Genomic DNA, 57,671 nt, shown 5'->3' with positions numbered 1-57,671 from the left:
TAGCCCGCGAGATCCACGCGGTTCGCGATGGTTCTTTGCCACTCTTCACGCGACGGGAGATCGTTGAGGTCGGCGAGAGTGAGGGCAACGGCGGTCAGCACCGCCGAGGAGCTGCTCATGCCCGAGGCCGGTGGCAGGTCTGATTCGATCGTCAACTCAGCCGAAGCGAGAGGACCGAAGTTCGTGGTGAGTCGGTCGAGGACGGTTTGGACGTAATGCCCCCAGTGCCCGTTCGGCAAGCGCGGATCGCGAAGCGGCACGAGCTCGGCTCGTTCACCGTTCAAAGACGTGCGAATCGAGAAGGGCGAGGAGGCGTCGGACTTTTGTTGCCCACGCACCGTCACGGCCCTCCCCACCGCCGACACGAGCACCTGGCCGCCCGCATAGTCAGTGTGTTTACCGAGCACTTCGATGCGGCCCGGAACGCGCCAGCCCCTCACAGGCGCACGCTCACGTGCGCGACGCGACTTTCGACATCGGCGATATCATCCCGGCGCGAAAGATCGAGCACCCCCCCTGAAACGGGCACAACCTGCACGTTCTCGAGCGCGAGAACGGCATCAACAATCTCGTACTCCCCACGCGCCGAAGGCTTGATCGTGCGGCATGCCTCGAACACGGTCGGCTCGAAGGCAAAAAGGTTCATGGACACGGGTGCGCTCTCGCCGTACTCGGCCAGTTCGGCTTCCGACGGTTTCTCAATCATGCCGATCAGGCGGTTGTCGGCGTGCCGGATGAGTGCGAATGCCGCGATGCGCTCTGCGGGAATGTTGCTCTGTGCGACGAGTGAGGAACGCTCAAAGCCCGCAATCGCGTTGCCCGACACGTGCGTCATCGCTTCGAGGGCTTCGAGCGGATAGAGGTTATCGCCGTTCACCATGAGGAACGGCTCCTCCCCCACGGCCTTCTCGGCGCTCGCGAGGGCGTTCGCCGTGCCGAGTGCCTCGTCCTGGACCGCAAACTCGATGCGCAGGCGGCTGGGGGCGAGTTCGCGCACGTGCGCTTCGAACGCTTCATGCTCGGGCGCGACGACAACCACGGCCCTCGTGACTCCCGCATCGGCGAGAGCGCTCAGCGAATAGTCGATGAGGCGATGCGCACCGATCGGCATGAGCGCCTTGTAGCCGAGGCTCGCGGCCGCGGCTTGGCCCGCGGTCAGGGATGAGCTTTGGCCTTCGGCGCGCATGCGTGTACCGAGGCCGCGGGCGAGGATCACGGCGGTGTTGATCACGAGGTTCCTCCGAACCGACGATTGTGCAGAAACGATTTTCAAGTTTAGACGTAACGCCTGGCGATCCCGAGCGCCTCGCGGGCGTAGCCGCCGCCGAAAAGTGTGGCGTGCAAGAGCACGAGGTGCAGTGAGTGAAGCGGGATCAGCTCGCGCCAATCTTGCGTGAGGGAGTGCGCCGATTCGTACCCCTCGAACATGTGCGCGAGGTGGGGCGCGCCGAAGAGGGTGAGCGCGGCGAGATCATCGAGCCGGTGCCCCGAATAGGCGGTGGGGTCGATCAGCACGGCGCCGTGAGCATCGAAAAGCACGTTGCCGGCCCACAGGTCTCCGTGGACGCGCGCAGGAGGGTCATCATCATCGAATACGCCGTCGCGAAGCCGCGCTATAAGGCGGCCGAAGAGGGCACGGTCATCCGCGTCGAAGAGATCTCCCGAAGCCCGCACGAGTGGGGCGAGCCGGAGATCCCCGAACATCGCGCCCCATGACGTGAACTCACCTTCGCGCGCGAGCGGAAGCGGCAATTGCTCACCCGCCGGCCCCTGGAAACCATCGCCTTCAAAAGCGGTACCGGAGGCATCGATTGGGCCGAGCCCGAAGCTCCTGCGCCCCGCCTCGCTCTCGCGCCCGGTGCCGGCACTGTGGGTCACGGCAAGGGCCGCACCGAATTCCCGCGCCGATTGCGCACTCGGTGCGACCGGCGAAATCTGCTCGAGGCACAGCTGGGAGGCGTCGGAGGCCAGGATCCCCACCACCCGAGCACCGCCGTGAGCGGACGCTGAGGCGAGCCACTCAAGCCCCGCACGCTCCCACTGCACAGCGCGCGCCGAACCTCTCTTGCGAAAAACTTCCGGGTGCCGCTCCATCCTTTAGAGACCCGAGTACGAGTGGAGGCTATTGATGACCGTGTTCACGATCGTGTAATTGAAGATCACGCACACGAAGCCGGCGATGCAGAAGTAGGCCGCGACCTTTCCGCGAAAGCCCACCGTGGCGCGCGCGTGGAGGTAGGCGGCGTAGACGATCCAGATGATGAACGTCCACGTTTCCTTCGGATCCCAGTTCCAGTAGCGGCCCCACGCGTAATTCGCCCAGATCGCACCGAAAATGAGCGTGAAGGTCCACATCACAAAGCCCACGGCCGTCGTCTGGAACGCGATCTGCTCGAGGCGTTTCGCCGAAGGCAGGTGGTCGAGAATTCGATCAAGGAGCGCGAAGCGAGGCTTCTCCCCCGCTTCAAGCCGGCTTTCCCGCGAGTGCTGGAAGAGCTGGAGAATTGCCACAACCACGGAAATAGCGAAAAGCGACATCGAAAGCACCGCGACGATCACGTGGATGACAAGCCACGGCGAGTTCTGAAGGCTCGGAGTGAGCTGCGCAGCTGGCAGGTACCACGACGTGTACGCGATGACCATGATGAACAGTACGGGGGTGAGCACAAAGAGCCCGAGCCGGCGCATGTCTCGCACGCGCAAAGTGAGCAGCAGGAACACCGCCATGATGACCGCGGCGCCCGTCATCGAGAACTCGTACATGTTGCCCCACGGCACGCGTTGGGTCGCCACACCGCGCGCTACGACGCCTAGCAGTTGGAAGGCGGTCGCAATGCCGGCGGCTCCGAGCGCGAAGGAGAGCGCGTTCATGCCGCCCCCGTTCTCTGGCACAGCGGCATCGTCGCTCGCGTTTTCGGAGCGGTCGGGCTCGACGGAAGGAGCCGCGATCGCGGGGTCGGGATCCGCGGGAGCGCCGACGGTTGCCAGTTCACGCTTGCGCACCTTTTTTTCGAGGCGCAGATCCGAACGCACTCGCACTGCTTTCGCGATGTCGACCGCGAAGGCGACGAAGGCCATCATGTACACGACCATCGCGAGCAAAATGAAAAAATCCGATGCCGCGGCGAGCTCTTGGAGATTCACTTTCCGGTCCTCATTCTCGTAAGTCGGCGGAGGCTGGTGTAGGCGCGAGGCGATCAGCGAGGCGCGTCACGTCGTCGGCGAGGGCGAAATCTTCGCTTCGCGCGAGTCCCGCGACCTCAATCTCGGAGCCTTCGCCATCCGGGGTGGCACGCACCCACATGCGGCGGCGCGGGATGAAAAGCGAAAGCATAAGACCGGCTGCCGAAACAAGTGCCATCACGAGCGTGAACCCCTGCCAGGGGTCGTGCTTCACGTCAAAAGCAGCATAGCGCTTGATATCGCGAAACTCGATACTTGAGCCGTCGGGAAGATCGAATTTCTCGCCCGGCGCGAGTGTCATGAGCAGGGGCTTTCCCCGCGAGTCCGTCACCTGGTCGAGCGTGGAGACGTCGATCTGATACGCGTTCGTGGGCACCCCTTCATCCAGACCCAGGTCCCCCGTGTGCGCCGTGACGAAAAGCTTCGGGTTCACGAGACCCGCATATCTCGAATGCGGGCCGCGCTCATCGATCACCGCGGTGGGCGCGAAAATCCCGACGAGCGCCATCTGTTTCGGGGAGGCATCGGGCATCTTGAGCACGAGTTGGCCGGTGTAGTTCTTGTCGTTCGCGACCGTGCGCACAGGGCCGTCGGCAACGACGTGCCCTTCTGGGTCACGCACGGTAATGATCGGGGCGTACCCGTTGCCCAGGAGGAACGCGCTCGCGCCATCGACCTCGAGCGGCTCATTCACGCGCACGCGCTGCTTGTACGTCTCGCGCCCTGGGGCATCGACCGTGAGGTCCGCTTCGAACTTCGTGGGGAGGCCAAAGGACTTCGGGTTGGAGGAATCGGTCGAGAATTCCGCGCGGAATTCGTCGAGCGTGAAGCGGAAAGCCGGGAGGTCGTCGGGGTTAAACCACGCGCCAGGCTCGAAGGAGTCGTAGCTCGTGAGCGAGTTGGCGAACCCCTCTCCCTCGACGACCGTGATCTGGCCGCGGTACGAGGTCAAATACCCGAGCCCCACGCCAAGAAGCACGCCGAGAAGGGCAAGATGGAACACGAGGTTGCCGGCTTCACGAAGGTAGCCGCGTTCGGCGCTGACGCTCAGAGTGCCCGAGCCCTCCTCAAGGGTCCGCACCCGATAACCAGCCTTCTTGAGATGCCTCGCGGCCCGGAGCTGGATGTCCTTCGGCGCCTCATTCGCGAGCGGGCGGCGCGTGTATCCCGTGAACCGCTGCAGCCGGCGCGGCGTGCGCGGCGGCTTCGCGACGACCTGGCGCGCGTAGGTCACGCAGCGCGGAACCACGCAGCCCACGAGGGAAATGAATAACAGAAGGTAGATCGCGCTGAACCACGGCGAGGTAAACACCTCGAAGAAACCAGCCCAGTCGAGTAGCTCGCCCCACCAACCGTTGTCGGCAAGAAACTGCTCCGTTTTCGCCGGGTTCACTGAGCGCTGCGGAAGGAGCGAGCCGGGAACGGCCGCCACCGCGAGCAAAAGCAAGAGCACGAGCGCGGTATTCATGCTCGTGAGCTGGCGCCACAGGAAGCGGAGCGTGCCGCGCACACCGAGGCGGGGCATCGTAGGAGCGCTCGCGCCTTCGTAGGCGCGCTCGTGCGCGGGCTCCGGGTTTTCCAACGCTTGCTGGTCTTTCATCGCTGCTTCTCCTTTCTCGCGTGCCGGGCCTGTCATATGACGGTCGTGAACGAACCGGTCCACGTGGCCAGCTGAGCCATCCACTCGCCCCACTGGCCCGTGAGGAGCAGCGTGCCAATGATGATGAGCAGCGCCCCGCCGAGAACGGTGATCGATCGGCGGTGCCTCTTCAACCACGCCGACCACGTGAGCGCGCGGTCGAACAGAAGGGCGAACGCGAGAAACGGCAGGCCGAGCCCGAGCGAGTAGGCGAGGGCGAGAAGGGCGCCGCGCGTGGCGCTGCCACCGTCAAGGGCGAGGGTGCTCACAGCAGCGAAGGTGGGGCCGATGCACGGGGTCCACCCGAAACCGAAGATGATCCCCATGAGCGGGGCTCCCCACAGGCCTGCATCGGGGCGCTTTTTCACCCGCACCTCTCCGCTCAGGCGGGGGAAGAGCCCGATGAACAAAAAGCCCATGAGGATCACAACAACACCCGCGATGCGGTTGATCCACGCCGCGTGCGCGCTCAGCGTGTATCCGATAGCGCCCACGAAGCCGCCCATCACCATGAAGATCACGGTAAAACCGAGCACAAAAAGAAGGGCGCCGAGGGCGAGGCGCCCCGTACGGTTATTCGATTCCTCACGCTGCCCGGCGATGCCCGAAACATAGGCGAGGTAGCCGGGCACAACTGGAAATACGCACGGCGAGAGGAACGCGACAATGCCCGCGAGCGCACTCACCGCTGCGGCCAGGAGGAGCGAGCCATCGAGAACGGTGCTCGCGAACACGTGCTGAATTTCGGTCATTCGGCAAGAACCCGATCGATCATGGCGCTCAGAATCGAGGGATCCGCGAGGCCGGAGATGCGGGCGGCGACCCGACCCTGCTTGTCGAACACGAGGGTCGAGGGTACGGCGTTCGGGGAAACCTGACCTCGAAGTGCATAGAGGATGGCGCCGTCCCGATCGGGAATCGACGGGTACGGAATTGAGAACTTCTTTTCGAAGGCCTGGGCAGGGCCGGCTTCGTCGCGCACATTGATGCCGATGAATTCGACGCCTTTGGGGGCGTAGGTTCCGTGCAGCTTCACGAGGTCGGGCGCCTCCTTGCGGCACGGCGCACACGAGGCGTACCACACGTTGAGTACGACTGGCGTGCCGCGCTTCTCGCTCAGCGTGAAGGTCGTGCCGTCAAACGTCTCGCCAGTGAAGTCATAGGCATCGCCGCGCTTGTCCACCGACACTTCGGTGCTCACGCCTGAGCCTTCAACGTAGCCGGTGTCGTAGCGCTCGGAGGTGTCGGTGCTTGCGCAGCCGGCAAGACCGAGAGCCCCGAGGGGAAGCGCGAGAACCGCGCGGCGCGTGAGATGTGCTCGTTTCATGTGAGCTTCCCGCCCGTCGCGTCCACGGCACCGTCGTAAAGCTCGGCGGCCGGCTCGGAGTATTCGACGTGGTCGAGGTGCTCCCCGTGGAACACGAGGGAGGTCACGGAGGCGAGGGCGCATTCGCGCGTGCGCGGATCGTGCAGCATGGGCTTGTGCTCGGCGGCGCGCCTCGTGAGCCAGATCGGGAGTTGGTGCAGCACGAGCGCGGCCTCGTGCCCCTCGGCCGCATAGCGGGCATCGCGCACCGACGCCATCACGCGGTCGACCTGATCGCGGTAGCGCTCGCCCCAGCTCGGGCGGAAGGGGTTGAGGAAATACTTCCAGTTCTTCGGATTCGTGAAGCTCGCCTCGCCGTGGCCGATCCGGTGACCTTCGAAGTAGTTGAGAGCCTCCGTGAGGCGCCCATCCGTCTCAATCTCGAGACCGTGGGACTCAGCGATGGGCTTTGCCGTTTGCTGAGCGCGAAGAAGTGGGGACGCGACGACCTTCACGATGTCGCGCTCGGCGAGCGCCTCGCCCGTAAGTCGCGCCATTTGTTCACCGCGCTCGGAAAGCCGGTAGCCGGGCAAGCGCCCGTAGAGGATCTTTCCCGGGTTGTGCACCTCGCCATGCCGAACCAGGTGAACGATCGTCTCAGTCATTAATCCCTCTCGGTGGTGGGAAGAGTGGTCATGAAGCCTTGACGCTCCAGCCTATCGGCTCGCGTCACTCGCCGGCAGCAAACTCGATGCACTCGCGGTCCTCATCACTCACGAGCTTATCGAGGATGCGGGCAAGCGCCAGGAAATCCTCCCTGCCCAGCCGGTCCAGGAGAAGCTCACGGACGCTTGCCACATGGATCGGCGCCGCCTTTTCCAAGAGTTCACGGCCCGCGGTGGTGAGAACGGCAACGCGCCCTCGACCGTCGGCAACCGAACGCTCACGCGCGACCAGGCCGCGCTTTTCCATACGTGCCACCGTGTGGGTGAGTCTTGAGCGCGAGTGCACAACCTGTTGCGCAAGCTCCGACATGCGCACGCTTTCGTTTTCGCTCTCGCTGAGGCGCACGAGAATTTCGTACTCGGCGAGCGAGAGGTCGATGCTCGGATTCTGTTCAAGGGCCTGGGAGAGGCGGTCTTTGAGGCGGGTGGTCGTGAAGAGGTAGGTGCGCCAGGCCTTTTGTTCGTCGAGGTCGAGCCACGGGGCCTCCTGCCCGTTGTTCTCGTTCGCCACCTGCGACCCCTTTCGCTCGACGCTCTCGGAAAATGCATGAAAACGCCTCCTATTATGCGCGTGTGGAGGTGCTCGTGCACGCAAGGGTGTCTCCCGCCTCACCCTAGGCGGCGCTCGCGAGCACGGTCGCGGGCTTGACTTCGCCACACAGCTCCCATAGTTTAGTTTTCAACTTTAGGGTGGCGGCCGTCGGACCGCCGCTCTACCAACCAAAGGAGAGAACCACATGACCGCACTTCCCGAAGGCCTCACGCAGGGAACCTGGACCCTTGATGCCTCCCACACCGCCGCCGCATTCACCGTTCGCCACGCCGGCATTTCCAAAACCCGCGGCCAGTTTGACGAGGTTTCGGGCCAGATGATCGTGGGTGAGACGCTCGAAGACACCCGCATTAGCGCCGAGATTCAGATCGCCTCGCTCACAACCGGCAACGAGGACCGCGACCAGCACCTCAAGAGCGCCGACTTCTTCGACGCGGAACAGTTCACCGCCATGGCGTTCACCTCAACCTCGTTCGACGGTAAGACTCTCAAGGGCGACCTCACGATCAAGGACGTCACGAAGAATGTCGAGCTCGACGTCGAGTTCGAAGGCGCCGCGACCGATCCGTTCGGCACCTATCGCGCAGGTTTCTCGGGCACGACCGAGATCTCCCGCAAGGAGTTCGGCCTCACGTGGAACGCCGCGCTTGAAGCGGGTGGCGTGCTCGTGGGCGACACCGTGAAGATCACGATCGACGCCGAATTCACCGCCCCCACCGCGGCTTGAGCATCGATCTCTTAGGCTGGGGTCATGAACCACAACGCGCATGACCCCGGCCTTTCCTCATCTTCGGGGGCTCGCATCGTGCTCCTCGAACGCCCCGGTTGCCACCTCTGCGAGGAAGCGGCGCTCATCGTCGAGCGTGTCGCGACCGCCACCGGCGAGAAGGTCGAGAGGGTCAATATCGACGACAACGACGCGCTCGCGCGACGCTGGTCGATCGAGATCCCGGTTGTGGCCGTTGACGGCAAAGTCGTGGCGGTCTACCGCGTCAACGAAAAAGACCTGATGGCCGCCCTCACGCGTGACCTCAAGCGCCCGCACCCGATCTTCGGTGCGGCAACGAGGTTTCTCCGCCGCGGCTAGCGCTACGCCCTCCCTCAAGCAGCCCCCTCCCAAAGCAGCCCCCTCAAGCAGCCCCCCTCAAACACGAAAGTGGTGAAAAACGGCGTTGGGGCAGCTTTTTGGCCGCCAGATGTCGATTTTTCACCACGGTGCTGCCGCCGGGGAGGGCGCGGTAAAGCAAAGCAGGTGGCGCAACTCAAGATCAGGCGACGGAGCACAAGCAAAAACTGCCGCCCTCCGGAATGGAGAACGGCAGTTTTTGACACGCGCGGGCTCTTGCCCGCCGCGCCTTACTTCTTGTTGCGGCGCTGGTGGCGGGTCTTACGAAGAAGCTTGCGGTGCTTCTTCTTCGACATGCGCTTGCGACGCTTCTTGATCACGGAACCCATGATTGCCTCTTTTCTTACAGTGCGTGGTGGCGGCGGCGCCGCCCAGGTGTCAGTGGCCGGCGAGCGCCGAGCGCAGCCGGGGCGGCTACCCTCGCGGGGCAGCGGCCACAAACACAGACAATGAACTATTTTAGCGCTGCACCCGGGCGTGCTCAAAGGTCATTGACGAAGCGTGAGAGGCCTCACGCACGCACATTCGGCTCATGAGTTCCGTGCCCCGAGGCCCAACGGTTCGCTGAATCACGTCGATGCCACAAGCGCGGCCAGAGCCGCCTCAAGGCGCGCGGCCCTGTCAAGCTCGCTTTGGGCACGTGCCACGACAGTTCGTTCGGCCGCCTCGCGGATCGAGGAACGCAGCGCGCGGCGAGCCCGACGCTTGCGGGAGCCCGCGATGAGCGAATTGAGAAACGCCGCCAATGCCCCCAGCAGAATCCCGAGCCCGAGCCCCGCGATGATCATGGCCGTAGGCACTGGCACGGGCACCCACAAGCCTTCGAGCATTGGCATCGGTGGTTTGGGCACCTGGAGGAAATCGAATCCCGCAAGCGCAAGCAACCACACGAGCCCCGCGATCGCCGTGAGGAACGCGAGCCACTGCACGATATTGAGGGGAAGCCACGTCCAGGACTTCTCGGCACCTCGAAAATCCGTGTGGGTGAGCGCGTAATCGACTTCGTCGGGGAGGCTCTCTTTTTCCTCATCGAGGGCGGCGGTGAGACGGCCGGGCCATGGGTGTGGCGCCTCGCCTGCAAGTGCCAGTGCACACTCCTCAACCGCACGATTCATGCGCGCACGGGCACCAGGCGCATCGATCGAGAGGGAGGAACGCGACACGAACTCCTCGCCTGAATCTCCCGTGCGGTGACTGTTGCTCGCGCGCCCAATGCGCATTCGCTCAAGAGGGTCCACCTTGAACGCTCCGATCCAGCGAAGTGCCGGCCAGCCCGTATGCCGACCCGCGCGCGTGCGGTAACTCTTCGCCACAGCCTCGGAAATCTTCTCCACCTGAGCTGCGGCGGCACACGCCTCCTCGAGGCGATCAACCTCGGCATCGGGGACCTCACGCGGAAGTGAGGGAATCTCGGCAGACTTGCGCGTGATGCTCACGCCCGTCGCCTCGGCAATGGCGTGCCCTTCGGCGCGCGCATCTGCGAAAAGACGCTCGAGGATCGCGCGCTTCGACTCGACAACCGAAGCAATCTCGGAGCGTAGCTTGGGTAGCCCGCTACCCTCGAGTGCGCTCACGAGGAACACCTCTGTCTTTGCGAGACCGTCCTCATCGAGAAGCGCCTTCATTGAGGAGCGCACGGCGGCACCATCCGCTTTCGAGAGGCGGTCGGCCTGATTGACGACCACGATTGTGACGGCGTCATGGCGCGCGAATCGACGAATGAACTCGGTGTGCAAAACGGCATCAGCGTATTTTTCAGGGTCTGTGACCCACACGAGCACGTCGACCGTACCCGCAAGACGCTCCGCGATCTCGCGGTTCGCGCTCTCCACGGAATCGAAATCGGGAAGATCCACGAGGATTGCACCCTGCGGAAGCGAGCCGCGCCCCACCGTGTGCCGCTCGTGAATCTCAAGCCAGTCCAGGAGTGAGGACGCGGAATCGCCTTCCCGCTCATCGGTGGGCTCCGGGAGCACCGCGAGCGCACTCGAGGTCGTGGGGCGTCTGTGCGCGACGCGCGCAATATCTGCGCCGACGATGGCGTTCACGAGCGAGGACTTTCCCGAGCCCGTCGCGCCGAAAAGCCCGATGACGGTATGTTCGCTCGAGTGCTCGAGACGCTCCGTGAGCCGGTGACGCGCAGCCCGCGCGCTCGCAAGCTCGGCATCAGTGAGCAGCGGTTCCGCTTGCGCGATTGCGTCATTGAGGGCGTCGACGGCAACGTCGAGGCGGCCGCGAGCCTTCGAAACGGATCGAGCCCTCATCGCTGATCACCTCGTGCGCGCGGAGCGGAAAGACCACCAAGGCTCTCAATGAGGGTACGGATGGCCTCGGCATCCGCCCTCATGTCACTCGAGGGGGTCGTGATGGGCTGCGCGGCAAGAGCCTTGGCGAACGCCGTAGCTTGTGCATCCACCACATTTGCAATGCGCGAATCCAGCATTCCGCGCGCCTTCTTCGCGAGGCGCCTCACGGCCTCATCACCAAAGATTGACTCGAGAAGTTTCTGCCCCACGAGCGCCGTTGCAGTTCCCGCGCCCACCTCAAGACCCGTGGGCATGAAGGCGGTTGACGCGAAGACGACGACCATGAGAGCGATGCCCACGACATTCACGCCGAGCGACAGCACACGCGCTTGCGTGCGACGATCAGAGCCCTCGGCCTCAACGAGTTCGAGAACATCCTTTTGCCAGGCCCGCACCTGATCCTCGACCGTGCGGTGGAAATCCTCGGGCACCTGCATGAGTGTCACCGCGAGTCCAGGGCTCGACTGAAGAAGGGAGGACCCGGCGGCGTGAGAATTCCACGCGCGGACGGTGCGGGAACGGGCGTTGGCGACCTGGTCAATCACCACGGTCACAAGGCCCGTTTCAATCGCGTTCTCCGCTGCAACGATTGGACGCGTGCGCCCCGTGATCGCGGCCGTGAGGCGATCACGCGTGCGCGAGATCCATCCCTGCACCCCCTTGAAGAATTCCCCGGTGCCCACGACATCCTGCCAGCGCGCGAGCACCTCGCCGCGCAAGAGCGCACCGTCACGCGTGAGACTCGCGATCGAATCCTTCGCCGCATCAAACTCCGCGCGTGCGAGAGCCGCGAGCCGGTCCCGCTCTTCTTCTTGTGCCCCCACGGCTTCAGCAAGCTCATCGAGCGATTGCGCGGTCGCGACGAGCGCTCCGCGCAGCGTGCGCCTCGCGATCGCCGAGCGCGCCTCCTTATCCCGCGCGAGAGCCCCGAGCCACGCCGAGAGCTCTCGCACCTCTTCTGTCTCGAGGAGCTCCCCGTCGTCGAGTTCCTGTTCGTGTATGGCGAGCAGGCGCTCTGTCACGACTCCGCGCTCGGCGAGCATCGCGCTCAAATGCGAGGTGAGATCCTCTGCCACGCCGTCCTTGTGCGGGATGCGGTTCATGACCACGACCACCGTGACATCGCGCTCTGCCGCCTGCGCGAGCGCGAGCCACGGAACGGCATCGGCGTACCTGTGGGCGGTCGTCACAAAAATCCACAGGTCGGCGGCGCGCAAAAGCTGGCCGGCAAGCTCGCGGTTTTCGCGGCTCACCGAATCGATATCGGGCGCGTCCAAAAGAGCAACGCCCTGGGGAACCCGCTCACTCGCCACGAGGTGAAGCGCCGTGCCAAAACCCGTCCCGCGCTCACGTGCCTCGGGGCTTGAGGCGCTCATATGCACGCGCGGAAGCGAGGGCAGGATCCGCTCCCCCTCGAACCACTCCCTATCGGCCGGGTTGTGCACGAGTACGGGCTGGCGCGTGGTGGGCCTCAGCGCCCCCGCTCGGGAGATGCTCTCCCCCACGAGCGCGTTCACGAGAGTGGACTTTCCCGAACCCGTCGAGCCACCCACCACAGCCAGCAACGGCGCCTCGAGCGAGGCGATCCTCGGCGCGAGGTGGTCCTCAACTTGCTGGGCAATATGCCCTGCCTTCTCGCGCGCCTCGGCTGCACCCGCGATCTCAAACGGCAGGCTCGCCTCGCGCGCATGCCGCGTGATCGGCGAAAGAAGGGAGGAGTCCACACGTGCATTCATGACATAAGACTACCGAACTGGCCTCGCCCAAGGCGCGGCAGCCGTCGGACCCCAAAACCGCAGCCGGCCCCATGCAAAATACCCCGATCCGCCCAAAGGGAATAGAGTGAACGAGGCCGTACTGCCCGCGTCGAAAGGAGGCCCCGTGGGAGCACCCACCATTGCCCACCAAAAACCACGGCGCCGCCTCAACGCGGTCGCTTCCTTCATTTCGCGTCTCGTACGCGAAGCGGCCCGCACCTCCCCCGCGCGCCTCGCACTATTCGTGTTCACGGCGATGATTTTGCTGTTCACGCTCATCCTTGAGCTACCTATCTCGAGCGTTTCAGGCCAGCGCACCCGCTTCGTCGACGCACTTTTCACGGCCGTGAGCGCCATGTGCGTGACGGGCCTCGTGACCGTACCCACGCAAACCCACTGGTCGACCTTTGGTCTCGTCGTGCTCATGGCCGCGATCAAAGTGGGCGGCCTCGGCGTTCTCACGCTCGCCTCACTCCTCGGCCTCAGTGTGATGCGGCACATGGGTCTCGCCCAACGCATCGTGACGGCACGGGAAACCAAAGCTGCGAAGCTGAGCGAAGTTGGCGGTGTGCTTCGCACAATCGTGCTCACGTCAACAGGTTTCGAGGTCGCGACGTTTATCGCCCTCGTCCCCTTCCTCATGCGACACGAAGCGACCCTCAAATACGCCCTCTTCAACTCCGTGTTCTACGCAATCTCGGCGTTCAACAACGCGGGCTTCATCCCCGAGGTGGGCGGCATCGAACGCTATCTCGGTGACCCGTGGTTTTCCATCCCCATCGCCACCTCCGTGTTCGTCGGCGCGCTCGGCTTCCCGGTCATCCTCGTGCTCGTACAAAATTGGCGCACGCCCGAGCACTGGAGTCTCCATGCGAAGTTGACGATTTGGACCTCGAGCATCCTCCTCGTCGCCGGCTCATTCGCCATTCTCCTCTCCGAGTGGGGCAACCCCGCCACCCTCGGCGGGCACGGCTTCGGCACAAAGGTGCTCTCCTCCACTTTCGCAAGCGTCATGACCCGCTCCGGCGGCTTCTCCACCCTCGATATCGGCGCGATGAACACCGACACGTGGCTGATCATGGACCTTCTCATGTTCATTGGCGGCGGCTCGGGATCCACTGGTGGCGGCATCAAGGTCACCACGTTCGCTCTGCTCGTGCTCTCCATCGTTGCGGAAGCGAGGGGTGATCGCGACATCGAAATCTTTAGCCGCAGCATCCCCTACGACACCATCCGCCAAGCCATCGCCGTGCTCGTCATCAGCGTGCTCTTCGTCGCGATCGCCACCTGGGTCATGCTTCGCCTCACCAACTATCCACTCGACCGCGTGCTGTTCGAAGTCCTTAGCGCGTACGGCACTGTTGGGCTCTCCACGGGCATCACGAGTGATCTCAGCCTTGCCGCGAAGTACGTCATCATCGTGTGCATGTACGTGGGTCGCATTGGCCCCATGACCCTCGGCGCGGCTCTCGCTCTGCGTAGTCGCCGCAGGGTCATTCACCTGCCCGAAGAGCGGCCCGTGGTCGGCTAAGTCCGGTAGTCTGGAACACATGGCAAACTCCCGCTCCTTCGGCCGCAGCGTCCTCATCATCGGCCTCGGTCGTTTTGGGGCGTCCATGGCCCTCAACCTTGAATCGCTCGGCACGAATGTGCTCGCGATCGATAAACGCGCTGATCTCGTCCAGGACTTTTCGGGCAAGCTCACTCACGTCGTTGAAGCGGACGCCACGAATATCGAAGCGCTCAACCAAGTGGGGGCTTCTCACTTCGATGTCGCCGTCGTTGGCGTGGGCACGTCAATCGAGGCGAGCGTGCTGATTACCGCGAATCTCGTGGACCTCGCGGGCCCCGTCATCTGGGCGAAAGCCATCTCGGTTGCCCACGGCAAGATTCTCGAGCGCATCGGCGCACACCACGTGGTGTTCCCCGAAAAAGACGCGGGCCAGCGGGTCGCGCACCTTGTCAATGGCCGCCTTCTCGACTACATCGAGTTCGACGACGGGTGGGCGATCGTGAAGATGCACCCCCCGCGCGAAATCCAAGGCTTCTCCCTTGGCGAATCCGATATCCGCACCAAGTATGGCGTGACGGTCGTGGGCGTGAAGTCCCCCGGCCGCGACTTCACCTACGCGGAGCCGGACACCGTTGTGTCCTCGCATGACACCCTCATCGTGTCAGGTCACACGGAGCTCATCGAACGCTTCTCCAACCGCCCGTAGCGCGGTGATTTCGGGGCGAGGGTTCCGACACTTGCTGCGCCCTTAGCGCTCCTCCATTTTTCGCGACATCTGTGCGGCCACTCTCATACCGCGAGCCATGAGCGCACGGATCCCGCCCTCTTCAAGTGCGGCGATGGCCTGCGCCGTCGCGCCTCCAGGCGAGGTCACGGCGTAGCGAGCGCTCGTGGGCGCCTCTCCTGTTTCATGCAGCACACTTGCGCTGCCCACCATGGTGCCAACGACCAGGTCAGTCGCTACGGCGCGGGTGAAGCCTTGGGCGACGGCCTCATCGATCATGGCTTCGGCGATGAGGAAGAAATAGGCGGGGGCACTTCCCGCGGCGCCGATCACGCCGTGGACCTGATGCTCGGGAATCTCGACGACGGTCGCGGACTGCGCGAAGAGGGCGCGGGCGAGTTCACGCTCACTCTCGCTCGTCCGTTCGCCGGGCATGAGCCCCACCACGCCTTTGCCAACGGCGATCGGCGTATTCGGCATGGCGCGCACGAGCGCCGTATGACCATGGAACGCCTCGCTCAGCGTATCGAGGCTTGCCCCCGCGAGAAGCGACACGATCAGCGCCCCCTCCTGCACGTGCGGGGCGATCTTCGGTGCCATGGCCTGAAGGTGGTAGGGCTTGAAGCCGAGCACAATGACGTGAGATTCGGCAACGGCACGCGCGAGGGTGGCGTCGGAACCGTATTTCTCAAACGCACTCGCAGCGCCAATCCCCCGTGCAGCCTTCGCCGTGGATTCCTCACTCGAGTTGAGAAGAACGAGCCTCTCGGCGCCGACGCCGGCCTTACGGATGGCACGCGCGACGGCGCCGCCCATGTTCCCCGCACCGATCACGGTCACTGTGAGATCGTTGAGATGCACCATCGCGCTTCCGCCTCCTTTTTCAGCGGCCCCAGTGCGGCGGGACGTCCCGCATGAGGCGTTCGTCGTTCGAATCGTCACCGCGGTCGGCCTTCGCGCGCGACGGAATCACGCGCTCTTTCGGCGGCGTGACCTCGATCGGTTTCCCCGTGAGCGAGGAGACGATGGGGCGACGCGCGGGCTTCTTGTCACTCACCGCGCCTCCCCCTCGCTTTGCTTTGCGAGGTAACGCCGGATCGCTGCTGAAACTGACACGTCAAGGAGCACGCTGCGCTCGGTGAAGGCAAGAAAGTCTCGCACCTCCGAGGCGAGCTGCTCCGAAAGCCTGGCCTGACCATCCGAGCAGATATAGGCAACGACCTGGTCGAAATCATCCGGCCCGTAGAAGCTCAGCGGGTGGCCGGCGGGGATTTTCGGCTTTGGCAAGCGGTGGCGCGCAGTTCCGCGGCCAATCTTGAGATCCTGCTGCTCGAGGTAGTCGTGATAGGCACGCTCGACGCTCTTGATCACGCGCTCGGCTTCACCTTCGGGGTCAATGAACAGCGCCCACGACCATACGCGTTCCACGGTCCAGCCCGCGGCTTCGAGGCGCTCTGCGCTCAAGCGGTCACGCTCGCGTTGATCCGTGATCTCACGGTAGCGCGGCCCATCGGTCGCAACGGCCACGAGGTAGCGACCGGGAAGCTCGGGGTGGGCGATCGCGAGTTCCACACGTTCGGTTGAGAGCCCGTAATCGAGTTCGACCGTGTAACCGGCACGCCACAGGCGATCGGCAAGGTCGGCAACGAGAGCCTCGGAGCTATCGGGGATCTCGGGCGCCTCTCGCGAGTCGGAGCCTTCTTCGGGCGCGCTCTCGCTTTCAGGCCCAGCCTCCTCGGAAGGCTCCTCGGAAGAATCCTCGGCATCTTCGGCACTCTCGCTCGTCTCGGCACTCTCCGGCGCATCGCCTTCGGCCGTGGCGGCGTCGGCCCCCTCCGTCACCTCGGCGGGTTCCGACGCTTCCTCCCGTTCAGCCGCATCCGCGCTCTCAAGCACGTTCTGCGAGAAGCCCGCTTCGAGGAATTCGAGCAACAGCCGCAGGTCACGGGCGCCGTCGGTGCGGAGCCTATCGATCTCGAGGTCGCTGCTGCGAACGGCGCTCACGACACTCGTGTGGAAACGCGCGCGAGTGAGGAGCGTGAGGAGGGCACGCCGACCGGCATCGGTCGAAAGCGGGCCGAAGCGGTGCAAGAGGCGATCGTGCGGGGTGAGGCCGAAGCCGAGCGACACGATCACGTCGTCGCGAACAACCGCGGTTGCCGCTTGTGCCGGCACCACCGTGAAGAATTCCTCGCGTTCGGGATTGAAGAAATCGTGGAGGTCGGGAAGTCGGCTCACGGACCGCATGACCGAGTCGTGAACGGCCTTCGCGTGACTCGGCGTCAGGGTGACGACCGCAAGGGAACGCTCGGGGTTGTGCCGCGCGTGGTAGATCACGAGGTCGGTCACGCGGCGCAATTCGGCATCGGTTGACTCCACGAACTCGGCACCGTGGTGCACGGGGCCTCGACCGTCGGGAACATAGATGAAGGTGTCCTCATCAATGTGTTCGGGGCTCGGCGGGGCGAGAAGCGCACCCCAACCCGCGTCAAGAGCTTTCGCGCGGTTCTCGACGAAGCGCCGCACACCACCGGTTGCGGGGTGGGTGTCGCGCACGAGCCGCAGCACAGGCGCGACCTGGCTCGCCTCATCGAGCAGGCGGGCCATGCCCGAGTGGTGAGCGCGCACGTCGTCGCCATCCACGAAGTCGAAGGGATCGCCAACAATGACGGCCTGACGCGCACGTGAGAGTGCGGGAATCGCCGCGGCGGTGGGAAGGCGAGCGGCATCCGCAAGGATCACAAGATCAAAGTGGCGGCCGGCGGGAATCATTTGCGGCACCATGAACGGCGAGGCGAGCCACAGGGGCCGTGCGCGGAACATGATGTCCTGGTATTTCGCGGCGGTGTCACGCACGCTCATCGTTCCGGGAGTATTGAGCTCAATGATCGCGCTACGGGAAGTCTCGGGGAAACGCTTCATGGTCTCCACGAGCAGTTCATCCACGTGCTTACGCACGCGGAAACGACCAGTCTTGAGATGCTGCTCGTCGAGGCGTCGGTAACGTTCGGCGACCTGGGAGAGCTTCGTTCCGTCGTATTGCGAAAGGGTCGGCTCGGCACGGGCGATGAACTCGAGCACGCTCACCCACCACGCGAGGTTCAACTCGTCAACGGCGAGCTGAGCGGTGATCTCCGGGCCGCGAATGTCGCGAAGGAGGGCGGCAAAGCCCTCAAACTCGAGCTCGCGCATGACCTTCGTGCGACGCGGGAGCACGTCGAGCACTTCGCTTTGCGCATGCAGGCCCTTCATACGCTCGTGAAGCGCACCGAGCTCGGTGTTGTCGAAGTCCGTTCCCTTCTCGGTCCCGGCGAGAAGAACCTGCAGTTCGTCGAGGCTCTTTTGCGTGCTTCCCACGAGCGCCTCGACCTCACCGAGGGACTTCGGCACGACGGGCGTCAGGCCCGAATCCGTCGCAATGGCTTCCCACTGGCGATGGATGTCCTGCGCAGCCAGGAGATGTGCGCGGAGATTCTCCGTGCTTTCCGACGGTTGCAGCATCGACTTTGCAAGCTTCTTCCAGCGGCGACGCTCTCCAAAGCCCATGGCCGCGCCGTGCTCTTCACGGTAGGCCTTGTCGGAGACAGCCGCGAGAAGCCTGTCGATCTTCTCGTTGAAAAGCTCGGGGCGCACGTGTGCGAAGAGTGAGCGCATGGCATCGAGCACACGCACCGTGTGACGCAGCTCCGCGAAGCTTCGGGCTTTTTCGAGGTTGCACGGTGCGCCGAGAGCCTCGGCGTGCTCCATGAGCTGCGGAAGCGAGGCTTCATCGAGCTCGGTCACGAGTTCAAGCGCGCGCTTCGCCTGGTGCTCGCTCGTGATGGATGCCCCGTACCACGGGGTGTCCTCGGGAACCATCGTGAGGGCGCCCGAGTCGACAGCCTCGCGCATGAGCTGCTCGTAGCGCGCACGGTCACGGAGAATCGCTTGGGCGACGTTCGGAGTGAGGCGCACACCGGTGCGCGGGGCCGGGCGGCGCCGCGCAAGATCGGCAAGTTCGTTGATCGCTTCGTGGGCGCTCACGCCCCACGGTTCCTGCACGCGGTGCATGGCTTCTACGTGGCCCGTGAGCACGTCGCGCGCCTCCGCCAAACCTTCGGGTTCCGCGAGGCTCACGGGAGGCACGAACGAACTGGCCTTCGCGAGGGAAAGCAGCATCGAACGGCTCGCCTCCCGCTGCAGATGAGGGTCCGGCACGAGGCTCAGGAGGATATCGTCGAGTCCCGCGTCCTGGACCGCTCGCTGGAGTTCGGCGAGGCGGCTCGAGCTCTGCGATACAAGGAGCACGCGCTTCCCTGCCGCAACCTGCTCGGCGGCGAACGCCACGACCGTGCGCGCGAGGGGGCGGCCCGGGGCGCCGTGAACGACGAGTGCGGGACGATCCTGGAGGTTCTCGGCAATGAGGCGTGCGTCCGGGTCGGCGCTTGCGACCTGCTCGGGTACTTCGTGCGACGTGAACGCCTCCGCGTCGAGTTCTTCGCGGGATTCCTCATCGCCTGCGAGCGCCCCGATGATCGGCAAATCCGCGAGATCGGTCGCGGGGACGTCGAAGTCCTCGAGCATCGGGCCCGAGGCATCCACGAGGTTGCCCACCACGAGCGCGTGGGAAACGCGGAATCCGGGAAGCGGCTCGCCGAGCGAGCGGAAGGCGTCGAGAACCGGCTGGGGGTCGAAGCCATGGTGGGAGTCGGTGAGTTCAAGCAGAGCGCGCGCGTCGATGAGCACTCCTTCGTCGCGAAGGGCTCTGAGCACAACCGGGTTGAGGTCAACTGCGGCGTCGAGATCGATGTCGATGTCCTCGCGCGCACCACCGCGCACATGGAGGTTGAGGGGGCGCAGGAGGAGCGGGGCGTGTACGGGCTCTCCCGAAAGATCGGTCCACGTGGCCTCGCCGATGGCCAGATGACATGTTGTGAGGCCGCGGTTCTCGGCGTGCGCAAGAGCGCTTTCGCGAATCTCGAAAGCGGCTTCGCGGGCGCGTTCAAGGGAGGCCTCTTCGCGCACAAGCGAAGAAAGTCTCGTGGATCCACGACTCGCAAACAGGTGCGCGAGTCCCTGCGGGTGTGAGTTCGTGAGATCGAGGAAAACACCGGAGCGCATGTCCGTAAGGAAGTCGTGTTCACCGGCGAGAGACGCGAGTGCGGTGCGCCAGGTTGCGAGCGACTCTTCGATGCGCTCTTCGCGGGTGGCCTCGGTCACGAGCACGCGCGAAAGGGCACCCTGAAGATCAGTTTCGTCGGGGTCACTCTCGAAGTCCGCGGGCGTGAAGACGTGCGCACCCGTGTCGTCGATACTGCTTTCGGCGTACTCATGAGGGGTGCCCTTCGAGGCGCGCGGGTCGCGAATCTCGAGCGTGGGCTCCTCAATGGCGCTCGAGCCGCCTTCGGCGGGCGCCTTCTCCGTGCCCTCCGCGGATTCGCCCCTTTCGGGGGTCGCAGAGTTTCCCACCCACGCGTGACTTTCGCGCGCGCGTGCAGTCAGCGCGTCATCCTCGGCCTTCTTACTGCCCTGAGATTTCGCGCGTTTTGAACGTCCAAACCAACTCACCTTCCCACGGTATCCGAGGTGAGGCGCTGAGGCGCTGAGGCGGGCATGTGGCGCGCCGCTCCTTACCGCATTTTTACCCTCGCGCACTCTCTCTGACGACGTTCACGAACTCTCCAGGTTTCTTCCCTAGCGTTTTCGTCGTAGCTTCCACAAGGGAGGCTCACGCAGTTGAGACTCTAGGAAAGGACTTGACATGGGATTCGATGATGCACTGAACAAGGCTAAGGGCGCGTTCGAACAGAACGAAGACAAGGTCAAGGATTTCGCCAAGGAGCACGACGCTCAGGTTGACGGCGCGATCGATAAGGCAAGCGAGAAGGCTCAGGACGTCGCTCCCGACCAACTCGGCGACAAGATCGCTGACGGTGCCGAGAAGGGCAAGGACGCTTTCGACAAGTTCCACGGCTGATCACCATTGACTCGTCGCTAGCGCCACGGCGTTAGCACCGAAGAGGCGCTCCCCGTTTCGGGAGCGCCTCTTCTCGCATTCCATAGAGGTTATGGGGGTTTTCAAGGTTCGTGGTGAAGGGGAGCGTCGCGTCGCTGACGTAGAACGGCTCGTGGCCCTGCTGTGATGGGTGTTGTCATGACCTCCGCATCCCGGAGGACCACGAACCTGTGCACGAGAATAATGGTTCGCAGCGCGATGCTGCGAGCTCTCTCCACTCTGATCCCTCGTGAGCTCGCTTGGGCTTCACGTCAGAATCAGCTACTCAGTCCGCCAAATCGGGGAGTATAAGCTTCCGACGTTCGAACCACTCCAGGGTACTCGCAATACCGTCCTCAAGAGATGACGACGCAGTCCAGTTCAAGAGCTCCGCCGCCTTCCTGGAACGAGTAAACGCCCCAGCACTGTCGCCAGGACGACGCGGAGCTTCAACGACACGCACACTCTCCCCGACCACGCTCTCGAACGCGGCGACTAGCTCACGAACAGTAGTTCCTTCACCTGTGCCCAGGTTAATAACTTGATAGGCGGAGTTGGCTGCGATTTTTGCACTCTCCCTTACTGCAGCAACATGCGCCTCAGCGAGATCCCAAACATTGACATAATCTCTAATTCCCGAACCGTCTCGAGTGGGATAATCAGTCCCCGTGATTTGGAATTCAGAATCGCCTCGGTATGCTTCAATCAACTTACCGAGGGCATGCGAGGGCGAAGCTATTTGAAGCCCGGTTCTAAACTTAGGATCTGAACCAATGGGATTGAAGTAACGCAACGACAGTACGTTAAGGTCGCTCGCCGCAGCGATGTCTTCAAGCATTACCTCAAACATCGCCTTGCTTCTAGCGTATGGACTCGTAGGGGCCAGTTCTGAGCTCTCGTCTACCGAAAAGTCCTCACTCACAGCGTAGATTGAGGCCGAACTACTAAACACAAGCTGCGAACAGCCGTTCGCAATCAATCCGCGCACGAACGCCAGAGACTTGCTGATGTTCGCTTCATAGTATCCCAGCGGGTCCGCAACCGAATCGGGCACCACTATCAGTGCTGCAAAATGAAGCACGACTGCGATGTCAGGATGCTCCTCATAGATCCGATCTAGTAGAGCACGATCGGCGATATCCCCCTCATAGAACGTCAAGCCCTCAACGAACTCGCGTCGACCGGTGATGAGGTTGTCCAGAACGACTACCTCGAAACCTTCGTCTCGAAGCCTAGAAGCAACCGTGCTTCCAATGTAGCCAGCACCCCCTGAAATGAGCACTTTGACCGGGTGATTCATGAGCAACTCCTCTAATAATCACACTAGTGGTTCATATTCAGTCTATATAACTTCGTCAGAAACTTCCCAGATACCCTGCGTCACGATCTCGTGCCCAAGCACCATTCCTGACCATTGATTGATAACGCGAGCGATCCGTGAAGGATCGGTGTGTCGGTAGTCCTCAACCGTCAAACGTGACGGCCCAGCAGCCTCTAGGCCCAATGTGGGAACAACCAACTCAGGACTGAGCAACAGGGATTGCTTCTGCTCGTCGGGCAATTCCTCAACCTCCGCCACCTCGAATGAACATCGATCTAGGTCACCGCTCGTGCCTGTCCCGCTCTTAAAAGACACACCGAAGCAAGCTTCAGGAGTCATAACCTCCAGGCGCGAACTCGCTATAAACTTCGGTGGCCGACACGACTACCCGTCCCCCAGCTAGAGCAACGCCTGGCAGCTCCGGGCAATGTCCGAACAGGCCCCGACTAAGTTCATCACGGCTAACTCCACTTACCGAGCGGGTCTGAGTCCGAAGCCTGTTGGGAAATTCAATGCCTCACGGATTGAGCGCACCATTACCCCCACAACCCCTATGCAATCCAGTTAAGAGCGAGTTAGTCGTCATCGTTCTTTCGCAGAAGCCAAATAGCCACGGCGATCGCGAGCAGCGCCACCACAATCACCGGGATCCACAGCGCCCAGTTGAACGACTTTTGCTCAGCGACGACTTTGTCGGGTGACTCGACAGACGTCGGGGTCGCCTCGGCCCGTTCGTCGTCCTTCTTATCGCCCTGATCGGCAGCATCGCCGCTCTTGCCGGAGTCACCGGACGCCGAGCCACCGTCGGCCCCTTCGCCGGCGCTCTCTTCCGTGGCGGAGCTTCCCGCTTCCTCGGTGGGATTGGTCGGGTCCTCCGTGACCGCGTAGGTCAGCGTGCCCGAAATCGGGTGGCCGTCGGAACTCACGACGCGCCATTCGAGGGTCATGTCGCCGGGAGCCGGGAGCTGGTCGAGCTCGACACGAACCTCGTGACCATCAACCTGGGGTTCCCCCTCAAACAGAACCCTTCCGGCAGAATCCTTTGCGCGCACCTCGTTGCCAAGTTTGAGCGGCTCCGCGGAAAACTCGAGCGTGATGGTGCGAGCCTCTCCCTGGAGGATCTCGGCGCCATCCGCCGGCGTCGACCCCACGAGTCGGTCGTGCGCGAGAGCGGGCGCCGCGAGAATCATCATCGCGGCAAGGGCCGCACACACGAGGGTAAAAAAGCGAGAAACGGGGCGTGATAGCGCGCGCATGAAAGTCCTTTCACAAACACCGGCACTCAGCGGCGCGAACGGGCCTGCTCGAGCTGCTCGGGTGAATCAATATCGCTGAGCGAGCGCGCCACAAGCTCCGGCGCTAGTCCGCTCGCGCCTGCAAGCGTACCAACGTCAAGCCACGCCGGCTGGACGGGCTCGGGCGTCAACTCGCCGAGAGCGCGATAGAGGGATTTCGCGCTCGCCCCTGCGAGAGAGCCCCCCTCCCCTGCAACGTGCGAAAGCGCGCGCGCAAGCACCGCGTATGGCCACGCGGCGCACAGGAATTGCCGACGCCCGCCCGCATCCACGGCCCCCGCAACTTTTCCGGGTGCTTCCGCGCACGCATGCACGAGAGCGCCGAGCACTCGCGGCTCGAGCCATGGCATGTCGCCGCCAAGCACAAGTACCACCTCATTAGTGCTCCCGAGCCGCTCCAACTCGGCCAGTCCACGCGCGAGCCCCGCAACCGGGCCGGAAAAGGGTGGCTCCTCCCGCACGCACACCGCACCGATGCTCTGCACGTCCGCGCCCCGCTCCCCCACGAGAACGAGAGGCGCCCCTTCGCCGAGCGCCGAACGCGCCGCCAACAGCACGCTCGCGCGCATAGACCGCTCCTCGACCTCGAGAGTGGGTTTATCAACGCCGCCCATGCGCGAGCCACGGCCGCCGGCAAGCACGATCGCCGCGCCTGTCACCTCGAAAGCTTCCATGCCTCCATCCTCCCACCCGCGCCGCCTCGCGTGACATCCGCTTCCGCGCACCGCTTGGAACTTTGAGGCTGCGGCGATCGCCGCTAGAGTGGAAGGGCTCGAAAGCGCGAAGCATGCGACTTTCGATTGCCCTCGTAGCTCAGGGGATAGAGCACCGCTCTCCTAAAGCGGGTGTCGGACGTTCGAATCGTCTCGGGGGCACAACGAAAGCCCAGGTCAGAAGGCCTGGGCTTCGTCGTACGAACCTTCCGGTACGCAGCGGCTCCGCAATAGTTTCTACCGCCAGGCGACCGCCTCGTCAGCGCAGTGGCACCGGCCTTCCCGTGCGCACCGACTCCTGCGCAGCGTTCACGACCCGCACTGTGCGCGCGCCAACGGCGCCCGACGGCTCTTGGCCCTCGCCGCTGCGCACGGCTTCAAGGAAGGCATCGAGAAGTAGCGCATCGAGGTTGAGTCCGAAGGGGTGCCACTGCCCGGGGCCTTCGACGCGTTGCGAGAACGCATCGATGTCGAGCTGGCCGCCCGTGCCGGCCACGTGCAGTTTCAGGCCTCCCCACGTGGGGGCTTCGGCGGGCTGCGACCACGAGCAGTCGATCGTCGCGATGAGTTCGTTCGCGTAGCGAAGTGTCACGAGACCGCCGGTCTCGGCATCACCGTCGTTCGTGTGGCCGTACAGCACGCCGTTCGCGACCGCGTACACGGATTCGGGTTCACCGAAGAGCGAATCGAGAATTTCGGCGAGATGTACCACGTGGTCGACGAGGGCCCCGCCACCGGCAGCTTCCGGGTCGGTGAACCACTCGCGACCTGCGGGAAGCTTGCCGTTGTTGGCGCCCGCGAGCGCGATGATCTCGCCGAGGCTGCCGTTTTCGACGGCCTGGCGAAGCGCAGCAACCTGGGGCGAAAAATGCACGGGGAAGGCCGTCATAAGCACGAGTGAGGCGTTCGCGCAGGCGTCGACCATCGCCTCGGCGTCCTCAACGGTTGTCGCGAGCGGCTTCTCGCACAGCACGTGAATGCCGCGACGCGCCGCCTCAAGCACCAGGTCTTTATGGCCGGCGTTTTCACTGCACACGACGACGGCATCGGGCGCTTCGCCGTCAAAGGCGGTCCAAGCTTCCTCGATCGAGGAGAGCGTGCGATTCGCGGAAACGTCGCCGTAGCCATCCGGGTCGGCAAGAACGACCTCGATGTCGGCGCGGCTTTCCAACAAACGCACGTAGGAGGCAGCGTGGACGTGGGCGGCGCTCAGCACGGCCACGCGGAGGGCGCGGCCCGCAAGGGTGGGGTCGGTCGCGTTCACAGCACGATCCTTTCGCCGGTACGGATGGATTCGCGGGCGGCCTCGGCAACGGCGATGGCGCGGGTGGCGTCGGAACCGTTCACGCGCGGGGCGGGCCCGGGGTTTCCGACGCTCGCCTGCTTCACACAATTCCAGAAATCCTCGATCTCAGCCGCATACGGGTCGCGCATCCCGGCGACGCTCGGAAGGTAGCTCTTGCTCTCACCCGACGAGGCAACCGCGTCAAATTCGATGCCGGTGTTCTTTGCCGAATCGTACGTGAGCTTGCCGCCGCTTCCCGCGACGTCGAAGGAATAGTGGAAGACTGTGCCTTTTGCGCCCCACAGGCCGCGGCAGAATGTGAGTGCGCCGTTTGCGTGGGTGAGGATCACGTGAGCGGCGCGCACGCTCTGATCCCCGCTCGAGATGTTCTGTGTGGCGAAAACGCTCGTCACCTCGCCCGCGAGCCACAGCGCCTGGTCGATGTCGTGGATCATCTGGTCCATGATGATGCCGCCGCTGACGGACTCGTCTGCGAACCAGGGCTGCACGGGCATCGAACCGGAGCGCTCGAAGCGAAGAACAGCAAGATCGCCGAGTCGGCCAGAGTCGACGGCACGGCGAAGCGCCTCGTATTGAGGGAAGAACCGCACAACGTGCGCGGGGAAAAGAATCAGGCCAGCCTCGCGAGCGTGTTCCGCCATGCGCTCAGCCTCGCTCGAGGTGAGCGCGAGCGGCTTCTCGCACAGCACGTGCGTGCCGTGATCGAGCGCAGCGTGCACGTACTCGGGGTGCGAAGGGGTTGGGGTGCACACGTCAATGACGTCGACCGCCCCGAGGAGGCTGTCGAACGAGTCGTGGATCGTGACGGGCGAGAACTGGGCGGCGAAATCTTCCGCTCCCTGACTACTGAACACGTGGATATCGGCGTCGAGGGCCCGCCAGCCGCGGGCGTGGGAACGGGAGATTCCTCCGGTTCCCACGATGCCCACGCGCGGGTTCGGCTCAGAGTGGAGAGTCATTTATCCATTCTTTCAAGTGACACTGAACCGTAGGTATTAGCGGAAGCTCGAGAGAGCAAAGCCTTCGATGACCTTCTTTTGCATGATGGCGAAAGCGAGGAACACCGGGGCCATGGCCATGAGGCTCGCCGCCATAATCATCGGGTAGTCGGGCCCCACCAGGTGGTCGCCCTGGAGCATCGCGAGGCCTACCGCCACCGGGTACTTCTCGGTCGAGTTGATGACGACGAGTGGCCACAGGAGACTGTTCCAGGCCGACAGGAGTGTGATCACGCCGAAGGAGAACAGTGCCGGTCGCGCGAGAGGAAGCATGATCTTCCAGAACATTTGCCACGGATTGCAGCCATCGAGCTTCGCGGCGTCGACGAGTTCCTCGGGGATGCGGCGGAAGTACTGCATCATGAAGAACACGCCAAAGGCACTCACGAGGCCCGGGGCGAGGATCGCGAAGAAGTTGTCGAGAAGCCCCGCCGCGTCGACCATCTGGTACTGCGGGATGAGGAAGATTTGCCCGGGAACCATAAGAACCGTGAGCAGAAGGAAGAAGATCACCTTACGGCCGCGAAAGCGCATGCGCGCAAACGCGTATCCGGCGAGTGAACATGTCACGAGTTCCGCGAGGACCCTCAGGATCGCGTAACTGACGGTGACGGTCATCTGCTCGGTAAACGGCACGAACTCGAAGACCCGCGCGAAATTCTCCCACCGGAGTTTCTCGGGCCAGAGGCTCATCGGGATTTCGACGACCTCGGCTCGGGTGCTGAGCGCGAGTTTAATCTGCCACAGGAACGGGAACAGCATCGTGAGAGCGCCGATCGCGAGGATCAGGTGCGCGTCCCACGTGTGCCCGTGCAGTCCTTTGCTGCGCTTTTGCTTCTTCTTTTTCTTCGGCTTCGAGCCCTCGAAGGGAAGATCGGGAGCGAGGGAATCAGTCATAGTTCACCCACTTCTTCTGGACCCGGAACTGGACGATCGTGAGGATGCCGATGATCACGAGGATCAGCAGAGCAATCGCTGAGGCATACCCCTTGTCGTCTCCCGGGAAGGCCGCACGGTAGAACAGGTACACGAGCGAGAGCGTCTTCTTCGTGACTGGGTTGGAGTCGCCGAGCACCGCGAAAATAAGGTCGAAGAGCTGGAAGCCACCGATGATGCTCGTGACCGTAAGGAAGAAGATGCTCGGGGTGAGCAGCGGAATCGTGATCGAAAAGAACTGGCGCCACGTTCCCGCACCATCAAGCTGTGCCGCCTCGTACACTTCGGGCGGAATGGTCTTGAGCCCCGCACCGAGCACGATGATCTTGAAGCCGATACTCATCCACAGGCCCACGATCGCGACCACAACGAGGGCCACCCATTCGGTCGTGATCCACCGAGGGCCTTCGATACCGAAGAGCCGCAAGATGACGTTCACGATGCCGGCTTCGCTGTGGAAGATCATGCGCCACACCATCGAGATCGCCGTGGGCATCGCGATGTACGGCAGGAAGAACAGGGCGCGGTAGATGCCAGCGCCCTTGAGGCCCGGGCGTTCAAGCAGCGCCGCGAAAAGCACGGAGATCGGGATCGCGAGCAAAATGATGACCGTGTAAATCACCGTGTTGAGGAACGCGCGCGGGAGCTGCGGATCCTCGGCAAGGCGCTTGAAGTTGTCGAGCCCCACGAAGTGCGCGGGCTCGAACGTTGACCACGACGTGAGCGACATGCCGAAGCTCATGATCATCGGCACGAAGTACATGAGCCCAATGCCGATCACGGTCGGGGCAATGAAGAGCCACGGCCAGATGCCGTCGCTCATGCTTCCGCGGCGCTTTTTCTTCCGCGGGGCCTGCTGGCCCGCCTCATGAATCTCTTCAGAGGCGGCGCCAGCGGCAGCATTCGAAGCGTCGATCGAGCTCACTCGCTCTCCTTTGCGAGAACCTCGTTCATGGCCTTGGCGAGCTCGGTGCAGCCTTCCTCGGCAGTGAGTTCACCGGTGAAGACCTTCGTGAGGTATTCACCTTCGAGCTCCTGCCAGTCGGGGCAGTTCTTCGAGATCGGGAATGCCACGCCGTTGTTCTCGGCCTGGTCGATGAACACCTGGAGGTTGAGCTCCGGGTGGGCGTTGACGTAACCATCCTGAGTGCCGTTGAGGGCCGGGTTCGCGGCACCGGATTCGGCGCTGATCTTTGCGGCCTCTTCACCCGCGAGGAAAGCGACGAGAGCCTGCGCCGCCGGCATGTTCTTGGTGAAGGCAGAGATGCAGTTACCGATACCGTGCACCGCGGTCTTCGGAATGTTGCCACCGGGCAGCGTCGCGACGGTCACGTCATCCTTGGTCGAGGCCTTGAGCATCGCCGGCACGCGCCAGTTGCCCGACCACTGCATCGCGCACTTGCCACTCTCGAACATGGCGTAGGCGGAGTTTTCAGCAAGGTAGTCAAGGTCAGGGGATGCGCCGATCTCGATCAGGTCTCGCCAGAACTTCACGCCCTCAATGGTCTTGGGATCGTCGTAGCCGGACTTCTTCTTATCGTCGGAAATCACGTAGCCACCCGTGATGGCGATCGAGTGGTAGTAGGACGCCGTGCGCGAGAACACCTCGGCGCAGCCCCAGACATCGTCGGGAAGCTTCTCGCCGAGTTCGACGGCCTTTTCCTTGTAGGTGTCGAGCGTCCAGGTCTCGTCGGGGTAGGCGACACCGGCCTGGTCGAAGAGCTTCTTGTTGTACCAAATGGCGACGGTGTCGAAGTCTTTCGGCGCGGCGAACGGCTCACCGTCGACGCTGTACATGTCAGCGAGCGCCTCGGGGTAATTCTTCGGGTCGAACAGGCCGGCATCCTGGAGGCCCTTGAGCGAAGCGAGCTGGCCGTTCTCGGCGTAGGAGCGGAAGTTCGGGCCGGTCATCCAGAACACGTCGGGAAGTGCCTTGGAGGACACCTGCGTGCGCAGCTTCCCGAAGTACTCCTTCCACGGGGTCATCTGGAGGCTGACCTTGACGTTCGGGTATTTTTCGTTGAACGCCTTGATCATCTCTTCCAGCATGTCCTGCTGGTTGACATCCCAGAAGCCGTAGGAGATGGATCCTTCGACCTTTTCGGGATCGTCACCGATCTCGTTCTTGGTGCCCTCACTCGAAGTGTTTCCGGTGCCGGCACCGCCGCATCCGGCTGCGGCGGCCGCGAAGGCAGCACCACTTGCGGCGAGAAGAGACCGACGGGCAATGGTGGATTTCGTCATGATGTGCTCCTTGAGTCGTGAGAGAAAAGAGGGGTCAACAGTCAACTGGCATGTGCGCGGGGCGAGTGGATAGTGGTGTCGGTCGGAAGGTCGGGGGCGGTCAGGGTCAGGGGCGCGGGCAGATGCCAGTGGGCGAGTGCGGGTGCACTCGGGTTCGTGAACGCGGTGTAAAGGGCTCCGACGGCTGTTGAATAACGGCCGTGCGCTGAGCGCTTGATCCGCGGCAAGAAGGGCACCGTAAGGCGTTCCTTCAGGTTGGTCGCGAAAAAATCCGCGAGGGGCGCGGAGGTCTCGCTCAGAGCGCCCGCGAGAACGAGCACCTCTGGATCGAGGATCGCGACGAGACGCGATAGGGGGTCGGCGAGGGCCTCGAGGTACTCGTGCAGACTCGAAAGGGATTCGGTGTCGCCCGCGTGGGCGCGCTCGGCGGTCTCAAGAGGACTCCTGCCCTCCGGCCATTTCCAGTCGCCGCATACGGATCCAGGAGTCCACTGGGTGCCCACCGCCGTCGTCATTTCGCCAGCAACACCATTGGCACCTTCGAAAAGCTCGCCGTTGAGGGTCACAGCGGTCGACACACGACGCCCGAGCCATACCGTCACCTGAGACGAATCCACCGTGCCGGCACCGAGGCGCGCTTCCCCGAGCGCGGCCGCCTTGACGTCGTTACTCACAAAAAGCGGCACGTTTATGAGGGATTCAATTTCACGATGAAAATCCCAATCATTAAGGTAGGGCAGCACACGCGAAAGCTTGACCTTTTGCGATTTGACGATGCCGGGAACCGCGAGCCCAACACCCGCAACCGAGGCGCCCTCACTCACGATCCGAACCACGTCATCGAGGTCACGCAGGAAGGTGTCGCGCGAAGGCTCGCGCACGCGATCTGCTTCGTGGCGTGCCAGGATGCGACCGGCGCGGTCAGTAGCGATCGCGCGAATAGCGTGCTCACCAATGTCCACGCCAATCATTCGGTCGCGCGGCACGAACGTGTATGTTCGCCCAGGTCGCCCCGCTTTTCCGGTCGGGCGCAAGTCCGAAGTGACAACGTGGGCTGTTTCGAGTGAGCGCAATGCGGCATCAATCGTGGGCCGCGAAAGATCGGTGCGGCTCGCGATCGCGCTCGCCGTAAGCGAGCGGTGATCGCGAAGCAATATAAGGCACTGCTCTTCGGGAGAAACGAGGAGCGCGGGAGTGCGCTGGTCAGCCGGCACCACACGCGCTGCGGATGCCGCACCTCGCACTCGCGCCATGGTTACCCTCCTCGAATTCGCACCTGCCGCGTTCGCGCCAGGAGTTTTTAAAGACGATTTAAATAAACCAATCGCGCGACTTTCCCTCAAGGCAGGAAACGAAATGTCAGCACCTGTTCACCGACAATTCAGACGCACGCCCCCGCATGACAACCTGTGACCGGAATCGGCGGCTCACGTCCCTCGAGCAGCAGGAAGCCCCGAGCTCATCCGCTCGGGGCTTCCGCAGGCGTTTACGCGCACCCTACAGGAGGGAATTTCCCCTCTCGATGTAGCTCGCCATTTCCTCTTCGGGCACCATGTTGCCGCCTGTGATCCACGACAGGTGCGTGGCGTTCGCGAGCTTTTCCTCGTCGATACCAATGCGCTCACGGTACTCGGCATTCGCCAACACGTGCGTGGGCCCCAGGAGGCTCGTGGCACTCGACGGCTCCATCTTCAGCCCTTCGGCGCTGTCTGCTTCGGCGACGAGACGGTACATCTCGTCATCATCCACCGTATAGAAACCGTCGATAAGCCGGCCCATCGCCTGCCCCACAAAACCAGAAGGGCGGCCGCACGCGAGGCCATCAGCCGCTGTCACGTTATCAATCCCGAAGTCCTGCACGGCGAGCGCCTCGTGCGCACCCGTGTGCACACCCAGCAGCATTGACGGGCAGTGCGTGGGCTCCGTGAAGATACAGCGCACAGCATCTCCGAACTCGGCCTTGAGGCCAAAAGCCACACCACCGGGGCCGCCGCCCACCCCACAGGGGAGATACACGAACAGCGGATGATCAGCGTCGACTTGCACCTCCATCGCCCGCAGCTGACCCGCGAGCCGATGACCAGACACCGCGTAGCCGAGGAACAAGCTCTTGGAATTCTCATCGTCAACGAAGTAAATCGTTTCGTCGCTTTCCGCCTGCTTGCGACCTGCCGCCACAGCAATCGAATAATCCGATTCGTACTCCACGACCTCAACGCCGTGCGAACGAAGGCGGTCCTTTTTCCACTGGCGAGCGTCGGAAGACATGTGCACACTTGCCTTGAAACCAAGTTTTGCGCTCATGATCCCGATCGAGAGGCCGAGGTTGCCGGTCGAACCAACCGCAACGCGGTAGCGGCCGAACACCTCGCGTGCCTCATCAGAGTCAAGCACGCTGTAGTCGCTGTCGAGCGTGATGAGCTCATGCTTGAGGGCGATCTCTTCGGCGTGCTTGAGCACCTCGTAGATGCCGCCACGCGCCTTGATCGAGCCAGAAATCGGGAGGTGCGAATCGAGCTTCGCCCACATAGAACCGGGCATCTGTGCGCCCTTGCGCTCACCGATCACGGAGGCAAGGTTCGGGACCGCCGCAATCGGGGATTCGATAATGCCCGCCGACACCGAAGTTTCGGGAAACACCGAGCGGATGTAGGGCGCGAACCGCTTGAGCCGGGCTGAGGCATCGCGGATATCCGCCTCGGTCAGGCCAACGTCGGCGATCCCTTCCTCGGCGGTTCCGGCGATACCCGGGTTGAACCACGAAAGCTCGCGCATCGCGGCCAACTCGCTAATGAGCGGGAACTCGTCAATCCAGGCTGCGCGTGTGCGCCCGGCAATCGTGTCAGTCATGTCAGTCATATCTGTCTCCTTGAACAGTTCGGTCTTACGGACAGTTGTCTCGCGAGGATTAGAAAGCAATGCTGAGGGCCAGAACCGCCCCTAGAGCGACGACCGAGCTGATCGTCGTCCCGAGCGTGAGGGTCTTGAAAGCATCAGCGACGCTGATCTGCATGTACTCCTTGTACATCCAGAACAGTGAATCAGTGACCTGAGTCAGGCCAATCGCGCCGGCGCCAATCGCGAGCGCAAGAATTTCCGGGGAGAGATCGGGGTTCGCCGCCAGCATAGGGAGCACAATGCCTGCGGCACTGATCATGGCGACGGTTGCCGAGCCCACGGCGAAGTGCAGCACGAGGGCAACGAGCCACGCGACAATCACGGGGCTCACCGGTAGCTGCCCCAGCGCATCCGCGAGAGCTTCCGCGATACCCGAAGCTTCAAGTACCGCGTTAAAGCCGCCTCCCGCACCGATGATGAGCAGCACGCCACCGATCGGTCCGAATGCCGAATCGGTGATCTCCGAGATACTCGTGAGCTTCATGCCGCGACTCAGGCCGAGAGAAACATACGAGAAGAGAACCGAGATGAGGAGCGCGGTGATGGGGTTCCCCACGAAGGACACCACTCCCCCGAGCGTCGAAGAATCGTCGATGAAAATGAGCAGCACCGTGCGGCCCACCATGATGATGAGCGGGAGAAGAATCGTGAGGAGCGTGATCCAGAACCCCGGGAGCGAATGCTCCGCTTCTGCGTCGGTAAGTCGCGATTCGACAACCGCCGCATCGGCCGACGAGACACCAGTAGCGTTACCGGGAATGGTGGGCTCACCGGGGCCACTTGCAACTGTCGCACGAACGTCGAGAGCGGGAAGCACGAACCGCGCGAAAATCGGGCCCGCAACGAGCGCCGAAGCAGTCGCCACCACGAGGCCGAGCATAATGACCATACCCACGTCTGCCCCGAGAGTACCCGCGATTGCCGTTGCCGCCGGGTGAGGCGGAAGAATACAGTGCACCGTCATAAGTGAGATCGCGAGGGGAACACCCACGATGACGCGCGAGATTCCCGCTTTCTTTGCCACCACGAACACGAGCGGCACGAGCAGCACGAAGCCCACTTCGACGAACACCGGAATACCAGCGAGAAGCCCCAGAACCGCCATGGCAAGCGGTGCTCGCTTCTCACCAAACGCCTGCACAAGCGACGTCGCGAGGCGCTCTGCGCCACCGGTCACTTCGAGCATCTTGCCGAGCACCGCACCAAAACCGATGATGAGTACAAGGAAGCCAAGCGTGCCTCCCACACCGCCCTCGATCACATCGGCAATGTCGGAAAGCTTCACGCCAGTCACGAGCGCCACCGCGAGAGCCGCGATCACAAGCGCAAGCGAACCGTGCATCTTAAATTTGACGATAAGAACAACGATCAGAGCAATCGCCGCAAGCAACACGGCAACGAGTGCACCTGTAGACATCACACGCCTCCATTGGCGGTATCGGGGCAACTGGCCGGCACCCTCACCGCTGGGAGCGGTCCCGGTGCTTCTACCGTATCGTTCGTCACATGGACGAGCGCTGCCCCTAAGTCCTTATAAACCCCAGGTCAGGGGCTATGTGCGCGAGAGTACAGGCCCAGAGGCGAGCATTTTTACCAGCGCTCGGGGTATCCGATATGCGCGGGCGCTACCACCTGTTGCCGGGCAGAAGCTCGCCGCGCCGCGACAATCGACATGCCCGTGACGGCCACGATGATGAGTCCAAGCCCAGTGAGTGCGCACATAACAGCCGGCACGAAAACGTCGTGCGCGGCCACATCGAGCACGCGCTGCACCAGCGGCCCACCAACGGTAGACCCGGTGAGAGATTCGGGCACCCAAAGACTGTTGCTGTAGAGAACGGCTATCCACGTGAGAGCAGAGAGAACCACCGCAATGCCAAGGAGCACGAGAGTGCGCAGCCGCACGTTCGAGATGGCCAGGGCACCTAGACCAGCAGCGACTCCCACAACCGTTAAGAGCGTGGCGTTCACAGCGCAGGCCTCTAGGACCTCGAACCAACCGGCGTTGAAAGTTCCGAGGGTGACGACTGTTGGCCCCACGTCGGGGAGATCGAACGGGAGAATAGACTGCACGGGGGCAAGGAGGGCATCCCACACAGGAGTGAGGTCGGCGTGCACCGTCACGGTCGTGGCGCCGCTCGTGAGCTGATCGTGCATGTCCCCCATCGTTCCGGTCCACATGTGCCCGTAGGCTTCAGTCTCTGTCACGACCCCGACTTGACTCAGAATCGTGTCCTGAACCGTAGAGCGCAGGCCCGCGGGAATGGGAAGCCCTGCGCCAACCTGGTTCATCGCCTCGTTCGCGAGGTCCTTTTGCAGATCGAGGTCATGCGCGAGGGGGCTCGTGAGCGATAAGAAGCCGTCCCTATCGACGATGCGGTCGCGCACCCACGCCGCGGGAACGCTCACGGTCGTGGCCACAAACGAAATAAGCACGAGGAGCACGGCCCCGATTTCACGCACGATAGTCATAGCCTCACCCTACCGAAACGCGGTCGGCGGTTAAATAAGGAAGCCACCTCGGAATGAACCGAGATGGCCGCCTCGAAAGAATGAGGGTCAGTCAACGATGCGGTGGTACGACCAGTTAGCCTTCCACATCTTGCGGAGGCTTGTGTCTTTACGCGAGTTTCCCGCGTCGAGAATCATGCCGTTACCGGCGTAGATGCCCACGTGGCCGGGGTAATACACGAGATCGCCTGGGCGGGCCTGCGACTTCGAGATGCGCTTACCCATGCGAGCCTGAGCGCCCGCGCTGTGCGGAAGGTTGATGCCGTGCTGGCGGTACACCCATGAAGTGAAGCCCGAGCAGTCCCAACCCGAGCGCGAGCTCCCACCGAACTTGTAGCGAACGCCAATGCCACTCTTCGCGGTGGCGAAGATCGAGCTGCCTGCGACCGCGGGGCTTGCAGCCTCTTCAGTCTCCTCATCGCGCGTCTCGCCCTCGTCCTGCGCACGCGAATCTTGCTCGTCTTGATTGCGATCATCGCGGTTCGAACGCTCGTTGTTTCGGTTCGAGCGCTGCTCATCGCGGCTCGAGCGCTCCTCATCGCGGTTCGAGCGCTCCTCATCGCGGTTCGAGCGCTGTTCTTCACGGTTGCGCGAGTCTTCTTCGCGGGTGTTCTCCTCCGCGTCCGCGTCGTGGCTGTCTGCTTCTTCGACCGCAACAACGGGCGCCTTGGGCTTGAGGGTCGCAGCTTCGGCAGCGAATACACCAAAGGCGGCATCATCGTGCTTCTGCGCAGCCGGGATGGTCACGGCGGGGGCGGTGACGGGCGCGATAATGTTCGCCGACTCAGCAGCCGCATCGGCCTGGGTAGTGCCATCGGCGAGAGCGCCGGTGGTGCCGGTGAGAACGAAGGTCGCAGCGAAAGCAACGCCAGCGGTGCCACGGGTTGCGCGGGCCACGGGGGTGACGGGGCGCATCTGGCGGCGATGAGTCTTCGCGGAACGATTCGACACTTGGGGACCTTCCATGTTCTCGGCCTTGCGGCTCCTGCCTAAGTTTTCGGGCTTCCCGGAGCAGGGGTGAAAATCCGGGAGCGGGGCGCGGCTCATCCGCAACCGAGTAAAACTCTACGGAACGAAAAGCCTCCGCCAGAGAGATCTGACGGAGGCTGTGACAAGTCTTTGACTACCCTTTACCTAGACCGGGTGAGGTCACACTAAATCGACCCCAATGTGTCCCGCATCGGAAGGCGTGAGCGAGATCGACTCTCCCGCGACCGCTTCGAGAACGATCGCGTCCGCATCGGCGCAAACGCGCACGTCAGCGCCGGGAACGATCCCATGACTCTCCAGATCCGCGAGGAACGTGACATCCGATTGAATGACTTCACCGATCGAGGCGATCCGCACGCGTCGCTCTCCGTCGCTCAGGTCACAGTCCACAAGCCTTTGACCCGCACTTTGCCGAACATTCGAGCCATTGACGCCCTCGGCAACCCCGGGGTGGATGTCTTCGAGCCCGCAGTCCAATTCGGCGAGGCCCGGGATCGGGTTGCCGTACGGATCACGGTACGGGGGCTTCAAAAGAGAGGCGATCTTCCGCTCCACGTCGAGGCTCATGACGTGTTCCCATCGGCACGCCTCCTCGTGCACCTTCGAATACTCGAGCCCAATGACGTCGATCAAATGGCGCTCGGCAAGTCGATGCTTGCGCATGACTCCCGTAGCGATTCGTTCACCTTCGATGCTGAGGTGGATCACGCGCGCATCGTCAAGAAAGAGCAGCCCATCGCGTTCCATCCGCGCGACCGTTTGGGAAACGGTGGGACCCGATTGGTGAAGCCGCTCCGCGATCCTCGCCCGCATCGGCGTAATCCCCAACTCGAGAAGTTCGAACACCGTTTTGAGGTACATCTCCGTCGTGTCGATCAGGTCAGTCACGGTGCTCCTTTGAGTGGGTACAGGGGGCGCGCGAGTGTGGGTGGCGCTGCTCGATTCTATAAGTCCCTCTCCGACGTTTGCCTCGCAAGCGTCGGACTCACCTTCGTGTAAGCGCTCTCCCCCTGCCGAAAAGCCGAGCGAAAAGCGGTGCGAGCTCAAACATCCTTAGTGATGATCCTCGAGATCAGCGTCAGGGCTCCCGCAGTGAGAGCAAAGAACGATCCGGTTGCCGCGATGGCACCAACAACCATTGCGCCTTTGGACGCGTGACGAACAGCAAGCACGAGAGCCCATGCCGCAAGCACGAGCCCCACAAGCGACAGCGCGACGCCGATGCTGATGAGGGCCATGCCCTTGAGAATTCCAAAGGCGCCACCGATGATCGCGAAGATGATCGCGACGATTCCAAAGACGAGCGTCCGGGTCGTGGCGCGAGGGGATGCGGGCTCGGGCACGGTCGTGGCACTACCCCCTCTCGCTTCTAAGGGCGTCTCGTGTGGTGTGCTGTTCACGGCAATCGCCACTGCACGTTGTGTTCCACGACGTCCTCGTCGTCGTTGGTAAAGGTGAGAATCTTTTCGCCCTGCCCCATGACCTCATCGGGAAAGCACACGAAACCGGAGGTCGACTCGCCTTCTTGCAAAATCTCGGGGATGAGTTGTCCCGGCACGATCACGGGGCGCGAACGCACCCCCTGGTGCGTGCTGCTTGTCAGCCAAAACATCGCCGCGTTCGCATCACCCTCGTTGCTCTTCGACGTGATTTCCACGGTGATGCACTGGGAGGGTCCCGCATCTGTGGGCTGTTCAGGGTGGAAGCCGTTGTCCACGACCGTCACGGTCACCTTGCCAGCATCGACCGGAGTTCCGGGCGTGCCTTGCTGAAGGGGCGCGGGCGGTGGCGGTGGCGGGTAGATTTCCTCGTCACCTCCGCCAAGCGTGATGCCGTACTGCATCCCGGTGGGACTAGGTGAGGGCGTGATCGCTGCCCGTTCGGGTGTTTCCTCGCTGCCGGCTTCGGCACTCGCCCCCTGACTCGTGAAAAGAACATAGGCGAACACACCGAGAACCGCGAGGATCGCGACACTCACCATGACATTGCCGCCAATCAGCACTCCGGTGAGAGCACGATTTCGCGGGGGCTTTGGGTGCTGCTGGCTCATGCCAGGCTCGAGTGGCGGTGCGCTCATGCGGCCATCATAATCGCCGCACACACAAAAAGGTATGGCGCGTCACAAGATTCTGGCGTGCGGCGGAACGAGAATCGCCCCGCACCGTGCTCCTCAACAGAGCAGGTGCGAGGCGATGCCGCATGAATGGTGAGCCGATCGCTACAGCATGGCGATGAGGCCAATGATGATCGAGACGATGCCGATCAGAACCGAAATCACCGAAAGCACGGCAGCAATGATGCCGAGCACCTTGCCGCTTCCGCCCTTGAAGCCGCGCACCGCGCCCCAGATACCGAGCACGAGACCCGCGATGCCGAGCGGGATCGAGAGCGCGTAAACGAGCATGATCGGCACGAACGTAAGGCCGATGCCGATGAGGGCAAGCACGATGCCAATGATGGCAAGCACGGTGCCGCTCTTCTTCGGGGCAGTGTCAACGGCAGGCGCCTGCTGCTGGTTGTAGCCCGCGGGGGTCGCGTAGCCGTTGTTCGCACTCTGGGCAGAATAGGCGCTCTGTGCGCTTGGGGCGCTCTGCGCGAATGAGTTGGCACTCGAATTTTGCGCGCTGTAGCCACCCTGCGGGGCAGACTGGTGAGGGCCGGAGTTCATCGCACTGTAGCCGCCCTGCGGAGCCTGCTGAGGCTGTTGGCCGTAGCTCGACCCGCCGTAGCCCTGACCGTACTCTTGACCGTAGCTCTGCTGCTGGGTCTGTTCTCCGTAGCTCTGCTGCTGGGTCTGTTCTCCGTAGCTCTGCTGGCCATAATTCTGACCGTAGCCCTGCGCCTCGTTCGAGGAGCCGTAGCTGGGGGCGCCGCTCGCGGAGCCGTAACCCGCGGCCTCATTCGAGGAACCATAGCTCGGGGCGCCGCTCGCGGTGCCGTAACCCGCGGCCTCATTCGAGGAACCATAGCTCGGGGCGCCGTAGCCCTGAGCCTCGGGAGCTGCACCTTCGTGGCCGGGAGCGCCGTACGAGGCATTCTGCGGCGCCTGCTCATTCGACTGCTGAGCAACATTCTGTTCGCCGCCAAATGAAGGCGCACCGTATGCGCCGTATTGCGTGGCCTCTTCGCGCGGCTGCTCAGGCTGCTCAACGTGCGCAGGTTCGCTTTGAACAAGGTCGCTTTGCGAGGCGTCGCTTCCTTCCGCGTCACTCTGGGAAGTGCTCTGCTCGGGCGCGCCGTAGGTCGACGCCGCGGGAGCCGATTCCTCTGCTTTACCGTACTGCGCCGGCTGGAACGTCGAACCGTACGACTGCACGCCGCTATCGTGCGAAGTCGCTTCGGGATTCTGCGAAGCTTCGGGGGACTTTCGTTCTCCCTCAGCCTCAGCATTCTGCGAGGCGAACGGGCCAACCTCGTGCACAACGCCGCCCTCGGGCGTCGCAGCGGCGGACTCGTCGTGCGAAGGGGCGAGCGCTTCCTGCGCCTGCCAATTCGGCGCCGATGGCTGCTCCTGCTGGGCGTTCTCGACGCTCGGCGAGTTGTTCTCGGGATTCTCGGGCTTCGGGTAGCCCTCGGGGCTGTTGACGGGATCGTTGCCGTAAGGAGTACTCATGCCCCCATCCTAAAAGCGGTTTCCTTAGAAACCTTTGGCAACACGTGGGGGCGAGAAGCCGTCGGACCTCAGGCCTGCCCCACCGGCATGGTGAACATAAACGAATACGCGATCAGTCCGAAGAACACGAGCGGGAACGACGCGGCGATCGCGGCAAACGAGAGGAGGGCACTTCCGCCCAGTCGCTGCGAAAGGCGGACGCTCAAGAATGCGAGCACGAGCGCGAGAACCGCGAGGGGTAGTGTTCCAAGGCCCATGCGCGCGAGCGGTTCGACGAACGAGCACACGGCGCAGACGAGACCAAGAAAGCTCAGCACGAGCGAGAGCGCGGCGAGGCCGAGACCCGTGCCAAAGAGGTACTTGAGGAACGAACCGCTACGAGAGGTGCGCGCGGGCGTGAGGTCCCAATTCGAAGCGCCCTCAAGCATCGAGGGATTGAAGCGTGGGGCCTCGCTCGGCGTTTTCCTGGTGGGTCCTGATGTACTCATGCGGCAAGGTTACTGAGTGGGTCGGCACCGTAGGGCGCGCAGATTGTCGCAATTTCGAGACAGCGACCGCGACGTAGGCCTCGCGAGCAAGCGACGTTGAGCTATGTCTATTCGTGCCGGGAGGGTGGCGCGGGTCAGAGGGCCTCTCGTACGAGCCTCGCGGTCTCACTCGGGCTCGTTCCCACGCGCACGCCTGCGCCCTCGAGAGCCGCCTTCTTCGCGCGCGCCGTTCCGCTTGAGCCGCTCACAATTGCGCCCGCGTGCCCCATTGTTTTGCCTTCGGGGGCGGTAAAGCCGGCGATGTAGCCAACGACGGGTTTCGTGACCTTCGCGCGGATGAATTCGGCGGCGCGCTCCTCGGCGTCTCCCCCGATTTCACCGATCATGACGATCAACTCCGTCGCGGGGTCTGCTTCGAAGGCCTCGAGGGCGTTGATATGCGTCGTACCCACGACCGGGTCGCCGCCGATACCGATCGCGGTCGTGAAGCCGATGTCCGAAAGTTCGTGCATCATCTGATACGTGAGGGTGCCCGATTTCGAGACGAGCCCGATCGGGCCGGGGCCCGTGATGTGGTCGGGAATGATCCCTGCATTGGACAGCCCCGGCGAAACAATCCCCGGGCAGTTCGGCCCGATGATACGCGTGCGGCCGCTCGCCTTCGCGCGCGCATGAAACTCGACCGTGTCCAGAACCGGGATGCCCTCCGTGATGACGACGACGAGTGGCATGCCCGCCTCGATCGCCTCGATCACGGCACCCTTCGCAAACCTGGGTGGCACGAACACCACGGATACGTTTGCGCCGGTTTCGCGCATCGCCTCGGCCACCGTGCCAAAAACGGGGGTCCGACGGCTGCCGAGGTCCACGTCGCTCCCGGCTTTCTTCGGGTTGACTCCACCCACGATCTGGGCGCCGGCGGCGCTCATGCGGCGCGCGTGCTTGAGCCCCTCGCTTCCGGTGATGCCCTGCACGATGATGCGGGAGTTGTCGTCAAGAAAAATCGCCATGATTGCCCTACTTTCCAGCGGCGAGCGCGGCGGCTTGCCTCGCGGCGTCGTCCATCGAATCCGCGATGTGCACGAGTGGGTGCTTCGCGCGGCGAAGAACCTCGCGGCCCTCCTCCACGGCGTTGCCGTCGAGCCTCACGACGATCGGTTTCGTCGCGCGGTCGCCGAGCTTCTCGAGGGCGCCCACGATGCCGAGGGCCACTTGATCGCACGCGGTGATCCCGCCGAAAACATTGATGAACACACTTGTCACTTGTGGGTCGGCGAGCACGAGGCCGAGGCCGTCAGCCATGACGCTCGCCGAGGCACCGCCGCCGATATCGAGGAAGTTCGCGGGGTGAATCCCCCCGAAGTCACGGCCCGCGTAGGCAACGACGTCGAGGGAGGACATCACGAGACCCGCACCGTTGCCCACAACGCCGACTTCGCCATCGAGCTTCACGTAATTGAGGCCGAGGCGCCGCGCTTCCTCCTCGAGAGGGTCGGCATTTTCTTCCGCGGCGAAAGCGGCGAAGCTTTCGTGGCGGAAGAGAGCGTTATCGTCGATGGAAACCTTGCCGTCGAGCGCGAGGATCTCTCCCCCCACGGTTCTCACGAGGGGGTTGACTTCGACGAGGGTCGCGTCTTCGTCGCGATACACCTCCCACAGCCGCTCGAGAACCGGGGCGATCGCGCCGACCTGCTCGACATCGAAGCCCGCAGCTTCGAGAAGATCGCGCGCAGCTTCCGCTGTGAGGCCCTCGAGAGGGTCAATCTCCACGCGGGCAAGTGCCTCGGGGCGCTCTTTCGCCAACTGTTCGATCTCTACGCCGCCTTCCTTCGAGCACAGAGCCGTGAGGCCGTGCGAGGAACGGTCCAGAAGGAGAGAGAAGTAGTATTCCTCGGCGATCTCGGCGCCCTCGGCAACGAGCACGGAATGCACCGTGTGGCCCTTGATGTCCATGCCGAGGATCGCGCGTGCGGCCTCTTCGGCTTCGGCTGGTGTGCGCACGACCTTAACGCCGCCGGCCTTACCGCGACCGCCGACCTTGACCTGGGCCTTGACGACAAGCACCGGTGTACCGAGTTTGTCGGCGGCGGCGCGCGCCTCAGCCGGGGTCCTCGCGAGAATTCCGGGAAGAACGGGGACGCCATGGCGCGCAAACACATCGCGCGCTTGATGTTCGAGAAGATCCACGCGGGTGTCCCTCCATGAGAAGTAGCGTTCTTCCAAGGGTATCGGCACCTCGGCGTCACCCGCGGAAGGGCAAAAGCGCGTGCCGATCACAGTAAGCCAGATCTTCACAGTGCGGGTGGCCGTTACGATGGAGCAATGACGAGTCCCCGCCCCAAGCGCAAAACTCTCCGCCAGCGCATCATGGACCACCTCTTTTTCTCCGTCGTGGTCATGACGCTCTTTTTCGTAGTTCTTTCACTCATGGGGATCAAGGCGAAGTTTGCGAGCCTCGTGCTCTCGATCCTCTTGACGCTTGCGCTCAATGTGGGGCTCTCCTACTACTACGAGTGGCGCCGCGACCGCGAGCGCGCCGCCATCCGCGAGGGCCGCGCGAATCCGCGCGAGAGCCGCGATGGCGATATTCGCATGAGAGATGAGAAGTAATGGCCGATTGGAAGACCTACGCGAAAGCCGCGCGCAACACGGCGCGCAAGCAGGCGCCGGGGGCGAAGCGTGCCGTGCAGCGGGAGGCCCGCGCCTACGCGAGCGGCGCGCAGAAAGTGTGGGAGGCGAAAGCTGCCGATAACGTGCGCCGCGGCGCTGAAAGCGCGAAGAACTCCGCGAGCGAATCCGCGAAAACGATGCGCGCAGCCGCAAAGGTTGCGGGTCGCCGGTATCGGCGCGCAAATATGACGAAGCGTCTTCTCGCCGCCCTGCGCGACACGTCGATCATCGCGCTTTCGCTCGGTGCGATCTGGTTCGTGTTCTCGAGGATCATCCCGATCCCCGTCACGTGGATGCTCGTTCTCCTTGCGGTTCTCGTGCTCTTGCGCATCATTGCCGCGCTCACGCAGGACGCGTACGAAGAAACCGACCTGGACGATCCCGAGGGGATCGCTGGCGAGGATCTCCCGGAGGGTGCGAAGGTCAAGAAGTTTAAGTCCTGACCAACCTCGCTGTGCGCCGATAGCATGAACGGGGCGTTTTTCGCGCCCCGTTCGTCGTCCCCCAGCGCGAAAGGCCGCACGTGCACTCGAGAGATGCTCGCCCCGAAGGTTTCACCCGTCGAAGCTGGCATAGGAAGGCCTCGAAACCCGTCTCCTACTGGCTGATCGCGCTCGTCATTGCCGTCGCAGCGCACCCGCTCATCCCGCAGTTCCGGTGGCTTCTTGTGCACATGGTGACGCTCGGCCTCGTGACGACATCGATCATGATTTGGGGCCAGCACTTCACAGAGGCTCTTCTCAAGACCCGCCTTGGTGAGGAAACTCGGCCGAAGCAAGTGGCGCGCATTTGGGCTCTCACGGCCTCGATCATCATCGCGATGGCGGGCATGCTCGCGAATCTCCCGCTCCTCACGGTGCTGGGCGCCATCGGCGTGAGCGCCATGATCCTCTGGTATGCCTTCGCTCTTGGCGCGCAGCTCAAGGCGGCTCTCGCTCCACGCTTCGCGTTCGTGGTACGGGCGTATCTCATTGCCGCGTGCCTCCTCCCCTTCGGCGCAGCGCTCGGCGCGATCCTCGCCTTCTCCCCCGGCGAACCGTGGCAGGGGCGTTTGCTCCTCGCGCATCAGGTCGTGAATATTCTCGGTTTCGTGGGCGTCACGGTCTCGGCAACGCTGCTCACGCTCTGGCCCACGGTCTTGCGCACGAAGCTCGATACGGCGAAAGCTACGCGTGCCTCGCGTTTCCTCATTGTCATGGTGATCGGCACACTCGTCGCGATGCTCGGTGCGCTCGTGGACAATGTTCTCGTGGGGCTCGCGGGCCTCACCCTCTACATCCTCGGCCAGGTCGTCATCGGCCTGCTCCTCGTGGCGCTCGCGCGGCAATCATCCCGCCAGATGCGCCGCGAGCCAGTTGCCCTGTTCCCCGTGCTCTCGATCGGTGCGGGCGCGCTCTGGTTTCTCGGCACGTGCGTGGCGCTGTGGGGGCTGTGGTTCAGCTCGATCGGCAGTTCCGACGGTTCCCCGGTCACCTCGCCCCTCAACTTTTCGCTCACCGCGGCACGCCTCCATGATTTGAGCGTCCCCTTCGTCGCGGGCTTCCTCCTCCAGCTCCTCCTGGGCGCGATGAGCTACCTTCTGCCGGCCTCGATGGGCGGCGGTCCGCGCGCTCTCAAGGCGGGCCTCGCCGTCATGAGCCGCTGGGCAGTTTTCCGCGTCGTTGCGCTCAATCTCGCGCTTGGCATGTTTGCGTTCGCGAGCATCACAGGCACGATTGGCGACGCGCTCTTCGGAGCTCTCACGTTCGGCACGTTCGCCCCGAGCCAGTTCGGCTCGGTCACGCGCGTTCTGGTGTCCGCCGTGGCGTTCGTCGTGCTCGCGTTCTTTATCGTCCTCATGCTCCGCATGGTCAAGGTCAATCTTCGCGAGCGCCTTGAATTCACCGAACGTTCGGCGCAGCTCGGAATGCCCGTCATAGGTGCTCCCGCAAAACCGCAGCAGTCGGCGACGAGCGGCTCGGCCCCGACTGCCACTGCTTCCGGCGTGAGCTCCACTCCCGCTCTGGCGCATGAAGGAAAGGCTCGCCGTGAGCCGGCAACACTCGGCCGCCGCCATCTCACGAGCGCACTCGCCGGTGCGGGAACGGTCTTTTCCCTCGCCGCGGTAGGGCGTGCCTTCGACGGCACGCTCGCGGGCGCAGCCGCCGTCGGAACTCCCACTGGACGTGCTGACTCCGCATCCGGTGCGGGCCCGGCCATCGCTCCCACCGGCCGCACGACCCGCCTCAAGGTCGAAGCCAACGCCGAAATGCGTTTCGTGCCGAATACGCTCGAGGTTCCCGCGGGCGATCGGCTTGAGATCGAGGTGCACAACGTCGATCCCGCGAACACCCACGATCTCGTTCTCGATACCGGCGCCCACACGGTGCGCCTGCATCCAGGCGACACGGTCGTGCTCGAGGCCGGAGTGGTCACCGCGCCCATCGAGGGGTGGTGCTCAATCGTTGGCCACCGCGCGATGGGCATGACCCTCACCATCACCCCAACCGGGGCACGCATGAGCGGAAGTCACAGCAGTGACGGTGGCGCGGCAGGCGTCGGAACGGATCCCCTTGCCCGAGTCACCGCCGATCTCACCTCCGCACCCGGCTCCTCCCGCACGCGGCGTGACCCGGTCGTGCCCGCAGTCCCCTCCCCTGGCACGCCGCAAAAACTCGCCTTCACCGTCACCGAGGAAAACCTCGAGATCGCGCCCGGCATCGCGATGGAGTCGATGGTGTACAACGGCGAGGTGATGGGGCCCGTGCTCACGTCGCCACTCGGGGGGAAAATTGACCTGACCCTCACGAACAGCGGCGAGATGGGTCACTCGATCGACTTCCACGCCGGCACCGTTGCGCCTAATCGCTACATGCGCACGATCGCGCCCGGTGAGAGCCTGACCTACTCCTTCACCACTGACTACGCGGGTGCGTGGCTCTACCACTGCTCGACGGCGCCCATGACGATGCACCTTTCGGGAGGCATGTTCGGGATCCTCATTGTGCCGCCGCAGGGTCTCGCCCCTGCCGACCGCGAATACGTGCTCGTGCAATCCGAGCACTACCTCGCCCCGGAGGCCAGCACCGGCACGGATGGCCAGCCGGTTCAAGGGCCCGACGGCACCTCGGTCCACGCCATTTCCTCGGAAAAAATCTTCGCCGAGCGCCCCGATTTCACCGTGTTCAACGGGCAGGCGAACCAGTACGTGCACGAGCCGCTCGAAGCGAAAGTCGGCGAGCGCGTGCGCATCTGGGTACTCGCCGCAGGGCCGAGCCGCGGAATTGCCTTCCACGTGGTGGGAACGGTATTCGACACGGTGTTCAAGGAAGGCGAGTATCTCCTGCGCCCCGACAACACGACGGGCGGCGGGGCACAAGCCCTCGATCTCGGCAGCTGCCAGGGCGGCTTCGTTGAAATGGTGTTCCATGAGGAAGGCACGTACAAGGCCGTCAATCACCAGTTCGTCGACCTCGAACGCGGCGCCCTCGCCCTCATTCACGTGACAGCCTAAGCGCCGGGCACCGGTGGTCCCTGCCCATGCGCGGCAGTGCGTGGCAGGCTGGAAGTACCGACCAGCACCGCGAAGGAGCACCCATGAAAGCCCTCATCCTCAACGCCTCGATCTACGGGCACTCCGGCCGATACGCCGAGATGATCGCGAGCGCCCTCACGGATGCGGGTTGGGACGTGCACACGCTCACCACCAAAGGATTCACCGTCGAGGCGGCAACAACGACGCTCGGAGGTGAACCCGACCTCGTCGTGTACGCGGGAGGGAACTACGCCGGAAAGCTCCACGACATCAAAGCCTTTGTGAACGCCGCCCACGCCTTCACGAACGCCCGCCTCGTGCTGCTCTCCGTTGCCTGGGCTGACCCGAGCCGCACCGAGAACGTCGATAAGGTGCATCGCGCGAATCTCCCGAGTGACGTGTATGAGCGCACCGAACGCTTTCACGCGCGCGGCGGCCTCGCCCATTCCAAGGTGTCTTTCGCCCACAAGGCTGCCCTCACGGGCGTGCACGCCTTCATGAAGGCGACACCCGCGAGCAAACGCCACGCGAACGACCAGGAAATGCTCGACACATGGGGCACGGACACCGACTTCGTGAAGCGCGACAACATCGAGCCGTTGCTCAAAGCGCTCCTCGGCTGACCCTCCGGGCGCGAGGCTAGCGCCGCCGCACCGACACACACAAAGAAGGCCCCGCGCCCACCCGATAGGGGTGTGCGCGGAGCCTCGCGGTCACACGCGGAAGGTTACAGTGCCTTCGAGATCGCCTCGACCGACGTCTTCGCATCGCCGAGCAGCATGTCCGTGTTCTCGTTGAAGAACAGCGGGTTCTGCACGCCCGCGTAGCCGGCACCCATCGAGCGTTTGAACACGACCACGTGCTTCGACTCCCACACCTTCAGCACGGGCATGCCCGCGATCGGGCTGCCCGGCTCCTCGGCAATCGGATTCACCGTGTCATTCGCGCCAATGACGAGCACGACATCGACATCGCCGAAGTCGTCATTCACCTCGTCCATCTCCAGCACGATGTCGTAGGGAACCTTCGCCTCGGCAAGAAGCACATTCATGTGTCCCGGCAAACGCCCCGCCACCGGGTGAATACCAAACGTGACGTCCACGCCGTGTTCGCGGAGCTTCTTCGTCAGTTCTGCGACGGGGTACTGCGCCTGTGCCACAGCCATCCCGTAGCCGGGGGTGATCATGACCGTCGAGGCGCCTTTGAGAAGCTCGGCCGTCTCTTCGGGCGTGATCTCGGTGTGTTGCCCGTAATCACGCTCGACGCTGGAGGAGCCACCGTCGGAACCAAACCCGCCGAGGATCACCGAAATGAACGAGCGGTTCATCGCCTTGCACATGATGTAGCTCAGGTACGCACCGGACGAGCCGACGAGCGCACCCGTGATGATGAGCAGGTTGTTGCCGAGCATGAAGCCCGCAGCCGCCGCGGCCCAACCCGAGTAACTGTTGAGCATCGAGACGACGACGGGCATGTCGCCACCGCCGATCGCCGCCACAAGGTGGAAGCCAAGGAAGAGCGCAAGGATCGTGAGCAGGAGAATCGAGGCCCAACCGGCAAAGCCCTCGCCGCCACTCGCCATGAACACGATCGCGAGAACGAGCGAGAGAACGAGAACGCCGAGGTTGATCCAATTGCGGCCCGGAAGCATGAGCGGCGCGCCTTTGATCTTCGCCGAAAGCTTGAGGTACGCCACGATCGAGCCTGTGAACGTCACGGCGCCGATGAAAATACCGAGCGCCACCTCGCCCAGATGGAAGGTCTCCATCGCGGGCGAAATACCGTACGGATGCAGGAAGCTATTGAAGCCGATCAGCACCGCCGAAAGGCCCACAAACGAGTGGAGCATGGCGATGAGTTCGGGCATGCCCGTCATCTCCACCTTTTTCGCGAGCGGAATGCCCACGCCGGCGCCGATGCCCATCGCGAGAATGATCAGGATGAGCGTGACGATCGGGCCATTGAAGTGCTCGGGATCCACCTGCGAGTTCGCGAGTGCACGCGCAATCGTGGCCACAAGCGCAATGGCCATACCGGCCGCACCAAAAATGTTGCCGCGCTTCGCGCTCTTTTGTGCGCTGAGCCCCACGAGCGCGAGGATGAAGAGAATGGCCGCGGCAATGTACGCGAGGGTCGTGAGCCTCAGCGTCCAATCAATCAGCTGCATGTCCATCGATCAGCCCTCCCTCGAAAACATGGAGAGCATGCGGTGCGTGACCGTGAACCCGCCAAAAATGTTGATGCTCGCGATCACGATCGCAATGAACGACAGGATCGCCACGGCAATATTCGCGCTGCCCACCTGCAAAATCGCGCCCACGAGAATAATCCCGGAAATCGCGTTCGTCTCGCTCATGAGCGGCGTGTGCAGCGAATGTGTGACCGACGTGATCACGTAGTAGCCCACCACGATCGCGAGCATGAGCACCATGTACTGCTCCGCCACCTGGAAGGGGCTCGCAAGCACAAGCGCCACACCGAGGATTCCGCCGATAATCGCCGCGATAGTTCCCGCGTGGGACTTCTTCGATTCGGTCGCTTCAACCGGAGCCGGTGCTGCTTCGGGTGCAGGTGCAGGCGCCGCCGACACCTTCACGGGAGGCGGTGGCCACAGCACATCCGCCTCGCCATCGTGCGCGAACGTCACCGTGATGCCACGAACGATCGTGTCCTCGAAATCCAGCATCATCACGCCATTTTTCTGAGGCGTCACGAGCTTCATGAGGTTCACGATGTTCTGGCCGTACAGCTGGCTCGCCTGGCCGGGGAGCCGGCCCGCGAGGTCGGTGTGGCCCACGATCGTCACGCCATTTTCGGTCTGGTAAACCTCGCCGGGCTTCGTCAGCTCACAGTTGCCGCCATTCGCGGCAGCCATATCCACGATCACCGAGCCGGGCTTCATGTTCTGCACATCAGCGGCCGTGAGGAGCACCGGCGCCTTGCGCCCCGGGATGTTCGCGGTCGTAATGACGATGTCTGCCTCGGCTGACTGCTGCGAATAGAGCTCCGCGGCCGCCTTCGCCTGGTCCGCCGTCATTTCCTTCGCGTAGCCATCCTCCGACTTCTCCGTCTTCGCCGGGATCGCCACGAACTCCGCGCCCATCGACTCAACCTGCTCGGCGGCCTCGGGGCGAAGATCGGTAGCCTTCACGATCGCGCCCATCGAATTCGCCGTGCCAATCGCGGCGAGACCCGCGACGCCAGCACCAATCACGTACACGTTCGCGGGCGGTACCTTGCCGGCCGCCGTCACCTGGCCCGTGAAGAGACGCCCAAAATTGCTCGCGGCCTCGATGACCGCGCGATAGCCGGCGATGTTCGCCATCGAACTGAGCACGTCCATCGATTGTGCACGCGAAATACGCGGCACCGCATCCATCGCGAGCGCCGTGAGTCGATGCTCTTTCAGTTCGTCAATAAGCTCCGGGTTGCGCCCTGGGGCCATGCGGGAAATGAGCACGGCACCGGGAAGCATCTTTTCGCGCGTCTCCCGCGGCGGCGTGTCAAGAGTCGTGACGATATCGGATTGCCACACCTCCTCCCCCACGATCTCGGCGCCAGCTTCGGCGTAGGCGGCATCGAGGTAAGAGGCGCGCTCTCCAGCGCCGCGCTCCACCACGACCTCGTAGCCAAGCTTGAGAAGCTTGCGAACGGTGTCGGGCGTGGCGGCAACGAGCGGCTGATCCTCGAGGGTCTCTCTCGGGATTCCGATTCGCAATGTCACTCCTTAGTGAAAGGTGGCCCATGGGGCGCATGTGGCCTGCTACGAATCTACCCCGTGCGTGCGAGACCTACAGCCCGAAACTCACGAGGGTCGAGAAAAACTGCGTCTCGAGCCTGAGAGAAGGGGACCCGGACGGTCGCCGGGCCCCTCTCGCTCAGAGCTTCGTGATCGGCGCATAGCGCACGAGAAGGCGCTTTTTGCCATGAGGATCGCGGAATTGGACCTCGACCTGGAGTTTCTCCCCTACACCGCTTGCGGAGATCACGGTACCCATGCCGAAGCTGTCGTGAGTCACGCGGTCACCAACCTCGAGATTCGGAATCTCGCTCGCCGTTTTCGCCTTCTTGCCCGAGCCGAAGCTCGGCCTCGATACGTCGCGTCGGCCACCGCCCACGCCGAGACCCGTGACGGACGGGCCGCGCTTGCTCGAGCCGCTAAAACCTCGGGAGCGACCGGAGGCGCCCCAACCGTCGGAACCAAAACCGCCACCAAAATCCGCGTACGCGCGCGCATCGCCCGCGCGCGCCACGTGGACGAGAGACTCGGGGATCTCTTCAAGGAAGCGGGAGGCGGGGAAGAATTGCGGCGAGCCCCACGCTGCACGCACGCTTGCACGCGTGAGGAACAGGCGCTCCCTCGCGCGGGTAATGCCCACGTACGCGAGGCGCCGCTCCTCCTCGAGCTCCTTCGGGTCGGCGAGGGTGCGCTGATGCGGGAAAGTGCCATCCTCCATGCCGGTGAGGAACACGATCGGGAACTCGAGGCCCTTCGCGGTGTGGAGGGTCATGAGGGTGACGAATTGATCCTCGCCCTCGGGGATCTGATCGGAATCGGCAACGAGGGAAACTTTTTCGAGGAACTGATCAACGAGCGAGCCGGTGGGGGCGTCGTTCTCGATCCCCGCCTCGTCTTCGAACTCGGACGCCGCGGCCTCGGCAGCGGCGAGATCCGCTTCGAAGTCGGCGGCGACGCTCACGAGTTCCGCAAGGTTCTCGAGGCGGGATTCGTCTTGAGGATCGTCGCTACTTTGAAGGGAGGCATAGTAGCCACTCTCGCTCAGGATTGATTCGAGTACCTCGCTTGGCCCCTCTCCCTTTTCCACCTGCTCGCGCCCACGCGACATGAGGGCCACGAACTTTTCGATCGCGCCGAGGGAACGCGTCGCAATTCCCGGGGCCTCACTCGCACGCTCAAGGGCCTCGCCAAAGCTGATGCGCTCCCGGTCAGCAAGAACGGAGACGGCCGCCTCGGCCCGCTCCCCGATGCCGCGCTTCGGCGTGTTAAGAATGCGCCGCAAATTGATCTCATCCGCCGGGTTCGTGAGCACGCGCAGGTACGCGATCGCGTCTTTGATTTCTCGTCGCTCGTAGAAGCGCGTGCCACCCACAACCTTGTACGGGAGCCCCACGCGGATGAGCTGATCTTCGAGCGCGCGCGATTGCGCATTCGCGCGATAGAACACGGCGATGTCCCCGGCCTTCGCACCCCCGTCGATCAACGCGTCGATCTGGCGAGTGATGTAGCGGGCCTCGCCCTGCTCGTCGTCGGCCACATACAGCGTGATCTGCTGGCCGTCGCCCTGATCGGTCCACAACTTCTTGGGGCGTCGCCCTTGGTTTTCCTGAATCACCGCGTTCGCGGCGCTCAGGATCGTTTGCGTGGAGCGATAGTTTTGCTCGAGCACGATCGTGCGGGCGCTCGGGAAGTCTTCTTCGAACTCGATGATGTTGCGGATCGTCGCGCCACGGAACGCGTAGATCGACTGGTCCGAATCGCCCACAACCGTAAGATCCGCGCCTGGGTCATCGCCCACGAGTTCGCGCACAAGCCTGTATTGCGCGGTATTCGTGTCCTGATACTCGTCCACGAGCACGTGCCGGAACCTGCGGCGATAGCCTTCGCGAATCGCCGGATTTTCGGCGAGCAGCCGCACGGTCAACCCAATGAGGTCGTCGAAGTCCACGGCGTTCGCCGTGCGAAGCCGCTCCTGGTACTGCGTGTAGATCTGTGCGATCGTGCGTTCGGCGGGATTCTTCGCATTCTCTGCCTGGGCCGCGTACTCCTCGGGCGTCACGAGCTCATTCTTGAGCGAAGAAATTTTCGACTGGAAGGCGCGCGGCGGGTGCTGCTTCGAATCGAGCCCCAAATCTTTTGCAATGGTGGTGATGAGGCGCTTCGAATCGGCGGAATCGTAGATCGAGAAGGTCGACTTGAGCCCCGCTGCCGCGGCATCACGCCTCAAGATCCGCACGCACGCCGAGTGGAAGGTGGAGACCCACATGTAGCGGGCTGCGGGCCCGATGAGCGCCTCGACCCTTTCCTTCATTTCCGAGGCGGCCTTGTTCGTGAAGGTAATCGCGAGAATCTCTCCGGGAAGCGCTTCGCCGCTTCGCAGAAGGTGCGCGATGCGGCGGGTCAGGACGCGGGTCTTACCGGAACCCGCGCCGGCCACGATCAGGAGCGGCGAACCGCGATGTTCAACGGCATCGCGCTGCGGTGGATTCAGCCCTTCAACGATCTCCTCGAGGGCTCCCTCATCACGCCCGCCCCACGCCGCGAAGTTCTCGTGTCGCACGGGCTCGGGCTCTTCGGGAACGGGCTCGAAGCGTGGGCTCCGCTCGTCACCGTGCGGTTCCGACGCCTCCTCGCCAAATGCCGTTGCCCAATCCTCCGGCGGGGCATCCTCGGAAAAATCCCACTCATCGGGTGGCGGGCAAGCGTCGGACTCTCCCCGCGCACCGCCGCTGCCAGCCGAGCCCTCCGGCCCCCAACCGCTGACCGGGCTTTCGACGCTCAGATCGCCTTCACCTCCACTGCCCTCGCCTTCCTTTCCCTTCGTTCCCTTCTTTCCTTTCCCGCTCTCACCGAGCGCGCGAAAAGACTCCGGAAGCGGAAAATCATCGAAAAGCGAAGACATAGGGGCACCTTCAATAACGGAGAGGTCGAATAGCTAGTGAGCGCTCACGTGTGGCGATGCCCGTAGGCATCTTCATGTCCACGCCCACGACAGTGCAGGCAGCGCTACGCGCACGCGCGAACGCTCAACTGCGCGCGATTACAGAAACAGGGCCACTGCGATGTTCACAACGATGCCCACGGGGATCGCGAACCACACGGGCGCGGGCGTTGCTTCGCGCTTTTTGATCGCGATGAACGCGCACACCGCCACAATGATCGACAGCACGAGCTTGATGCCGATCGCCATGTGGTTGATACCCATGCCACCCGTGATCGCGATAATGGCCGCGATTAGGCCGAACACGGGAGCAGCGGCGGCCATGTGCGCCATGCCGGGAAGCGGCTGGCGATTCTTCGCGGCGGCGATCCACATGCCGAATGCGCCAGCCCAGCAGAGAATGTGCAAGAACACGAAAACCATCATGAATGTATGCATGACTCCACTCTACGAAAGGGCTGAGACATTTAAACTCATGGACCCCTCGAGGGTCACTCGCGTCACGTCCTAAACGCGCAGCTTTCTGCAAGAATGGTCCGCGATGAACGAGTCGTCCACCCCCACTCCACTCACCGCGCGGCAGAAACGCCGCCACGCGCTGCTCGCCGCACTCTCCGTCGTGATCGCCGCGATCGTGATCGTATGGCTCATTCCGCGCGCTGTGGACACGTCGTGGCCGCACATTTTCGCTTCTTTCAAGGGGATTAGTGGGTGGTGGGTCCTCTTCCTCATCGTCGTGGCGCTCATCGTGCTCGCGATCGATTCCGTGGGGTTTGCCGCGTGTTTCCGCGGTGTGAGCCTCAGAGCCGCCGCCGAAACGAATGCGATCGCTCAAGCAATCACGGTCGTCGTGCCCATGGGCTCGACCATCTCTTTAGGCCTGATTTATGCGCGTCTCAAACGCGCAGGTCTCGGCATCAAAAGAATCGCCTCGGGCACGCTGCTCGCATCCGTCGCCGATATTCTCGCGCAATTTCTCCTGCCAATCTTTGCCGTCGCGCTCGTGGCCCTCTCCTCGCTCGACATCCCGCTGTGGGGGCGCATCGCTCTCATCATTGCGGCGGCTCTGGCTCTCGCCCTCACGAGCATCACTCTCGGATTCGTCTCGAGCGAAAAGCTCCTGCGGAAGGTTCTCGAGCGCGTGCAAAAGATCGTGGAGGCCTTCAACGAGGGCTTCGGCGGTCAAAGCCGAGACCTCGTGACTCCCGCTCTCGACACACGCGCGATGGCGGTCGCCGACGCCCACGGCTCTCGCGTCGTGATCCTTGGCGCACCTACCCTTGCACGCCTCGCGCAAGGAGTGGCCTTCATCGCGTGGTGCACGCTCGGCTACGGGTTTGAGATCAGCCCGCTGGTGCTTTTCGGGATCTATGCGCTCAGCCGGCTCCTCTCGCTCATTCCCCTCACGCCGGGTGGAATTGGCGTGATTGACGTGGGAGTGGCGTGGGCACTCGCCCAGTGCGGCGCTCCGAACGCCGCGGCCGTCTCATGCGCGCTGGCGTTCACGTTGAGTCAGGTACTCACGCCCGCCCTCGCCGGGGCACTCGCCATCCCGGTCGGCGTTCGCGATGCTCACGCCGCTGCCGAAGCCCGGCAGGGCTAAAGCCCGCGAGAATCCATAAACGCCTCGAGCTCCGAGAAGAACAGCTTCCTCGGGGCCTCGAATGCCAGTGCCATGTCGTGCGTCGCACCCGGAATCCGGGCAATCGTGAGATCACTCCCCGCATTGTGCGCGTTCGTCACCTGGTCCTCGACGTTCAAGATCGCATCGCTCGTGTAGGCGCGGCGCGTGAACACCGGCCCGAGCGCCGATCGCGTTGAGGCGGTCATGAAGATCGGCTCGTGAATATCGAGCCCGCGCGCGAGTTGGGACTGGGCGCGCGCCACGGCCGCGAGCGTGCACGCCGGCATCGGGAACGACTCGAACGGTTTATATGGCACATGCCAATCCCACTGCCCGCCAAAATCCGCGTGAAGTGTACGGGCATAAAAATCAGGCATCCCCGGCACCACCGTGTGCAACGGGCGCCCGCGTACGAGCATCTCAAGCTCGGGCAACAGTACGCGCCTCACAAAGGGCCCGCCGTGCAACTCGAGCCACGGGGAATTCAGCAGCAGGGCCGACGCTTGCCCGGGGTGCCTTGCCGCCCACGTCACCGCGGTAAGGCCACCCGTCGAATGCGCATAGATCACCGGTTTTTTCGGGTCGAGACCGCGCCCTCGCACATCGGCGCTCGCCATCTCGATCGTGTCGCCGATTTCCTCCCCGTAGTCGGCGAGATCACCGATTGCGGTGGCCACATCACCATCGCGCAGGGAGCGGCCATTGCGACGCAGGTCGATCGCCCAGAAATCGTACCCGCGATCATTGAAGAAGCGGGCGACGTGCGGGTGGAAGAAGTAATCGGACCAGCCGTGCAGGTAGAGCACAATCGCCCCCGTCGCGAGGTCTTCCGGGGCGCGACGCGCGATCGTCGTGAAGCCGCACGGCCCGAAAGAGTCCTCGCCAAGGTCGTGGTGGGCGATCTCGAAGCCGTCGCTGAGAAGCGCCGAGTCATCAATGGGCTCGTACGTACGGTCATGGCGGGCAGGCATCGCTGAGGGCTTCTTTCGTTGGTTCTCGCACTCGAGGGCGCATTTTGGCGCCCGTCGTTCCGCCCGTCGCGCTGGGCCTTCTGAGGTGTGACGTGATCCCGCGCGGGCGTGCCTCTACTTTAAGTCCCAGGCGCCGCAGTGTAACCTAGAGTCCGAAACTTACTCTCCAGGGGCGAAAATCGCCCGCATGTTCGACGCACAGGGGGTCGTACCTATGGGTCGTGGCCGTCAGAAAGCCAAGCAGGCCAAGATTGCTCGGGACCTCAAGTACTACAGCCCGCCTACTGATCTCAATGCGCTCCAGCGCGAATTGAGCGGGAAAAAGAACGAGTCCGCGTCGTGGGACGAAGACGACCGCTACGAAGACAAGTGGGCGAGCGAATACGACGATTGGGACGACGAGGACGAGGAGTCCTAACCCGCCCTTCTCTTTTGTGGATTGACGCCGCTACACGAACATCATTCGCGTGAATGACCGCCGTGCAGTGGCGTCAATTTTTTGATGCCGAGGGGAGGCGAGAGGGAACGACGGGCGCGCGATCCGCGCCACCCCACCCGCCCCAACTGGATTGCATAGGGTTTGTGGGGGTTTCACGAGCGCGCCAAACCCCCACAACGTCTATGCAATTCGGGGATCGGGGTTCTTTCGGTTGTTTCAGGCCGTCACGAGCACGGGGCCGCCATGAGCCCCCTTCGCTCCCTGCACGAGCACGTCATTCTCACCACGCGGCTTCGGCAACGTTTCGCGCCGGGCAACCTCGCCGATCACCCGCGAGCGCACACCCTCGGCTTCGAAGAGTCGCACGATCTCATCCGCACTCTCGGCACTCGCCACCGCGACCATCCCGAGCCCCATGTTGAGAGTCGCTTCGAGATCCGCGAGCGGCACACTCCCCCACTCGCCAATCATGTGGAACACCGCACCCGGCTCCCACGAGGCACGACTCACGCGCGCGCCGCACTCGGTGGGGATGACGCGGGCAAGGTTGGCAGCAAGCCCGCCGCCCGTCACGTGCGAGAGCGCGTGGAGTTTTCCGACGCCTGCCTGCGCGAGCACACGCAAAATCTGCGCGCTGTAAATATGGGTCGGGGTGAGGAGCTCCTCGCCGAGGGTCTTCCCGAACTCCTCGATGTGCCGCTCGAGGCTCAGCCCAGCGTGGTCGACAACAGCGCGTACGAGGGAATACCCATTGGAGTGGAGCCCGCTCGAGTCCATGCCGATGAGCACGTCGCCAGCGCCTACGCGCTCGGCGCCGAGCATGCGGGAGGCCTCGACGACGCCGACGGCGGCACCCGCCACGTCGTAGTCGTGCTCACCCATGAGACCGGGGTGTTCAGCGGTTTCGCCACCCACGAGAGCCGTTTCCGCGAGGACGCAGCCTTCGGCAATGCCGCGCACGATGTCGGCAATCCGCTCCGGGTGCACCTTGCCGCACGCGATGTAGTCGGTCATGGCGAGAGGCTTTGCGCCGCTCACGACGATGTCGTCCACGACCATTGCCACGAGGTCCTGCCCGATTGTGTCGTGGATGTCGAGGGCCTGCGCAATCGCGATCTTCGTGCCTACGCCGTCGGTGCTCGAGGCGAGCAGCGGACGCTCATAGTTCTTGAGTTCGCTCACGTCGATGAGACCCGCGAAGCCGCCCACGCCATCAACGACGCTCGTACCGTGGGTATTTTTCACGGCAGCTTTCATGAGTTCGACGGCGCGGTCGCCCGCGTCGGTATCGACTCCGGCGGCGGCGTAGGTGAGGCCTTGGTCTTCGCGTGCGTCAGTCATTTCTGAACCTCCTTGTCGGCCATGCCCAGCAGTTCGCGGCCTTCGGAATCGGGGGCGGGCAGAGGGATCGGGTATTCACCCGTGAAGCATGCGGAGCACAGTTCGCGTGGCGCCTGGCGGGTGGCGCGCACCATGCCGTCGAAGCTGATGTATCCGAGAGAATCGGCGCCGATCGAGCGGCAGATTTCTTCCGTATCGAGACCGTTGGCAATGAGCTGGGCGCGATCCGCAAAGTCGATGCCGTAATAGCAGGGCCACTTGACGGGCGGCGAGCTGATGCGCACGTGCACCTCGCTCGCGCCGGCCTCGCGCA

Annotated in this window: 53 protein-coding genes and 1 tRNA gene (2 of these 54 cut by a window edge); 12 read left to right on the top strand and 42 right to left on the bottom strand. The window is 63.4% G+C overall.

The annotated features are described in order from the left end of the window. From NBW56_RS08395 to NBW56_RS08355, 9 genes are all read right to left on the bottom strand, one after another. Nucleotides 1–440 carry the 5' end (the start) of a GHMP family kinase ATP-binding protein gene (locus NBW56_RS08395; RefSeq protein ID WP_250258835.1) on the bottom strand. Its footprint begins 796 nt before the window's first position, so 440 of the gene's 1,236 nt are visible here — the first part of the coding sequence; its start codon is at nt 438–440; its stop codon lies beyond the left edge, outside the window. Further along, nucleotides 437–1,231, bottom strand: a complete 795-nt coding sequence (locus NBW56_RS08390; RefSeq protein ID WP_250258834.1) for a nucleotidyltransferase family protein — start codon at nt 1,229–1,231, stop codon at nt 437–439. Before NBW56_RS08390 ends, NBW56_RS08395 begins: the two co-directional genes overlap by 4 nt. 44 nt (nt 1,232–1,275) lie before the next feature. Continuing rightward, nucleotides 1,276–2,046, bottom strand: a complete 771-nt coding sequence (locus NBW56_RS08385) for a fructosamine kinase family protein (RefSeq protein WP_250258833.1) — start codon at nt 2,044–2,046, stop codon at nt 1,276–1,278. 51 nt (nt 2,047–2,097) lie between these two features. Further along, on the bottom strand, nt 2,098–3,144 hold the full coding sequence (gene ccsB, locus NBW56_RS08380) for a c-type cytochrome biogenesis protein CcsB (RefSeq protein WP_250258832.1): 1,047 nt from the start codon (nt 3,142–3,144) through the stop codon (nt 2,098–2,100). Nucleotides 3,145–3,154: 10 nt separating this feature from the next. Further along, nucleotides 3,155–4,783, bottom strand: a complete 1,629-nt coding sequence (gene resB / locus NBW56_RS08375; RefSeq protein ID WP_250258831.1) for a cytochrome c biogenesis protein ResB — start codon at nt 4,781–4,783, stop codon at nt 3,155–3,157. 32 nt (nt 4,784–4,815) lie between these two features. Continuing rightward, on the bottom strand, nt 4,816–5,565 hold the full coding sequence (locus NBW56_RS08370; protein ID WP_153246513.1) for a cytochrome c biogenesis CcdA family protein: 750 nt from the start codon (nt 5,563–5,565) through the stop codon (nt 4,816–4,818). Between the two features lie 5 nt (nt 5,566–5,570). After that, nucleotides 5,571–6,149 carry a TlpA family protein disulfide reductase gene (locus NBW56_RS08365; protein WP_250258830.1) on the bottom strand — a complete coding sequence of 193 codons (579 nt, stop codon included), beginning with the start codon at nt 6,147–6,149 and terminating at the stop codon, nt 5,571–5,573. Next, on the bottom strand, nt 6,146–6,793 hold the full coding sequence (locus tag NBW56_RS08360) for a histidine phosphatase family protein (protein WP_250258829.1): 648 nt from the start codon (nt 6,791–6,793) through the stop codon (nt 6,146–6,148). Before NBW56_RS08360 ends, NBW56_RS08365 begins: the two co-directional genes overlap by 4 nt. A gap of 64 nt (nt 6,794–6,857) precedes the next feature. Then, nucleotides 6,858–7,364: a MarR family winged helix-turn-helix transcriptional regulator gene (locus NBW56_RS08355; RefSeq protein WP_250258828.1), complete on the bottom strand. Its 507-nt coding sequence runs from the start codon at nt 7,362–7,364 to the stop codon at nt 6,858–6,860. A gap of 226 nt (nt 7,365–7,590) precedes the next feature. Here NBW56_RS08355 and NBW56_RS08350 point away from each other — a divergent pair, with 226 nt between their 5' ends. After that, nucleotides 7,591–8,133 (top strand): YceI family protein, encoded by a 543-nt coding sequence (locus tag NBW56_RS08350; RefSeq protein ID WP_065247337.1) that lies wholly within the window; start codon nt 7,591–7,593, stop codon nt 8,131–8,133. A gap of 24 nt (nt 8,134–8,157) precedes the next feature. Then, a complete protein-coding gene (locus NBW56_RS08345; RefSeq protein WP_250258827.1) occupies nt 8,158–8,493 on the top strand; it encodes a glutaredoxin family protein in 336 nt (111 codons plus the stop codon). 269 nt (nt 8,494–8,762) lie between these two features. On the opposite strand, the gene NBW56_RS08340 is transcribed toward NBW56_RS08345, so the two are convergent. The 3 genes from NBW56_RS08340 to NBW56_RS08330 form a co-directional block, all read right to left on the bottom strand. After that, nucleotides 8,763–8,861 carry a 30S ribosomal protein bS22 gene (locus NBW56_RS08340; RefSeq protein ID WP_005504750.1) on the bottom strand — a complete coding sequence of 33 codons (99 nt, stop codon included), beginning with the start codon at nt 8,859–8,861 and terminating at the stop codon, nt 8,763–8,765. Between the two features lie 240 nt (nt 8,862–9,101). Further along, entirely contained in the window at nt 9,102–10,796 is a 1,695-nt protein-coding gene (locus tag NBW56_RS08335; protein ID WP_250258826.1) for a GTPase family protein, read from the bottom strand. Continuing rightward, complete coding sequence (locus NBW56_RS08330) at nt 10,793–12,574, bottom strand: dynamin family protein (protein ID WP_250258825.1); 1,782 nt, start codon at nt 12,572–12,574, stop codon at nt 10,793–10,795. The genes NBW56_RS08335 and NBW56_RS08330 overlap by 4 nt, the downstream gene beginning before the upstream one ends. A 145-nt stretch (nt 12,575–12,719) precedes the next feature. Between NBW56_RS08330 and NBW56_RS08325 the strand changes: the two genes are divergently transcribed. Then, entirely contained in the window at nt 12,720–14,126 is a 1,407-nt protein-coding gene (locus NBW56_RS08325; protein ID WP_250258824.1) for a TrkH family potassium uptake protein, read from the top strand. A gap of 19 nt (nt 14,127–14,145) precedes the next feature. Next, nucleotides 14,146–14,814, top strand: coding sequence for a potassium channel family protein (locus NBW56_RS08320; protein WP_250258823.1), 669 nt, complete (start codon nt 14,146–14,148; stop codon nt 14,812–14,814). A 42-nt stretch (nt 14,815–14,856) separates the two neighbouring features. Here the strand turns inward: NBW56_RS08320 and proC are convergent, their stop codons facing one another. The 3 genes from proC to NBW56_RS08305 are packed head-to-tail and all read right to left on the bottom strand — an operon-like array spanning nt 14,857 to nt 20,379. Continuing rightward, a complete protein-coding gene (gene proC, locus NBW56_RS08315; protein WP_250258822.1) occupies nt 14,857–15,696 on the bottom strand; it encodes a pyrroline-5-carboxylate reductase in 840 nt (279 codons plus the stop codon). A 19-nt stretch (nt 15,697–15,715) separates the two neighbouring features. After that, nucleotides 15,716–15,889 carry a hypothetical protein gene (locus NBW56_RS08310; protein WP_167550755.1) on the bottom strand — a complete coding sequence of 58 codons (174 nt, stop codon included), beginning with the start codon at nt 15,887–15,889 and terminating at the stop codon, nt 15,716–15,718. Further along, on the bottom strand, nt 15,886–20,379 hold the full coding sequence (locus tag NBW56_RS08305) for a PDDEXK-like endonuclease domain-containing protein (RefSeq protein WP_250258821.1): 4,494 nt from the start codon (nt 20,377–20,379) through the stop codon (nt 15,886–15,888). The genes NBW56_RS08310 and NBW56_RS08305 overlap by 4 nt, the downstream gene beginning before the upstream one ends. A 193-nt stretch (nt 20,380–20,572) precedes the next feature. Here NBW56_RS08305 and NBW56_RS08300 point away from each other — a divergent pair, with 193 nt between their 5' ends. Continuing rightward, on the top strand, nt 20,573–20,788 hold the full coding sequence (locus NBW56_RS08300; protein ID WP_250258820.1) for an Rv0909 family putative TA system antitoxin: 216 nt from the start codon (nt 20,573–20,575) through the stop codon (nt 20,786–20,788). 304 nt (nt 20,789–21,092) lie between these two features. Here NBW56_RS08300 and galE read toward each other — a convergent pair whose 3' ends face one another. The 3 genes from galE to mobA form a co-directional block, all read right to left on the bottom strand. Next, on the bottom strand, nt 21,093–22,106 hold the full coding sequence (galE, locus tag NBW56_RS08295) for a UDP-glucose 4-epimerase GalE (protein ID WP_250258819.1): 1,014 nt from the start codon (nt 22,104–22,106) through the stop codon (nt 21,093–21,095). Nucleotides 22,107–22,702: 596 nt separating this feature from the next. Beyond that, nucleotides 22,703–23,383 carry a copper resistance CopC family protein gene (locus NBW56_RS08290; protein ID WP_250258818.1) on the bottom strand — a complete coding sequence of 227 codons (681 nt, stop codon included), beginning with the start codon at nt 23,381–23,383 and terminating at the stop codon, nt 22,703–22,705. 26 nt (nt 23,384–23,409) lie between these two features. Beyond that, nucleotides 23,410–24,096: a molybdenum cofactor guanylyltransferase gene (gene mobA, locus NBW56_RS08285; protein ID WP_126847939.1), complete on the bottom strand. Its 687-nt coding sequence runs from the start codon at nt 24,094–24,096 to the stop codon at nt 23,410–23,412. A 128-nt stretch (nt 24,097–24,224) separates the two neighbouring features. Between mobA and NBW56_RS08280 the strand changes: the two genes are divergently transcribed. Beyond that, nucleotides 24,225–24,297: transfer RNA gene (locus NBW56_RS08280), tRNA-Arg, on the top strand. Nucleotides 24,298–24,394: 97 nt separating this feature from the next. Here NBW56_RS08280 and NBW56_RS08275 read toward each other — a convergent pair. The 17 genes from NBW56_RS08275 to sucC form a co-directional block, all read right to left on the bottom strand. Continuing rightward, the gene (locus tag NBW56_RS08275) at nt 24,395–25,399 is read right to left on the bottom strand and encodes a Gfo/Idh/MocA family protein (protein ID WP_126847940.1); all 1,005 of its coding nucleotides are present in this window, start codon (nt 25,397–25,399) and stop codon (nt 24,395–24,397) included. Continuing rightward, nucleotides 25,396–26,400 carry a Gfo/Idh/MocA family protein gene (locus tag NBW56_RS08270; RefSeq protein ID WP_250258817.1) on the bottom strand — a complete coding sequence of 335 codons (1,005 nt, stop codon included), beginning with the start codon at nt 26,398–26,400 and terminating at the stop codon, nt 25,396–25,398. The genes NBW56_RS08275 and NBW56_RS08270 overlap by 4 nt, the downstream gene beginning before the upstream one ends. A 36-nt stretch (nt 26,401–26,436) precedes the next feature. Further along, nucleotides 26,437–27,336, bottom strand: a complete 900-nt coding sequence (locus NBW56_RS08265) for a carbohydrate ABC transporter permease (protein WP_250258816.1) — start codon at nt 27,334–27,336, stop codon at nt 26,437–26,439. Beyond that, nucleotides 27,329–28,300, bottom strand: coding sequence for a carbohydrate ABC transporter permease (locus NBW56_RS08260; RefSeq protein ID WP_250258815.1), 972 nt, complete (start codon nt 28,298–28,300; stop codon nt 27,329–27,331). The genes NBW56_RS08265 and NBW56_RS08260 overlap by 8 nt, the downstream gene beginning before the upstream one ends. After that, nucleotides 28,297–29,619, bottom strand: coding sequence for an ABC transporter substrate-binding protein (locus tag NBW56_RS08255; RefSeq protein ID WP_250258814.1), 1,323 nt, complete (start codon nt 29,617–29,619; stop codon nt 28,297–28,299). Before NBW56_RS08255 ends, NBW56_RS08260 begins: the two co-directional genes overlap by 4 nt. A 41-nt stretch (nt 29,620–29,660) precedes the next feature. Next, entirely contained in the window at nt 29,661–30,872 is a 1,212-nt protein-coding gene (locus NBW56_RS08250) for an ROK family transcriptional regulator (RefSeq protein ID WP_250258813.1), read from the bottom strand. A 244-nt stretch (nt 30,873–31,116) separates the two neighbouring features. Then, nucleotides 31,117–32,478 carry a D-serine ammonia-lyase gene (gene dsdA, locus NBW56_RS08245; protein ID WP_250258812.1) on the bottom strand — a complete coding sequence of 454 codons (1,362 nt, stop codon included), beginning with the start codon at nt 32,476–32,478 and terminating at the stop codon, nt 31,117–31,119. Nucleotides 32,479–32,527: 49 nt separating this feature from the next. Continuing rightward, on the bottom strand, nt 32,528–33,934 hold the full coding sequence (locus NBW56_RS08240; RefSeq protein WP_250258811.1) for a GntT/GntP/DsdX family permease: 1,407 nt from the start codon (nt 33,932–33,934) through the stop codon (nt 32,528–32,530). Nucleotides 33,935–34,107: 173 nt separating this feature from the next. After that, nucleotides 34,108–34,989, bottom strand: a complete 882-nt coding sequence (locus NBW56_RS08235) for a hypothetical protein (protein ID WP_250258810.1) — start codon at nt 34,987–34,989, stop codon at nt 34,108–34,110. An 87-nt stretch (nt 34,990–35,076) separates the two neighbouring features. Further along, nucleotides 35,077–35,994, bottom strand: coding sequence for a C40 family peptidase (locus NBW56_RS08230; protein ID WP_250258809.1), 918 nt, complete (start codon nt 35,992–35,994; stop codon nt 35,077–35,079). A gap of 183 nt (nt 35,995–36,177) precedes the next feature. After that, nucleotides 36,178–36,906 carry a metal-dependent transcriptional regulator gene (locus NBW56_RS08225; RefSeq protein WP_150333610.1) on the bottom strand — a complete coding sequence of 243 codons (729 nt, stop codon included), beginning with the start codon at nt 36,904–36,906 and terminating at the stop codon, nt 36,178–36,180. 155 nt (nt 36,907–37,061) lie between these two features. After that, a complete protein-coding gene (locus NBW56_RS08220) occupies nt 37,062–37,361 on the bottom strand; it encodes a hypothetical protein (protein ID WP_126847955.1) in 300 nt (99 codons plus the stop codon). A gap of 53 nt (nt 37,362–37,414) precedes the next feature. Continuing rightward, complete coding sequence (locus NBW56_RS08215) at nt 37,415–38,095, bottom strand: hypothetical protein (RefSeq protein WP_250258808.1); 681 nt, start codon at nt 38,093–38,095, stop codon at nt 37,415–37,417. A gap of 141 nt (nt 38,096–38,236) precedes the next feature. Next, complete coding sequence (locus NBW56_RS08210; RefSeq protein ID WP_250258807.1) at nt 38,237–39,631, bottom strand: hypothetical protein; 1,395 nt, start codon at nt 39,629–39,631, stop codon at nt 38,237–38,239. Nucleotides 39,632–39,699: 68 nt separating this feature from the next. Further along, nucleotides 39,700–40,119, bottom strand: coding sequence for a hypothetical protein (locus tag NBW56_RS08205; RefSeq protein WP_126847961.1), 420 nt, complete (start codon nt 40,117–40,119; stop codon nt 39,700–39,702). Between the two features lie 134 nt (nt 40,120–40,253). Beyond that, nucleotides 40,254–41,129, bottom strand: coding sequence for a succinate--CoA ligase subunit alpha (gene sucD / locus NBW56_RS08200; protein ID WP_250258806.1), 876 nt, complete (start codon nt 41,127–41,129; stop codon nt 40,254–40,256). Between the two features lie 7 nt (nt 41,130–41,136). Then, nucleotides 41,137–42,306 carry an ADP-forming succinate--CoA ligase subunit beta gene (gene sucC, locus NBW56_RS08195; protein WP_250258805.1) on the bottom strand — a complete coding sequence of 390 codons (1,170 nt, stop codon included), beginning with the start codon at nt 42,304–42,306 and terminating at the stop codon, nt 41,137–41,139. Between the two features lie 135 nt (nt 42,307–42,441). Between sucC and NBW56_RS08190 the strand changes: the two genes are divergently transcribed. The 4 genes from NBW56_RS08190 to NBW56_RS08175 all read left to right on the top strand — a co-directional run bounded on the left by NBW56_RS08190 (nt 42,442) and on the right by NBW56_RS08175 (nt 46,926). Beyond that, entirely contained in the window at nt 42,442–42,729 is a 288-nt protein-coding gene (locus tag NBW56_RS08190; protein ID WP_074297817.1) for a hypothetical protein, read from the top strand. Next, a complete protein-coding gene (locus NBW56_RS08185; protein ID WP_074297820.1) occupies nt 42,729–43,232 on the top strand; it encodes a hypothetical protein in 504 nt (167 codons plus the stop codon). The genes NBW56_RS08190 and NBW56_RS08185 overlap by 1 nt, the downstream gene beginning before the upstream one ends. A gap of 80 nt (nt 43,233–43,312) precedes the next feature. Then, nucleotides 43,313–46,282, top strand: a complete 2,970-nt coding sequence (locus NBW56_RS08180) for a multicopper oxidase domain-containing protein (RefSeq protein ID WP_250258804.1) — start codon at nt 43,313–43,315, stop codon at nt 46,280–46,282. 83 nt (nt 46,283–46,365) lie between these two features. Beyond that, nucleotides 46,366–46,926, top strand: coding sequence for a flavodoxin domain-containing protein (locus tag NBW56_RS08175; RefSeq protein ID WP_250258803.1), 561 nt, complete (start codon nt 46,366–46,368; stop codon nt 46,924–46,926). Nucleotides 46,927–47,030: 104 nt separating this feature from the next. Here NBW56_RS08175 and pntB read toward each other — a convergent pair whose 3' ends face one another. The 4 genes from pntB to NBW56_RS08155 all read right to left on the bottom strand — a co-directional run bounded on the left by pntB (nt 47,031) and on the right by NBW56_RS08155 (nt 53,421). Beyond that, nucleotides 47,031–48,476 (bottom strand): Re/Si-specific NAD(P)(+) transhydrogenase subunit beta, encoded by a 1,446-nt coding sequence (pntB, locus tag NBW56_RS08170; RefSeq protein WP_250258802.1) that lies wholly within the window; start codon nt 48,474–48,476, stop codon nt 47,031–47,033. Nucleotides 48,477–48,479: 3 nt separating this feature from the next. After that, on the bottom strand, nt 48,480–50,021 hold the full coding sequence (locus tag NBW56_RS08165; protein ID WP_250258801.1) for a Re/Si-specific NAD(P)(+) transhydrogenase subunit alpha: 1,542 nt from the start codon (nt 50,019–50,021) through the stop codon (nt 48,480–48,482). Between the two features lie 160 nt (nt 50,022–50,181). Beyond that, nucleotides 50,182–52,944 (bottom strand): DNA helicase PcrA, encoded by a 2,763-nt coding sequence (gene pcrA / locus NBW56_RS08160; protein WP_250258800.1) that lies wholly within the window; start codon nt 52,942–52,944, stop codon nt 50,182–50,184. Nucleotides 52,945–53,082: 138 nt separating this feature from the next. After that, nucleotides 53,083–53,421 carry a hypothetical protein gene (locus tag NBW56_RS08155; protein ID WP_250258799.1) on the bottom strand — a complete coding sequence of 113 codons (339 nt, stop codon included), beginning with the start codon at nt 53,419–53,421 and terminating at the stop codon, nt 53,083–53,085. Nucleotides 53,422–53,524: 103 nt separating this feature from the next. On the opposite strand from NBW56_RS08155, the gene NBW56_RS08150 reads away from it, so the two are divergent. Continuing rightward, on the top strand, nt 53,525–54,586 hold the full coding sequence (locus NBW56_RS08150) for a lysylphosphatidylglycerol synthase transmembrane domain-containing protein (RefSeq protein WP_250258798.1): 1,062 nt from the start codon (nt 53,525–53,527) through the stop codon (nt 54,584–54,586). On the opposite strand, the gene NBW56_RS08145 is transcribed toward NBW56_RS08150, so the two are convergent. Beyond that, nucleotides 54,583–55,578 carry an alpha/beta fold hydrolase gene (locus tag NBW56_RS08145; protein WP_250258797.1) on the bottom strand — a complete coding sequence of 332 codons (996 nt, stop codon included), beginning with the start codon at nt 55,576–55,578 and terminating at the stop codon, nt 54,583–54,585. The genes NBW56_RS08150 and NBW56_RS08145 overlap by 4 nt on opposite strands. Before the next feature lie 214 nt (nt 55,579–55,792). Between NBW56_RS08145 and NBW56_RS08140 the strand changes: the two genes are divergently transcribed. Further along, a complete protein-coding gene (locus tag NBW56_RS08140; RefSeq protein ID WP_065248675.1) occupies nt 55,793–55,996 on the top strand; it encodes a DUF3073 domain-containing protein in 204 nt (67 codons plus the stop codon). A 237-nt stretch (nt 55,997–56,233) separates the two neighbouring features. Here NBW56_RS08140 and purM read toward each other — a convergent pair whose 3' ends face one another. After that, complete coding sequence (gene purM / locus NBW56_RS08135; protein WP_250258796.1) at nt 56,234–57,358, bottom strand: phosphoribosylformylglycinamidine cyclo-ligase; 1,125 nt, start codon at nt 57,356–57,358, stop codon at nt 56,234–56,236. Continuing rightward, nucleotides 57,355–57,671, bottom strand: partial view of an amidophosphoribosyltransferase gene (gene purF / locus NBW56_RS08130; RefSeq protein WP_250258795.1) — the 3' portion only. The gene runs 1,159 nt beyond the window's last position; only the last 317 of its 1,476 coding nucleotides appear in the window; its start codon lies beyond the right edge, outside the window; it ends in the stop codon at nt 57,355–57,357. Before purF ends, purM begins: the two co-directional genes overlap by 4 nt.

This window comes from Dermabacter sp. Marseille-Q3180 (assembly GCF_940792985.1).
Taxonomy (GTDB): Bacteria; Actinomycetota; Actinomycetes; order Actinomycetales; family Dermabacteraceae; genus Dermabacter; species Dermabacter vaginalis.
This window is presented reverse-complemented; position numbering and strand designations above follow the sequence as displayed.

Bases quoted from the DNA above. Each gene is read 5' to 3' on its own strand.
- resB (WP_250258831.1), bottom strand. From the start codon at position 4,783: ATGAAAGACCAGCAAGCGTTGGAAAACCCGGAGCCCGCGCACGAGCGC.
- NBW56_RS08365 (WP_250258830.1), bottom strand. From the start codon at position 6,149: ATGAAACGAGCACATCTCACGCGCCGCGCGGTTCTCGCGCTTCCCCTC.
- NBW56_RS08360 (WP_250258829.1), bottom strand. From the start codon at position 6,793: ATGACTGAGACGATCGTTCACCTGGTTCGGCATGGCGAGGTGCACAAC.
- NBW56_RS08350 (WP_065247337.1), top strand. From the start codon at position 7,591: ATGACCGCACTTCCCGAAGGCCTCACGCAGGGAACCTGGACCCTTGAT.
- NBW56_RS08345 (WP_250258827.1), top strand. From the start codon at position 8,158: ATGAACCACAACGCGCATGACCCCGGCCTTTCCTCATCTTCGGGGGCT.
- NBW56_RS08340 (WP_005504750.1), bottom strand. From the start codon at position 8,861: ATGGGTTCCGTGATCAAGAAGCGTCGCAAGCGCATGTCGAAGAAGAAG.
- NBW56_RS08335 (WP_250258826.1), bottom strand. From the start codon at position 10,796: ATGAGGGCTCGATCCGTTTCGAAGGCTCGCGGCCGCCTCGACGTTGCC.
- NBW56_RS08330 (WP_250258825.1), bottom strand. From the start codon at position 12,574: ATGAATGCACGTGTGGACTCCTCCCTTCTTTCGCCGATCACGCGGCAT.
- NBW56_RS08320 (WP_250258823.1), top strand. From the start codon at position 14,146: ATGGCAAACTCCCGCTCCTTCGGCCGCAGCGTCCTCATCATCGGCCTC.
- proC (WP_250258822.1), bottom strand. From the start codon at position 15,696: ATGGTGCATCTCAACGATCTCACAGTGACCGTGATCGGTGCGGGGAAC.
- NBW56_RS08300 (WP_250258820.1), top strand. From the start codon at position 20,573: ATGGGATTCGATGATGCACTGAACAAGGCTAAGGGCGCGTTCGAACAG.
- galE (WP_250258819.1), bottom strand. From the start codon at position 22,106: ATGAATCACCCGGTCAAAGTGCTCATTTCAGGGGGTGCTGGCTACATT.
- NBW56_RS08290 (WP_250258818.1), bottom strand. From the start codon at position 23,383: ATGCGCGCGCTATCACGCCCCGTTTCTCGCTTTTTTACCCTCGTGTGT.
- mobA (WP_126847939.1), bottom strand. From the start codon at position 24,096: ATGGAAGCTTTCGAGGTGACAGGCGCGGCGATCGTGCTTGCCGGCGGC.
- NBW56_RS08270 (WP_250258817.1), bottom strand. From the start codon at position 26,400: ATGACTCTCCACTCTGAGCCGAACCCGCGCGTGGGCATCGTGGGAACC.
- NBW56_RS08265 (WP_250258816.1), bottom strand. From the start codon at position 27,336: ATGACTGATTCCCTCGCTCCCGATCTTCCCTTCGAGGGCTCGAAGCCG.
- NBW56_RS08255 (WP_250258814.1), bottom strand. From the start codon at position 29,619: ATGACGAAATCCACCATTGCCCGTCGGTCTCTTCTCGCCGCAAGTGGT.
- NBW56_RS08250 (WP_250258813.1), bottom strand. From the start codon at position 30,872: ATGGCGCGAGTGCGAGGTGCGGCATCCGCAGCGCGTGTGGTGCCGGCT.
- dsdA (WP_250258812.1), bottom strand. From the start codon at position 32,478: ATGACTGACATGACTGACACGATTGCCGGGCGCACACGCGCAGCCTGG.
- NBW56_RS08240 (WP_250258811.1), bottom strand. From the start codon at position 33,934: ATGTCTACAGGTGCACTCGTTGCCGTGTTGCTTGCGGCGATTGCTCTG.
- NBW56_RS08235 (WP_250258810.1), bottom strand. From the start codon at position 34,989: ATGACTATCGTGCGTGAAATCGGGGCCGTGCTCCTCGTGCTTATTTCG.
- NBW56_RS08230 (WP_250258809.1), bottom strand. From the start codon at position 35,994: ATGGAAGGTCCCCAAGTGTCGAATCGTTCCGCGAAGACTCATCGCCGC.
- NBW56_RS08215 (WP_250258808.1), bottom strand. From the start codon at position 38,095: ATGAGCGCACCGCCACTCGAGCCTGGCATGAGCCAGCAGCACCCAAAG.
- NBW56_RS08210 (WP_250258807.1), bottom strand. From the start codon at position 39,631: ATGAGTACTCCTTACGGCAACGATCCCGTCAACAGCCCCGAGGGCTAC.
- NBW56_RS08205 (WP_126847961.1), bottom strand. From the start codon at position 40,119: ATGAGTACATCAGGACCCACCAGGAAAACGCCGAGCGAGGCCCCACGC.
- sucD (WP_250258806.1), bottom strand. From the start codon at position 41,129: ATGGCGATTTTTCTTGACGACAACTCCCGCATCATCGTGCAGGGCATC.
- NBW56_RS08190 (WP_074297817.1), top strand. From the start codon at position 42,442: ATGACGAGTCCCCGCCCCAAGCGCAAAACTCTCCGCCAGCGCATCATG.
- NBW56_RS08185 (WP_074297820.1), top strand. From the start codon at position 42,729: ATGGCCGATTGGAAGACCTACGCGAAAGCCGCGCGCAACACGGCGCGC.
- NBW56_RS08175 (WP_250258803.1), top strand. From the start codon at position 46,366: ATGAAAGCCCTCATCCTCAACGCCTCGATCTACGGGCACTCCGGCCGA.
- pntB (WP_250258802.1), bottom strand. From the start codon at position 48,476: ATGGACATGCAGCTGATTGATTGGACGCTGAGGCTCACGACCCTCGCG.
- pcrA (WP_250258800.1), bottom strand. From the start codon at position 52,944: ATGTCTTCGCTTTTCGATGATTTTCCGCTTCCGGAGTCTTTTCGCGCG.
- NBW56_RS08155 (WP_250258799.1), bottom strand. From the start codon at position 53,421: ATGCATACATTCATGATGGTTTTCGTGTTCTTGCACATTCTCTGCTGG.
- NBW56_RS08150 (WP_250258798.1), top strand. From the start codon at position 53,525: ATGAACGAGTCGTCCACCCCCACTCCACTCACCGCGCGGCAGAAACGC.
- NBW56_RS08145 (WP_250258797.1), bottom strand. From the start codon at position 55,578: ATGCCTGCCCGCCATGACCGTACGTACGAGCCCATTGATGACTCGGCG.
- NBW56_RS08140 (WP_065248675.1), top strand. From the start codon at position 55,793: ATGGGTCGTGGCCGTCAGAAAGCCAAGCAGGCCAAGATTGCTCGGGAC.
- purM (WP_250258796.1), bottom strand. From the start codon at position 57,358: ATGACTGACGCACGCGAAGACCAAGGCCTCACCTACGCCGCCGCCGGA.